This window comes from Streptomyces sp. NPDC058086 (assembly GCF_042885015.1).
In the GTDB taxonomy this organism is placed as follows: Bacteria; Actinomycetota; Actinomycetes; order Streptomycetales; family Streptomycetaceae; genus Streptomyces.
Genome location: NZ_JBHVST010000082.1, coordinates 1 through 52,094, shown reverse-complemented (window position 1 = coordinate 52,094; position 52,094 = coordinate 1). Strand labels below are relative to the sequence as shown.

The 52,094-nt window shown below is 69.5% G+C and carries 28 protein-coding genes and 8 pseudogenes; 14 read left to right on the top strand and 22 right to left on the bottom strand.

Going from position 1 to position 52,094, the window contains the following annotated elements; translation table 11 throughout:
• Positions 1-568, bottom strand: a 568-nt coding sequence (locus ACFVWD_RS41850) for an IS6 family transposase (RefSeq protein WP_389603168.1), incomplete at its 3' end; no start/stop codon positions are given.
• A gap of 65 nt (positions 569-633) precedes the next feature.
• On the opposite strand from ACFVWD_RS41850, the pseudogene ACFVWD_RS41845 reads away from it, so the two are divergent.
• Positions 634-1,077: pseudogene (locus ACFVWD_RS41845) on the top strand (transposase); the annotation flags it as partial.
• 443 nt (positions 1,078-1,520) lie between these two features.
• Here ACFVWD_RS41845 and ACFVWD_RS41840 read toward each other — a convergent pair.
• From ACFVWD_RS41840 to ACFVWD_RS41765, 16 genes are all read right to left on the bottom strand, one after another.
• Positions 1,521-1,892: a hypothetical protein gene (locus tag ACFVWD_RS41840; RefSeq protein WP_389603167.1), complete on the bottom strand. Its 372-nt coding sequence runs from the start codon at positions 1,890-1,892 to the stop codon at positions 1,521-1,523.
• A 262-nt stretch (positions 1,893-2,154) separates the two neighbouring features.
• Positions 2,155-4,047: an ATP-binding cassette domain-containing protein gene (locus ACFVWD_RS41835; protein ID WP_389603166.1), complete on the bottom strand. Its 1,893-nt coding sequence runs from the start codon at positions 4,045-4,047 to the stop codon at positions 2,155-2,157.
• Between the two features lie 226 nt (positions 4,048-4,273).
• Entirely contained in the window at positions 4,274-4,816 is a 543-nt protein-coding gene (locus tag ACFVWD_RS41830) for a hypothetical protein (protein ID WP_389603165.1), read from the bottom strand.
• A complete protein-coding gene (locus ACFVWD_RS41825) occupies positions 4,816-5,571 on the bottom strand; it encodes an aldo/keto reductase (RefSeq protein ID WP_389603164.1) in 756 nt (251 codons plus the stop codon). The genes ACFVWD_RS41830 and ACFVWD_RS41825 overlap by 1 nt, the downstream gene beginning before the upstream one ends.
• Before the next feature lie 354 nt (positions 5,572-5,925).
• Complete coding sequence (locus tag ACFVWD_RS41820; RefSeq protein ID WP_389603163.1) at positions 5,926-9,024, bottom strand: alpha-N-acetylglucosaminidase TIM-barrel domain-containing protein; 3,099 nt, start codon at positions 9,022-9,024, stop codon at positions 5,926-5,928.
• Positions 9,025-9,044: 20 nt separating this feature from the next.
• Complete coding sequence (locus ACFVWD_RS41815) at positions 9,045-9,947, bottom strand: beta-glucosidase (protein WP_389603162.1); 903 nt, start codon at positions 9,945-9,947, stop codon at positions 9,045-9,047.
• Positions 9,944-10,885, bottom strand: coding sequence for a hypothetical protein (locus ACFVWD_RS41810; RefSeq protein ID WP_389603161.1), 942 nt, complete (start codon positions 10,883-10,885; stop codon positions 9,944-9,946). Before ACFVWD_RS41810 ends, ACFVWD_RS41815 begins: the two co-directional genes overlap by 4 nt.
• Before the next feature lie 4 nt (positions 10,886-10,889).
• A complete protein-coding gene (locus tag ACFVWD_RS41805) occupies positions 10,890-12,308 on the bottom strand; it encodes an alpha-L-fucosidase (RefSeq protein ID WP_389603160.1) in 1,419 nt (472 codons plus the stop codon).
• 57 nt (positions 12,309-12,365) lie between these two features.
• On the bottom strand, positions 12,366-14,453 hold the full coding sequence (locus ACFVWD_RS41800) for a GDSL-type esterase/lipase family protein (protein ID WP_389603159.1): 2,088 nt from the start codon (positions 14,451-14,453) through the stop codon (positions 12,366-12,368).
• Positions 14,454-14,526: 73 nt separating this feature from the next.
• The gene (locus tag ACFVWD_RS41795; protein ID WP_389603158.1) at positions 14,527-15,768 is read right to left on the bottom strand and encodes an SGNH/GDSL hydrolase family protein; all 1,242 of its coding nucleotides are present in this window, start codon (positions 15,766-15,768) and stop codon (positions 14,527-14,529) included.
• Between the two features lie 8 nt (positions 15,769-15,776).
• Positions 15,777-17,798 carry a glycoside hydrolase family 31 protein gene (locus ACFVWD_RS41790; RefSeq protein ID WP_389603157.1) on the bottom strand — a complete coding sequence of 674 codons (2,022 nt, stop codon included), beginning with the start codon at positions 17,796-17,798 and terminating at the stop codon, positions 15,777-15,779.
• Complete coding sequence (locus ACFVWD_RS41785) at positions 17,798-21,520, bottom strand: beta-galactosidase (protein WP_389603156.1); 3,723 nt, start codon at positions 21,518-21,520, stop codon at positions 17,798-17,800. Before ACFVWD_RS41785 ends, ACFVWD_RS41790 begins: the two co-directional genes overlap by 1 nt.
• Entirely contained in the window at positions 21,517-25,152 is a 3,636-nt protein-coding gene (locus tag ACFVWD_RS41780) for a beta-galactosidase (RefSeq protein ID WP_389603155.1), read from the bottom strand. The genes ACFVWD_RS41785 and ACFVWD_RS41780 overlap by 4 nt, the downstream gene beginning before the upstream one ends.
• Positions 25,149-27,017 (bottom strand): glycoside hydrolase domain-containing protein, encoded by a 1,869-nt coding sequence (locus ACFVWD_RS41775; protein ID WP_389603154.1) that lies wholly within the window; start codon positions 27,015-27,017, stop codon positions 25,149-25,151. Before ACFVWD_RS41775 ends, ACFVWD_RS41780 begins: the two co-directional genes overlap by 4 nt.
• A 124-nt stretch (positions 27,018-27,141) precedes the next feature.
• Positions 27,142-30,096 (bottom strand): TIM-barrel domain-containing protein, encoded by a 2,955-nt coding sequence (locus tag ACFVWD_RS41770; RefSeq protein ID WP_389603171.1) that lies wholly within the window; start codon positions 30,094-30,096, stop codon positions 27,142-27,144.
• A 416-nt stretch (positions 30,097-30,512) separates the two neighbouring features.
• On the bottom strand, positions 30,513-31,412 hold the full coding sequence (locus ACFVWD_RS41765) for an SIS domain-containing protein (protein WP_389603153.1): 900 nt from the start codon (positions 31,410-31,412) through the stop codon (positions 30,513-30,515).
• 175 nt (positions 31,413-31,587) lie between these two features.
• Here ACFVWD_RS41765 and ACFVWD_RS41760 point away from each other — a divergent pair, with 175 nt between their 5' ends.
• Genes ACFVWD_RS41760 through ACFVWD_RS41750 form a run of 3 tightly spaced genes read left to right on the top strand, consistent with a single transcriptional unit; the run spans position 31,588 to position 34,717 of the window.
• Positions 31,588-32,874, top strand: coding sequence for an extracellular solute-binding protein (locus ACFVWD_RS41760; protein WP_389603152.1), 1,287 nt, complete (start codon positions 31,588-31,590; stop codon positions 32,872-32,874).
• Between the two features lie 26 nt (positions 32,875-32,900).
• A complete protein-coding gene (locus ACFVWD_RS41755) occupies positions 32,901-33,845 on the top strand; it encodes a carbohydrate ABC transporter permease (RefSeq protein WP_389603151.1) in 945 nt (314 codons plus the stop codon).
• A gap of 44 nt (positions 33,846-33,889) precedes the next feature.
• On the top strand, positions 33,890-34,717 hold the full coding sequence (locus ACFVWD_RS41750) for a carbohydrate ABC transporter permease (RefSeq protein WP_389603150.1): 828 nt from the start codon (positions 33,890-33,892) through the stop codon (positions 34,715-34,717).
• Between the two features lie 50 nt (positions 34,718-34,767).
• Here ACFVWD_RS41750 and ACFVWD_RS41745 read toward each other — a convergent pair whose 3' ends face one another.
• A complete protein-coding gene (locus ACFVWD_RS41745; RefSeq protein ID WP_389603149.1) occupies positions 34,768-35,556 on the bottom strand; it encodes a DeoR/GlpR family DNA-binding transcription regulator in 789 nt (262 codons plus the stop codon).
• Positions 35,557-35,723: 167 nt separating this feature from the next.
• Between ACFVWD_RS41745 and ACFVWD_RS41740 the strand changes: the two are divergent.
• Positions 35,724-36,577, top strand: a pseudogene (locus ACFVWD_RS41740) (ketose-bisphosphate aldolase).
• 221 nt (positions 36,578-36,798) lie between these two features.
• On the opposite strand, the pseudogene ACFVWD_RS41735 reads toward ACFVWD_RS41740, so the two are convergent.
• Positions 36,799-36,976, bottom strand: a pseudogene (locus ACFVWD_RS41735) (family 1 glycosylhydrolase); the annotation flags it as partial.
• 131 nt (positions 36,977-37,107) lie between these two features.
• Here ACFVWD_RS41735 and ACFVWD_RS41730 point away from each other — a divergent pair.
• The 7 genes and pseudogenes from ACFVWD_RS41730 to ACFVWD_RS41700 form a co-directional block, all read left to right on the top strand.
• Positions 37,108-37,548: pseudogene (locus tag ACFVWD_RS41730) on the top strand (integrase core domain-containing protein); the annotation flags it as partial.
• Between the two features lie 29 nt (positions 37,549-37,577).
• A pseudogene (locus tag ACFVWD_RS41725) lies at positions 37,578-37,772 on the top strand (hypothetical protein); the annotation flags it as partial.
• 558 nt (positions 37,773-38,330) lie between these two features.
• Entirely contained in the window at positions 38,331-40,853 is a 2,523-nt protein-coding gene (locus ACFVWD_RS41720; RefSeq protein WP_389603170.1) for a beta-L-arabinofuranosidase domain-containing protein, read from the top strand.
• 96 nt (positions 40,854-40,949) lie between these two features.
• Positions 40,950-44,339 carry a glycosylhydrolase-like jelly roll fold domain-containing protein gene (locus ACFVWD_RS41715; RefSeq protein ID WP_389603148.1) on the top strand — a complete coding sequence of 1,130 codons (3,390 nt, stop codon included), beginning with the start codon at positions 40,950-40,952 and terminating at the stop codon, positions 44,337-44,339.
• A gap of 48 nt (positions 44,340-44,387) precedes the next feature.
• The gene (locus tag ACFVWD_RS41710) at positions 44,388-47,636 is read left to right on the top strand and encodes a family 78 glycoside hydrolase catalytic domain (RefSeq protein WP_389603147.1); all 3,249 of its coding nucleotides are present in this window, start codon (positions 44,388-44,390) and stop codon (positions 47,634-47,636) included.
• A 123-nt stretch (positions 47,637-47,759) separates the two neighbouring features.
• Positions 47,760-47,930 (top strand): annotated as a pseudogene (locus ACFVWD_RS41705) (TetR family transcriptional regulator); the annotation flags it as partial.
• The gene (locus ACFVWD_RS41700; RefSeq protein ID WP_389603169.1) at positions 47,931-48,362 is read left to right on the top strand and encodes a TetR family transcriptional regulator C-terminal domain-containing protein; all 432 of its coding nucleotides are present in this window, start codon (positions 47,931-47,933) and stop codon (positions 48,360-48,362) included.
• 55 nt (positions 48,363-48,417) lie between these two features.
• Here ACFVWD_RS41700 and ACFVWD_RS41695 read toward each other — a convergent pair.
• Positions 48,418-48,627 (bottom strand): annotated as a pseudogene (locus ACFVWD_RS41695) (zinc ribbon domain-containing protein); the annotation flags it as partial.
• 252 nt (positions 48,628-48,879) lie between these two features.
• Between ACFVWD_RS41695 and ACFVWD_RS41690 the strand changes: the two are divergent.
• Positions 48,880-49,122 (top strand): hypothetical protein, encoded by a 243-nt coding sequence (locus tag ACFVWD_RS41690; protein ID WP_389603146.1) that lies wholly within the window; start codon positions 48,880-48,882, stop codon positions 49,120-49,122.
• Positions 49,123-49,408: 286 nt separating this feature from the next.
• On the opposite strand, the gene ACFVWD_RS41685 is transcribed toward ACFVWD_RS41690, so the two are convergent.
• Together ACFVWD_RS41685 and ACFVWD_RS41680 are read right to left on the bottom strand one after the other, a co-directional pair.
• Positions 49,409-50,134 carry an IS6 family transposase gene (locus ACFVWD_RS41685; protein WP_389603145.1) on the bottom strand — a complete coding sequence of 242 codons (726 nt, stop codon included), beginning with the start codon at positions 50,132-50,134 and terminating at the stop codon, positions 49,409-49,411.
• A 27-nt stretch (positions 50,135-50,161) separates the two neighbouring features.
• Positions 50,162-50,542 (bottom strand): RHS repeat-associated core domain-containing protein, encoded by a 381-nt coding sequence (locus ACFVWD_RS41680; RefSeq protein ID WP_389603144.1) that lies wholly within the window; start codon positions 50,540-50,542, stop codon positions 50,162-50,164.
• 1,041 nt (positions 50,543-51,583) lie between these two features.
• On the opposite strand from ACFVWD_RS41680, the pseudogene ACFVWD_RS41675 reads away from it, so the two are divergent.
• Positions 51,584-52,094, top strand: a pseudogene (locus ACFVWD_RS41675) (fibronectin type III domain-containing protein); the annotation flags it as partial.

The window sequence follows — 52,094 nt, the reverse complement described above, 5'->3', positions numbered from 1 at the left end:
GGGCCGCGCCCGTGCTGCGGAAGCCCTTCATCGCGCGTTCACGCTGCCTGGTGGGCTGGTGGCTGTTCTCCGCCCGGTTGTTCAGTCCCTTGTGGGAGCGGCGCTCGACGGAGGGCATGACCTCGCGGTGGGCCGCACCGTAGGAACGCAGCCTGTCCGTGACGACCACCCGCGGCACCGACCGGGTCTTCTTCATCAGCCTGCGGAAGCAGCGTCGGGCGGCGGTTTTGTCCCGCCGGATCTGGACGAGGATGCCGAGGACGTTGCCGTCCTGGCCGACAGCCCGCCACAGGTACTTCAGCTCCCCGTTGATCCTGACGAACACCTCGTCCAGGTGCCACTTGTCTCCGGGCCGGGGCCGGCGGCGGCGCAGTCCGTTCGCGTAGGCCTGGCCGAACTTGGCGCACCAGCGGCGCACCGTCTCGTAGGAGACCATGACCCCGCGCTGGAGCATCAGCTCCCCGACCTCGCGGAAGCTGAGCGGGAAACGGAAGTACAGCCACACACAGTGCGAGATCACCTCGACCGGGTACCGGTGCCCCCTGTACGACGGTGACGCGCTCCCCACGGACGACCCCCTCCCAGCATGATCAACCAGAAGATCATCCCACCCGGTCAGCCAACGTGACAGCGCCCGGCGCCCAGCTATCGCTCTTCGACCTGGACGAAGGCATGCGCCACCAGGTCTTCCTCACCGACACCCCCTACGGCGAGGGCTCCTTGCAGCACCTGGAGGTCCGCCATCGCGCACACGCCCGCGTCGAGGACCGCATCCGCAAGGGCAAGACCACCGGCCTCGGCCGCTTCCCCTCCCGCCACTTCCAGATCAACGCCGCCTGGCTGGAGCTGGCCCTGACCGGCGTCGACCTGCTCGCCTGGACTCAAACACTGCTACTGGACGGCGAATTGGCCACCGCCGAACCGAGGAAGCTCCGCTACCGGCTGCTGCACGCAGCCGCCCGCATCACCCGGGGCGGTCGACGCCTCCACCTGCGCATCTCCGCAACCTGGCCCTGGCGAAACGAGCTGACCAGCGCATTCATCCGCCTCACGGCCCTACCCCGGCCAGCCACTTAAACCACGACGCCGCCCCTGCCCGCTCACAACCCGAGGAACCCCGGAGCACCCGACCCGCGCGTCGGGCTACGGCCATGCCCGCCGACAACGAGCAACCGAAACCACCACTGCACACCCGCTCAGACAGGCTCAGCCGCTCGAAGCGAAACAGGGAGGCTAGACACAACTTGTCACGAGGTGAGGTCACCTCGCTCGGCGCGAGCCCAGGCCGGCCGCCACTCGGCAAGACATCAGCAGTGAGTGCGTGTTGGGTCGCTCCGAGAGGCTCCGGCCAGTGGCCTACAGGGCGCGCAGCGAAGTCCCGACGAACCGCCGGGAATCTCGACGTAAGGAAGCAGCCTCGCCAGCGAGGTCACCGTCTTCCGGCGCGCCCCTGCATCACGGGACCAAGCACTCATTCCGGTCTGAACGCCGAGCGAAATAACCCCTCAACCTGATCAGAGTCATCCGGTGCCGGTATCGGCCTTGTGCAGCATCTGGGCCAACAGCAGGGCGCCTCCGGTTGCTGCCCCTACCGCTCCCACGGCCAGGAAACCGCGAGAGGAACGCCAGGACAGCACCGACCACCGCGACTGCGCGGAAAACAACGATCCCGTACTCAGCCACGAGCCGGTTGAGATCAGCGACAGGGAGGAACCGATCGAGCCGACCGACAGGGCGCTTCCGATCGAGCCCACTGACAAGGCCGAACCGACGGACCCCACGGACAGCACCGATCCCACTGAGCCGATCGACAGCACAGAGTCCTGTGACCACAACGACAGCACTGAACCAGAGGAGGCACGACGGACCGACCGTGCGGACAGTTTTGTCATGAGGCCATTCTGCCCGCTGGTCGCTCTGTCTCGGGCGGTTGTGGACGGATGACGCGGGTCTCGGGTAGGGATCTTCCGGCATCCGGCTCGAACGGGGAGAAGGTCGCATGTGCTTCCTGCGTGCCCGATTGCGCAGCGCTCAATGGGAAGTAGCGGGAATCAGGCGGGCACGCAGGTCAGCGTCTCACCACGTCAGACCGCATCCGCGGTCTTTCGCTGATGAAGCACGGCGGGGTCGACGCCCCGCCGTCATGCCTCTCGGTCAGCGGTCCTTGGCCAGGGCAAGGAGTTCAGCGAACAAGCCGTTCCCGTATGCAAGTTCGTCGTAGCGGCCTTGTTCGATGATGCGGCCGTCACGCATGACGAGGATCCGGTCTGCGAGGCGGGTGTTCTCGAGCTGGTGCGTTACGACGATTGTCATGCGCTCGGCGGCGATGCGCTTGATCTCAAGGAAGATCTGGTGCTCGCCGCGCGGGTCCATCTGCGAGGTGGGCTCGTCCAGGATCAGCAGCGGGGTCTGCCGGTACAGGGCCCTGCCGCACGCGAGCCGCTGCCACTGGCCTCCGGACAGCTCGGCGCCGCCAAAGAGTTCTTTGGCGAGCAGGGTATCGAGCTGCTTGGGCAGTTTCTCGACCGCCTTCCGCATGCCGACGGCGTCGACGGCTGCCCACACGGGCCCGTCGTCGAAGGTTTTGGGCTGCCCGAGAGTGATGTTCTCGCGGGCCCGCAGGGGCCAGCAGGCGAAGTTCTGCGGGACGAGGGCAGTACGGGACCAAAGGGAGTCAGGACGGGTTTCGGCCAGGTCGGTGCTGTCCCATAGGACACGGCCCTTGTCGGCGAGCAGGATGCCGGTGATGAGCTTGGCGAGGGTGGACTTGCCCGAGCCGTTCTCGCCCACGATGGCCAGGATCTCGCCCCGGCGCAGGGTGAGTGAGACTCCGTCGACGGCGGGCTCCTCCGTGCCGGGGTACTGGTACACGACCTCGTCGAGACGGATCTCCTCTACCCGTTCGGAGATGGTCAGCTCCCCGCGCTTGGGGACTCGTTCGGCGGCCATGTCGAGGAAGGAACGCATGTCGGCGAGGTACAGCGAGGTGTGGAACATCGCGGCGCCGTGGATGACGAACTGCGAGAGCGCGGCCAGGGTGGTCTGGACGGCGACCACCGCGGTGGCCGCGACCGGGAGGGCGACGCGGCCGGTGGTGGCGAGCCAGGCGAGGGTGGCCCAGGTACCGAGCAGGAACACCCCGCCGAGGGCGCTGCTCGCAAGGACGATGCGCAGCATGCGGGGCGCGGCGGTGAGGGTGCGCTCGTCGATGCGATCGGACAGGGCCCGGTACCAGTAGACGAGGTAGCTGGTCATGCCGTTCGCACGGACCTCGTCGCCGTAACGGGAGTAAGTGGCCCACCAGCGCATCATGGCCCGCACGTTGCGGTCGCCGACGTTGGCGTAGTGGGTCTCGTAGTCGACGCGCGCGGACAGCACGGCTCCCATGCCGGCGGGGAGGACGGCGAGCAGCAGCAGCGGCAGCATCATCCAGTGCAGCGCCGTGATGACGCTGCCCGCGGCGATCATGCGGACGACGGCGGTCATGAAGCGCTGGGCGTCCTGCACCATCATCCGTGTGCGTGTGACGCCGACCTCGGCGGCTTCCTGCCGGTCGGAGAAGCCGTCCTCCCCGTATGCGGAGGCTTCGACGCGGCACACCGCGGACACCAGGGCGACGTCCGCCTCGGTCATCAGCAGTGGGGTGATCCGCCCGTCGGCGTAGGAGGATAAAGCGCTGCTGACTCGGCCGACCGCCGCGGCCGCCGTGACGACGATGAGAGCGGGCAGGGCGGCATGCAGGTGTTCGGAGACGACGCCGGCTCCGAGGATATGCGTCATGGCCTTCGCGGTGAACGCGAGGACCATGGCGGCCGCGGCTCCCGCGAGGAACTGGCAGGTGAGCAGCAGCATGACGGCGGGCCGGTCCACGGCCCAGGCCATGCGGGCGGTGTGCCCCAACACGGACGGAAGCCGGCCGCACATCTTCGCAAAACTGGCCTCTGCCAGCGGGTTCTTGCCGTGCTTCCCCTCAAAGCTGATGGTGGCCGGAGGTGGAGGGGGTGGCGTGGAATCTTTGGGCGAGGTGTCGGTCACGGTCACCTGCATGCCTCTTCAGGGGTCCGCGCCGCACCTGGTTGGTCCGGCGGTGTCAGGCTCAACGAGACGGGGAGCGAGTCGAACGCGCTCGATTCCGGACGAAGGGCAGGGCCCGGAATCTCAAGGCGTCGAACGCGTGGTCGCAGTGCTGGACGGCCTCCGACGTGACGCGAGTTGGCCGAAACGCCGAGGCTTGTTGCGCAGGTGACGGAAACAGAGGCGGCCCGGCACGCCTTCATGTGCCGGGCGACCTCTGCCCCCACCACTCTGGGGTGAGGTTTGGTGGTGCGGAGGGAAGTACAACGCCTCCTTCGATGTAGGCCGTCTCGCCGGTGGCGAGGGCCTGCAGCCCGACTAGGACCCGTAGCCGTCCCTGAGTGGGAAGGTCGTCGATGACGCGCACGGTGGGCAGCACACGCACTGTTGCCCGCGGATCGCGGTAGATCAGGTGTCCGACGGCCTCGCGGGTCATAGGCGCAGTCGCCAGTACGTGCGTGATGACCTTCCTGCGCCGCGTCTGTACCCAGTCCACGGCGACGCGACGCAGCAGCCGAAGCCCGCCCGGGGGACCGGAGAGGACGCGATGGGCGGCAGCCTCCGGCGTCTGCCTCTCGTACACGCCCCCGCCGGGCAGCATGAGCATGCCCCGCAGGTCGGCGACGGCGAGACAATCGGCTCCGACCGGCACCAGAAGAGAGACGCCGATCACCGGTGGCCGCCAGTTCTCGTACGGGGCCCGTATTCGGGGAGCGGCGATGGCCTGGGTGACTGCTGACATCACGGCCTCCCGCCGGCGCCGACGGCGCTGACGATCTCGGCGAGATGGCAGAGCCGGCTGGTTGCGGGAATGGGGGCAACGTGCGGTCCGAGCTGAAGCAGCCAGGAAAGGGATGCCTCAAGTCCGGGGCCGCGCACAAGGCTGCCCGCGTCGAGCGGCCGGTACGCCACGTATGGGATGCCGAGGTCCCGGCAGAGTTCCAGAGCCGGGTCGAAGTGGTCCCTCACGTTGAGGACGTTCTGTACCGCGGCTACGGTGATGTACTTGCCCGCGAGGCGAATGTCCTCGGACGTGACCTTGGACAGACCGATGTGCCCGATCTTGCCCTCGCCCTTGAGGGCTTGCAGCGTGCCGAGTTGGTCCTCGATCGGCACATCTGGGTCTATGCGGTGCAGGTAACAGAGATCCAGCCGCTCACGGCCCAGTCGGCGCAGGCTCGCCTCGACGCAGGCCCGGAGATAGCCCGGGTGGCCGTGCGGAGCCCAGACGTTGGGCGCGGGGCGGATCATGCCGACCTTCGTGGCGACGAGCACGTCATCCGGGTACGGATACAGGGCATGCCGGATGAGGGCTTCAGCCGTGTGTGGACCATAGGCGTCGGCGGTGTCGATGTGCGTGATGCCGTAGGCGTTGACCGCTTGGCGCAGCACGGAGACCGCGGTAGTGAAGTCTTCGGGGTGGCCCCAGGTGCCGGGGCCGGTCAGACGCATGGTGCCGAATCCGAGCCGGGAGACGGTCTCACGCTGCCTTACCACAATGGCCGCACCGAAGGCGTCAACACCCGCACCAAGAGGATCATGAGACAGATGCATGGACGCGCCGGATTCGACCTCGGGCCCTAACTACCCGGCCTAGGGTCAAGGCCTTCACGGCATTGTCTCTAAACCAGCGTGGGGCACGGGGTCTTGCGACCACTGGTAGCAAGACCCCGCTTGGCAGAGGCCGTCAGAAGCGTGGTCGTGCTATGCCAGCGGCCGCAGTCCCAGGCGGCGGGCTGCGGGCTGCGGACGACCATGCTGAGGCAGGTGTCGTCCGGCAAGGCCGGGCCGTCGTCTTGTGGCCGAGCTTCCGCCTGGGCGTGCTGACTGCGGGTGTCGCGGGCACAGAGATCAGGCCACCGTGAATCCGTCGAACGTGGCGATGCCCCGTGCGCCGTTCCAGCCGTTGGCCGCGGTCATGAAGACCCCGACGTCCTGTGCGGCGGCCGGGCCTCCCGGCGTGGCCGTGCCCACAGTCGTCCAGGTGACGCCGTCCGTGCTGGCCTCCCCGGTGTACGAGGCGCCGGACCGGGTCAGCCGCAGCCGCACCGGCGCGGTGAAGGAGCCCGACAGCGCGATCGAGTCGAAACGGCCGTCACCGTCGGCGTCCCAGCTCAGCGCGCAGCCGTTGGACGGCGTGACCGCCAGGTTCACATAGCCCGCGCTCCCCTGAGCGCCCAGGTCGTTGCGGACGACGAGGCCCGCCCGTGCCCAGCCCCCGGTCGCGTCCTGGGACGTGACCGTGACCTCGGCCACGGTTCCGTCGTCGTACGCGCCCGCCCGGTACACCGCCCCGAACTCGTTGGTGTCGCCCCACAGGTCGGCCCCGGCGCCCTCGACGGCGATCTCGTTGCCAGCCTGGCCGAACACGGCGTCGTTGTAGGAGACCGTACGGTACGGGTCGCTGACCCCGGCCGCAGCCACCAGCCGTACCGGCGTGACCGCCTTCCCGCCGCCCGCGTACGCCGCCGCTGCGACGACCCGGCCGACCAGTTCCGTCGGCTCACCTGCCAGAGAGACCTCGAAGCGAGCGGCGAACGTTTCGCCGGACGCCACCGCCGCCGTGCGCACCGGATCGAGCGGCTTCACCGCCATGCCCTCGGGGGCGGTGACGGAGAGGGTCACGCCGCGTGCCGCCGCGAACCCGTTCCTGTTGGTGAAGGTGAGCGTCACCGTCGCGGGCGTGTCCTCGGCCACCGCTCCCCGGTTGGTTTCCGCGGTGAGGGCCGCCTGATGGGCAGTGGCGGCGAGCAGGTCGCGCACGCGGCGGGCCAGGGCGTACGGGGAGCCGTGGGGCTCGGTCGGGTGCGTCTCGTGCGCGTTCGCCCAGCGGTCCTCCAGGGCGAACCAGTCGATCGCCGCCGGGTCCTTTCCAGTGGCGAGCGTGTCGAAGTACGTCTTCCAGCGGGTGCGGTACAGGCCGCCGACCAGCCCGGCCCACTCCCGGTTCGCGTAGTCGTGCAGGCCCTCGTCGCTGCTGGCGCGGCCGCCCCAGGTGGTGAGGAGGGAGCGGGCGTCGTATTCCAGGCGGTCCTTCTCGGTCCGGTTGGCGCCCCAGGCGCGCGCGTCGGCGAGCCACCGCCCGAGCAGGTGCGGGCCGGAGGCCGCCAGCAGGTCGTCGAGGAGGTTCATCCAGTCCAGCCAGGTCTCGGTCAGCCTGCCGAACAGGGCTTTCTCCCCGGCCTCGTACGCGCCCTTGATCTGCGGCAGGAGGACACGGCTGCGGTTGGACAGGACCTGCCGTGCCACGTCGACGACGTCGTACCGGTAGGCCGAGCTGTCCCTCAACTCGGCGCGTATGGCGAGGAGTTCGGTGAGTGCCGCGTCGAAGGCCGTAGTGTCGTAGCGGTCCTTCTCCGGGCCCCAGGCGGCGGACTTGTTCGCCGTCAGGCTCGGACGGGCGCCGAACAGGCCGTCGGGTGCCTCGCTCCAGGAGTCCGCGCGGGACATGTTGTACGCGGTGTCGCGGATCGTCTGCCAGGCCGCGGCGGCGTGCCGGTCGGGGCCGCCGTAGCGGGAGAGGGCGTACGCGGCGAACCAGTCGTCCAGGTCGACGGTGCCGGGCGTCCAGGCCAGGTCGGTGAGGAGGGCGAGGGCGGGTGCGTTGTTGTCGGCGGCCTCCGGCATCGCCGCGATCCCGGCGAGCGAACTGCCTTCCTTGTCCCGCCACTTGGGGTACTGCTCCACCCAGTCCGGGGCGTTGGCGCCAATCGGGGTGTGGCCGCCGAAGTTCCAGATGCTGCCGAAGGCGTACGGGGTGCCGCCCCAGTCGCTCTCCCGGTCGGTGACGGTGGTGTAGCGGTCCGACAGACCGTCCACGATCAGCATCCGGCTCTTGTCGACGCCGTCGAGCAGCGCCTTGGACGGGTTGGTCTGCCAGCCGAGGATCGCCCAGACGGCCCCCGGGTGGGCCTTCTGCAGCGCCGTCTCGACGGCCTTCGCGGCCTCGCCCACCGGCACGTCACCGGGGTTGCCGCCCTCGTGCAGCAGGTCCATCTTGTACATCGTGCTCGCGCCGAACCGTTCCGTCTGGGCCCGGTAGAAGGCGTCGGCGACCTCTCTGAAGGCCGTGGTGCGCGGGTCGAGCCAGTCGGGGCGTTTGAAGGCGCCCCAGGCGCCCTGCGCCACCACCGCCGCGTCCCCGCCGTGCTTCGCCACGAAGTCGTCCGGGACGGTGCCGTAGTAGCCCGGCAGGACCGGCGTCATGCCCAGGTCACTTATCCGGTCGACGATCTTCCGCGCGAGCTCGGCCCGCCGTTCGATGAGCTGCCGGGAGACCGGTCCGCCGAAGCCCGACATGTTCTGCAGCAGCCACCAGGGCTGGTGGGCGGGAGTCGGGATCCAGGCGCGCAGCGCGGCGTCGGAGTAGCCGAAGCGGCGGAAGGTGTCGTAGTACACCGCGTCGCCGCCGATGTAGACGAGGACCCGGTTGACTCCGTGCACGGCCAGCACGTCCAGCTCGTGCTGCCAGGCGTCCCAGTTGCGGTAGGCGCCGGTGTAGCCCTCGTTGGTGTCGTTGAAGGCGAAGCGGTGCGGCACGTTGGCCGTTCCCGTGATCTCCTCGGCGGGCGCGGGGAGGGTGCGCGGCAGGTTCAGCTGCTCGCCGGTCCAGGAGACGGAGGCGTGCGCGGTGCGCCGCAAGTAGGTGTGGAAACCGGCGAGCAGTACGGCGGGGCTGGTGCCCTCCACCGTGATGTGCCCGTCCCGGCCGGTGACCCGGAAGCGGTCGGTGTCGTCGTCGACGGCCCGCAGGGTGAGCTGCCGGTGGTGGTCGGGAAGCAGACGCTTCAGCGCGGCTGCGGCGGGAGCGGTGTCGAACAGGGCGCCGACGGCCGCGTAGACACCCTGCGGGCGGGCCAGCAGCGCGGCGCCGCCCAGCGCGACCGCACCCGTGAGGATCCGTCTGCGGGTGACACCTGTGATGCCGAGGTCGCCTCGGTTGTCGTGCATGAACGTCCTTCCGGCAGAGCTCAGTTGATCGTCATGGCAAAGATGTGCAGGGCGGGTACGCCCGACTGGAGGCCGTCGCTGACGTGGGGCAGGACCAGGGAGCGCAGTTCCTTGCCGGCCGCCAGGTCCACGCCGAAGGTGAACAGGCTGACGGGGGTGTCGTCCCGGCCGGTGGTGATGTGGCGGTAGGGCAGCACCACCACGGCGGAGGGGCTCGTCCCGTACCAGTCGGGGACGGCGACGGAGAACGCCTGCTCGGTGCCGTCGGCGTAGACGACCTTGCCGTCGCCCTTGCCCTCGCCCCAGGTGCTGGTGCCGAGGAAGGTCAGCCGGGAGCCGGAGCCGGAGCCGGACAGCAGCACGCTCTGGCCCGCGGAGACGACGTTGTCCCTGTATCCAGGCCGGATGTCCGGCCAGGTGAACGTCACCCCGCCGTACGTGACCGTGGCGCCCGGGGTCAGTCCCACCGACGCCAGCGCCTCGGCGGACAGACTGGAGTTCGAGCCGTCGATGTTGGCGACGGTGAGGGCGTCGTCGGAGGCGATCCCCGCGTTGTCGAAGGCCCCGGGCAGTGAGCGGTACGGCAGCAGAACGGAGGAGGCGGCGCGGGCGCAGTCGGAGCCGTGCCGGTGCACGTCGAAGAGAGCGTGCGCGGTGAACACGATCCGGCCCTCGGCGTCGTCGGCGAGCCGGGTCCGCCAGGTGCGGGTCACCGACCGTCCGGGCGCGAGGCTGCCCAGGCTGTCCGGTTCCTCGGTGTCGTCCACGGCGAGATAGAGCATGGTGCCGCGCAGCGCGATCCTGGTGGTGTTGGTGAGGGTGGCCGTCAGGGTCACGGCCTTGCCCGGCTCGGGTGCGGGTGGGGTGACGGTGAGCGAGACGGGCGGTGGGAGGAAGTCCTCCTCGGGGCGGTAGGCGTTCACGACTCCTCCACGGTGAAGTGGTCGAACACGGCCCGGACCGTCGTGCCGGGGTAGTTGAGGTTCACGGCGCTGGCCACCACGCCGGCGTCCAGGGCGCCGTTCGCGGAGGGCACGGTCGCGCTGGCGATCTCGGTCCAGGCGAGGCCGTTGGTGGTGGAGTACGCGGTGTAGGTGGTGCCGGAGCGGACCAGGCGCAGCCAGGCCGGGTGGGCGGAGGCGCCGCCGCCGGCCCAGGTGTCGAGGTGCCCGTTGCCGTCGCTGTCGGTCATGAACTCCACGCCGTACGACTTCGACATGGTGAGCACGGCGTAGCCGCCCTTCGCCGGCGCCGTCAGGTCGTTCGCGACGGCGATCCCGTACTTGGCGGTGGGATTGTCGCTCCCGGTGAGGCTGACCGTCTTGACCTGCACCACGCTCGATGCGGCGGCGGCCCCCGGCAGCAGGATGCCGCCCTTCTCGTCGGTACCGCCGGAGAGGTCGCGGCCACCCGCCCAGATCACCAACTGGCTCCCGAACTGGCCGAATCGGGCGCCCTCGGTGGTGGCGGTGGTGTCGAAGGGCTTGTACGGGTCGCGCACCCCGTTGGGTTCGTAGGGCACGGTGACGGTCTTCGCGGCCCGCGCGCAGTCGGCGCTGCGTCCGTCCACGTCGAAGAGGGCGTGCGCGGTGAACGCCACGTCCCCGGCGACGTCGGCCGGCATCGACGTGCGCCAGCTGCGGGTGACCTTCGCGCCCCGGCGCAGGTCACCGAGCGGGATGGTGCGCGCCGCGGTCGTCGCGCCGGGGTCCACGAGGTACAGGACGGTGCCGCGGAGCGGGAACGGGCAGTCGTTGACGAGGACCGCGGTGGCGGTGACCGCGTCGCCGCCGGACGGGTCGGCGGGTTCGGTGGTGACGGTGAGGGTGGGCCCCAGGGCGTCCGTGTTCTTGGTACCCATGCGTTCACCGCTCCCAGTCGACGGTGAACGTGTTGGCGAGCTCGCTGGGCAGGGTGTCCGGGACGCTGATGTGGACCTTGCCGTCCGAACGGGTCCAGCGCAGGAGCTTGTCGTGGCCGAGCAGCCGGATCCGCGAGGTGGCCGAGATCGGGATGTCGGCGGGCACGGAGAGGGTGCCGCCGGGGGCACCCAGCACGATGATGTTGAACTTCCCGGGGGTGACCGTGTACCGGATGCCGAGCGGGCTGCCCTCCTCCTCGGCCCGCACCCAGGGCGTCGAGCCGTAGATCGCGGGCCCGTTGACGTCCAGCCAGGCGCCGATGTCCCGCAGCCGCCGCTGCATGACGTCCGGGATGGTGCCGTCCGGTCTTGGCCCGATGTTGAGGAGCAGGTTGCCGTTTTTGCTGGTGACGTCGGTGAGCAGATGGACGAGGAACTCGGAGGTCTTGTAGTCCTCCTCGATCTCGAACTTGTTGTAGCCCCAGGAGTAGCCCATGGTGATGCAGCACTCCCACTTCTGCGGGTCCATGGTGGGGTTGGTGCGCTGCTCGTAGGTGGTGAAGTCGTAGTGTGTGTCGAAGCGGTCGTTGGCCACGACACCCTTGGGCTTCCTGCGGTTCTTGGCCTGGTTGTAGTAGTGGGCCAGCGCCTCTTCGCTGCGCCACGGCGGGTTGTCGGTGGGGCGGAACCACTGGCCGTCCGCCCACAGCAGGTCCGGGTCGTACCGGTCGGTGATCTCCTGCAGTTGCTTTAGCTCGTAGTCCCCGATGTAGTCGTCGACCGGCTTGTAGCCGAGCATCGGGACTTCCTGGCCGGTGTAGAAGTTCTTCATGGGCCGGCCGATCGCCGGGTTGAAGAACTCGCCGAGCGAGTAGTAGAGGCCGGGCCGGACGGTGCCGCGTCTGCGGGCGGCCGCCATCAGGGGGCCGACGAGGTCTCGCTTCGGTCCGTACTTTCCCGCGTGGCGGTCCGTCACTTCACTGGGGAACAGGGCGAATCCGTCGTGGTGCTTGCTGGTGAGGACGAAGTACTCGGCGCCCGCCTGCTCGAACAGCCGCACCCAGGCGTCCGGGTCGTAGTTCTCGGCGGTGAACTGCGGGATGAAGTCGTCGTAGAGGAAGTCCTGGCCGTAGGTGTCGCGGTGGTACTTCCAGGTGGGGTCGGTGTCGAAGCTCTGGTACCAGAGGTACCACTCGGCGGCCATCTGGCGGGCGGAGCCGGCGGGTACGGAGTAGACGCCCCAGTGGATGAAGATGCCGAACTTGGCGTCCTTGTACCAGCGGGGTACGGGGTGGGTGTCGAGGGATGGCTGGGTGGCCTCGTAGTCCGGGCTGCCGCCCCCGGCGTCACCGCTGGTGAGGGCCTGGGCGGTGCCCGGCGGGGCGAGCAGTACGCCCGCGCCGAGCCCGGAGGCCGTGGTCACGAATCTTCTGCGGCTTAACGACACGGAAATGCCTCTCAGTCGGTGATCGGAAAGGGCTCAGCCGGTGATCGAGAAGGAGTCGAGGAGGGCCGTGGTCCTCTGGCCGGGGTGGTCGAGGTTGACGGCGCTCACGACCATCCCGGCGTCGAGGGGGCCGTCGGCGGCGGACGGCACGGTGGCGGTGCCGATCTGCTGCCAGGCGCCCGTGTCGGTGCGCGCGTAGGCGGTGTAGGCGGTGCCGTCGCGGACGAGCTTCAGCCGGGCCGGGTGGTAGGAGGCGCCGCCCCCGGCCCAGGTGTCGAGATGCCCGTCGCCGTCGCTGTCGGTCATGAACTCGACGCCGTAGTTCCTGGACATGGTGAGGACCGCGTAGCCGCCCTTCTCCGGGGCGGTGAGGTCGTTCGCGACGGCGATCCCGGCCTTGGCGGAGGGCCCGCTGCCGGTTTGGGAGACGAGGCGGGCGGTGACGGCGCCCGTGGCGGGCACGGCGTCCGGCACGTGGATCACGGCCTTCTCGTCCTTCGAGCCGGACAGGTCCTGACCGCCCGCCCAGAGGGCGAACTGGTCGCCGTTCTGGGCGTATTGGGCGTCGTCGGTGGTGGCGAACGTGCTGTAGGGGGGCTGCACGGGGGACGGGACGGGGGTGACGTCGGCGGCCACGGTGTCGGCGTCGTGGCGCACCCGCCCGGCCTGCCGATAGGAGGTGTGGACGCCGATGTCGTACGCCCCCCAGGCCGTTCCGGCGGCCGGGGTGACTCTCCAGGTGATGGTGGAACGCGCGCCGGGAGCCAGGGAGCCGAGTCCCGTCTCCCCTTCCGGCCGGGCACTCCAGCCTTCCGGGAGGCGCAGGGTGCTGCTGACCCGGTCGACCGCCTTGGGGCCGGCGTTGGTGACCGTCGCGGTGATCTCCGTGGCGTGGCCGACCTGGAGGTCCGGGCGGTACGGGGTGAGCCGGACGCGTGCCGACGGGCAGTCGCGGGCCACCCCGAGGCTGGCGAGGTCGACCGCGTCGGCGAACGCCTTCATCCCGGTGTCGTTGGGATGCAGATGGTCACCGGAGTCGAACGCGGCGGCGTAGCGGGTGGGGTCGTCCGGGTCCCGTACCGCTAGGTCGAAGTCGGCGTAGCCGTCGAAGGTGCCACCGGAGTCGCGTACGAACGTGTTGACCTGCTGCCGGTCGGCCTCCTTGGCCTCGGTCCACCAGTCGCCCCAGCCCCGGTAGGGGACCACGGTCGCGCCGATCATCCGCAGCCCGCGGGCATGGGCCCGCCGCGCGATCTCCCGCATACCGTCGATCACCTGGTCGCCGGTGGCGCCGCCCCAGCTGAGGTCGTTGACGCCCTCGAAGAGGATCACCGTCCGGGCGCCCGGCTGGGACAGCACATCGCGCTCCAGCCGCTCCAGTGCCGAGGGATTGCCGTCGGTCCCGGCTGTGATGCGGTTCCCGCTGATGCCCTCGTTCAGCACTCCGGCCGGAGTCGTGCAGGCGGCGAGGCGGCCGGCCAGGTAGTCGGGCCAGCGCCGGTCGGCGTCCGAGGTCGAGGCGGCCCCGTCGGTGATGGAGTCGCCGAGCGCGACCACGGAGCCCCGCGCCGGACCGCCCCGCACATCGATGCCGGTGAGGAAGGGGAAGGTGGAGTCGGTCTTGGTGAACGCGGCTCCGCCGGGGTCCCCGGCGTGGTCGCCGCCGCCGTCGGGCGTCCAGTAGACGGTCTGCAGCCCCATCCAGTGCTGGCTGATGTGGGTCAGCCGGCCCGGGAAGTACAGGCTGACCACCAGGACGCTGCGGGCCTCGACGGGGAGCCGGACACGGTCGCTCGCCGCCTGCTCCCCGGCGCCGATCGTCACCTCGTCCTTGCCGTCGAAGCGCAGCTCCTGTGGTCGCGTGACGGTGGCGCCGCCGTCACGCCGCCCCACGGTCGCATGCCCGATCGTCACCGGCTCGGTGGTGAACCCGTTGGTCAGCCGAATCCGCACGCTCGACCCGCCCGCGCTCACTCGCACCGGTATCCGAACCGTCACCTCCGAGGTGCCTGGGTCGTACGAGGCGTGCTGCGCGGTCGCCCAGGTCCCCGTCCACGCCCGCTGCTGGGCCCCGGCCTCGGCGGGCGCTGCCGCAAGCAGGGCTGTCACCGTGGCTGCCAAGGCTGCGGCCAGGGTCGCTGGTCTTCTGTGTCCACGTAGGTGTCCACGTAAGTGTCCGAACACGGGGTCCTCCTCAGGAACAGCCGCGGCCGAGGCCGAGCGCGGTCAGGTCGATGGAGTCGGCGAAGGCCTTCATCCCGGCGTCATTGGGATGCAGATGGTCACCGGAGTCGTACGCCGCGCCCAGCCGCCGCGGGTCCGCCGGATCCCGGACCGACCGGTCGAAGTCGGCGTAGTCGTCGAAGACCCCGCCGGAGTCCCGGACGAAAGCGTTGACTTGCTGTCGCCGGGCTTCCGTCTCCTCGGTCCAACCGCCCCAGGTGAAGTCCTTGTACGGGGTGATCGTGGCGCCGACGACCCGCATCCGGCGCTGGTGCGCCCGGTCGGCGATCTCCGTCATACCGGCGATGATCTGCTCAGCGGTCGCCCCGCCGAGATCGTTGATCCCCTCGAAGAGGATCAGGGTCCTCGCTCCCGGCTGGGAAAGCACATCCCGGTCGAGCCGGTCCAGGGCGGAGGGATTCGTCGCGGTCCCGGCGGTGATCCGGTTGCTGGTAATGCCCGCGTTGAGCACCCCGGCACCGGGCAGGCAGGCGTTCAGCCGGGCGGACAACAGGTCGGGCCAGCGCTGGTTGGTGTCGGCCGTCGAGAAGGACCCGTCGGTGATCGAGTCACCGAGCGCCACCACCGACCCTGCCCTCGGCGCGGTCACATCGACGCCGCTGAGGAACGGCCAGCTCGTGGTGGTCCAGGTGAAGGCGTCACCAGCGGTGTCGGCGGCGTGGTCGCCCGCCCCGTAATCCGTCCAGTAAACGGTCTGCTGCGCCCACCAGTGGTCGGTGATGTGCGTGACCGGGCCGGGCAGATAGAGACTGACCACCAGGTCGGCCAGGGCCGGCACGGCGAGGCCGACCGGATCGCTGACAGCCTCGCCGCCCGCCGGGATCGTGACCTCGCGGCTCCCGCCGAACCGCAGGCCGTATGGGTGCGCCACGGCGGAGCCGCCGTCACGCTGCCCCACGGTCGCATGCCCGATCGTCACCGGCTCGGTGGCGTAGGCGTTGGTCAGCCGGATGCGTACGGACGAACCGCCGACGCTGGTGTGCACCGGCATCCGTACCGTCACCTCGGACATCCCCGCGACCTCGTAGTGCTCGCTCGCCGCTGTCGCCCAGGTCCCCGTCCAGCCGCGCTGACCAACCTGTCGGCCAACCTGCTGACTTGCCCCGGCAGGCGTCACCGGCCCGGCCACGACAGCCACGATCGCCACGACCGCCGGCATCAACACCGCGAGCCCGCTGCGTATCGAAGGCATCTCGCCCCCTACCGCGCCACGCCGGTACGCGCGAGCGCCTCATACGCCTTGGTGGCGCCCTTGGCCTTGAGGTTCACGAACGCCGGGGTCACCCCGAGCGGGGCCGCGTAGCCCGTGAGCGTCACGGGGCCGCGGACGACTGTGCCGTTGTTGACGTCGCGCCATTTTCCGGACGGCAGGAAGATGTCCCGGATGGTGCCCGCGTCGAGCTTCGGCGCGGCCAGCACGGCGGGCCCGAGCATCCACTCGTCGGAGACGGTGTACGCCCGCTCGTCTTCCGCGAGGTCGCCCGGAAAGTCGAAGAACAGCGGTCGCATGATCGGATCGCCGGTCTTCAGCGTCTGCTGCACCTGGTCCCAGATGTACGGGGCCAGCCGCTCGTGCGTGGCGATGGCGGCGCGGTAGAGGTCGACCGTCTCCCGGTCGTAGCCGACCCATGCACCGGTCGTTGCGTCCCTTACACCGGTGGGTGAGGTCGAGGCGTACATCAGCGGCATCAGGGAGGCCGCCTGCGCCCAGCGGGTCAGGACCTGCTTGGTGGGTGGCGGGTAGCCGAGCGAGCCGCCGATCATGTCGGTCTCGACGAAGGGGTAGCCGATCGTGGAGACCGCCAGGTTGGCCGAGACCGCGGCGCGCAGCCCCGCGAAGGTGGTCGGCTTGTCGGCGGTGCGGGTGGCGAAGCCCTTGGCCTGCGCGGCGTTCCACGCGACCCGTAACCCCGCTCCCTGCTGGTCGAACGCGTCGGCCAGCTCGGTGCCGTACTTCACGTAGTCGGCGCGGGTGGCCCCCGGATAGGGGGCGCACCGGTCGTCGAAGAAGGCGGTGTCGAACTTGAACGCGGCGACCCCCAACTCGCTTGTCTGCGCTTTGAGGTCGTCGGTGTACCACTGCCGCGCGGCCGGGTTGGCCAGGTCGATCAGCCCGGTCTGCCGGCCGTTCCACCAGGTGAACAGGCAGGGTTTGGCCGGGTCGGAGGGGTCTTTCAGGAGATATCCGTTGTCGACGGCGTACGAGAAATTGGCGGCGGTCTCGGGCACGTACAGGCCGGTCCATATCCCGAGGTCGAAGCCGAGGCGGCCGAGTTCCTTCGACAGGGCGGGCAGATCGGGGAAGCGTTCGCCGAAGTCGGCGGCGATCACGCTCTCCTCGATCTGCAGGGCGTGCCCGCGGAGCCCGGCCCCGGCCAGCACGCGGGCCCAGTCGAGGACGTTCTTCTGGGTCTGTTCGCCGTAGAGCTGGGCCCAGGAGTTCCACAGCGGGGTGGCGTACTGCTCGTAGGGGGTGTCGGAGCGCGCGGGCTTTCCGACCAGCGAGATGTGGTCGCGGTACACCGCGGCGGGCGTGTCCTCGACGAACACCGTGGAGGCGGCGGGTCGGTCTCCGGTGACGGTGAACTCGCCGAGTCCGTTGCCGCCGGAGTTGATCCGCACGTCCATCGGGTCGTCGGTGTTCGCCCACAGCCCGGTGGCGCTGGAGGTGTACCAGAAGGGGGAGACCACCTGGTACGACGCCGGGCTGAACCCGGTGTCCACCAGTTGCCCGGAGTCCAGCGGCCACGGCTGGACGGTCTGGTCGCTGTTCTCGCCGTGGCCGTACCAGTGCCCGGCGCTGCTCAGGTCGTACGCCGTGCTGAGCGCGTCGGCGTGGGCGCCGGACAGGGACCAGTTCACGTCGTACCGGTCGGACCGCAGGGTGATCCGCAGCTCGACCGTGACGCCCGGCAGGTCGGTGGCGGCGGAGACGCGCACGGTGTTGCCGTCGCGGGTGCCGGCGGTGACCTCCCGGACGATGTGCCAGTCGCCGCCGATCCGGAACCGGAACGCCCCGGGCGCGGTGGCCAGGACGGTCCGGCCCGTCCGTACCGTGGTGAGGGCCAGCCGGTCGGTCGCAAGGCGCAGTTCGTAGCGTGGCGTCACGAAGGTGGTCGGCCGGGATTCGGCGGCGGTCGCCGCGGCTGCCGTGCCGAGCAGCGGGGCGGCCAGGAGCAGCGCCGCCGAGCCGTGTCGGACGGTTTGTCTCAGCAGGGGCATCAGACACCGCCCTCACAGGTCAGCTTGGCGTTGGCCCAGTCGGCGTGGTCGAGGGCGTTGCCGTCCCCGGCGTCCGATACGACGAGTTCGAGCCGGCGCGCGCCCGCCACGTCGACGTCGATCTTCTTCGCCGCGGTGTCCCGGTCGACGGTGCCGCTCTCGTAGACGGGGGTTCCGTCGGCGAGGACGGTGTAGGCGACGGTGGCCGGGCCGTCGGACCGGCCGTAGGTCTCCTGATCGAGGCCGAGCGCGGCGTGGAAGGTGGTGCAGGTGCCGCCGAGCCACACTTGCACGCTGCTGGCGGCGTGGGTGCCGAGGCCCTTGTCGTAGACGGTGTCGTGGAGAGTGAGCGGCAGGCCGTCGCCCTCGGCGTTCTCGCCGACGGACTGGTCGCGTTCGACCGGCCCCCAGCCGTTGCTGCTGGACTGGAACGGCAGATCGCTGACGTAGTGTTCGCCGGTCGTGAGCGGCGGTGGCTGAGCCGCCACCACTTGTTCCCCGGTCACCGAACCGGGCTTGCCGGCGCGGGTGAAGTCGGCGGTGACGCGGAGAATCGCGACAGTGCCGGTCTTCTGGTCGGCGGGCACGGTGACGGTCCACCGGGCTTTCGCCGAGGCACCGGGTTTGAGGGTGCCGAGCCGCACCGGGTCGGCCGGGGTCGCGGTCCAGCCGTCGGGCAGCTTCGGGCTCAGGGTGAGGTCGCGGAGCGCCTTGCCGTCGTCCGGTACGTCAGCGGTCGTCGTGACCTGGTAGCTGTTGCCCGGCTCGACGGTGTCGGGGGCGTTGACGCTCACCCGCGCCGCGGTGTCCGGGTCGGCGTAGGTGGCGGCGTCGTAGGCCGGGGCGGCCACATCGGCGACCCGCAGCGAGGAGGTGACATTGCCGAGCGTGGTGAGACCCACCTTCCCGAGGCCACCGCTCTTCGCGTCCTCGCTCCACGAGGCGATGGCGATGGTGTTCTTGCCGTCGGCCCGCAGAATGCCGTTCGGGATGGGGAACGTGTGCTGCGGACCGGTGTCGTTGACGTAGTTGCCCATCAGCCAGCCGTTGACATAGATGAGGGCGCGGTAATTCCGGTCGGGGTCGTCGGTGATGGTGACGCCGACGGAGACGTCCTGGCCCTTGGGCAGCCGGGGGTTGAAGGTGGTGCGGTACCAGGCGATGCCGGGGGTGGTGTCACTGACCGGCAGCGTGGTGTCGTCCCAGGTGCGGTCCGGGTAGCCGGGCAGGGTCCAGCCCGAACGCTCCCCGTACAGACCGCCGTTGTTCATGTGTCCGCGTACGGTGTCGACGGGCTGCTCACCGCCCCGGGCACCCTGGATGCGCCAGGTGATCTGCGCGTCGGAGCCTGCGAGATACGCCGTGGTCAGGCCGCGCGGCTGCTTGTGGTCGTCGCTGTTCCAGGTGAAGTCCTCGTTGTGGCCCATGTTGCCGACCAGGACGGAGATCACGTTCTCCTTGCCCTTGTGCAGCAACCCGTCGGCGAGGGGGAAGGTCTGGCGGCCGGTCTTGCTCGTGCCGGCGAACTTTCCGTTGATCCACACCGAGTACGCGCCAACCGCGGCCGAGCCGGTGTTCGGGTTGGTGGCGGAGGCGGTCAGGGAGAGGGACTTCTCGGTGCCGGTGGCCTTGAAGCGGCCGCGGTACCAGACATAGCCGTAGTGATAGCCGTACTCGTCCTGGTAGAGCACCGGTAGAGTCCCGGGCTTGGTCGGGTTGTCGGTGGTCAGCTTGTCGGCGTACGTCCAGGACGAGTCGTCGAAGTCCGGGTCGGCCTCCGGTGTTTCGGCAGACGTCTTCCAGCCGGTCAGCTCGGGGAGCTTGACGTCCTTCGGGCCGGGCACGGTGCCCAGCAGGCTGCCGAAGGAGGTCGCCTTCACCTTGAGGGGTGCGCCGTTCCAGGTGACCTTCCGTACGCCGGGCGGTGCGAAGACCTCTAGAGGGCCCGCCTTCTTCGCATCGCCGGTGAGGGCGAGCGTCGTCCCCCGGCCGGTGACGGACGCCGTACGGACCAGTTCGGTGCCGCGTTCCAGCACGGGACCGGCCGCCGTGTCCTGCCGCCAGAAGCCGGCGGCCTCGGCATCGGTGCCGATGAGCAGCAGCAGATCGGGGCGGCCGCCGCCCTGGACGAGGACCCGGGTGAGGCCGGAGTGGGTGTAGTCCAGCTTCAGGTCGCCGCGCTCGGCGTCCCAGGTGGCGTCCGCCTTGCCGTCCAGCACCGTGACCTTGGGCTCGGAGGAGTAGCGGAGCATCGTCTGTCCCGGGTCGCCCTCGCCGCCGTACAGCACGGCCTGGGTGCGTTCACCGGTCCGCGCGCTGGTCAGCAGCTCGCTGGTGGAGTAGACGAGCCGCTGGCCGCCGCCGAGGTCATGGCTGGCGACGAGGATCTTGCCGGTCTTGCCGTTGAGCCGGGCGGTGACCGGATACGTGCCGTCCGGCGTCTTCCAGTCGAAGGTAGTGGTGGCGTCGGCGTCGGCCATCGGGTCGCCGTGCCGGAGGTAGAGGAACTGGGTGCCGGTGTCCGGGTTGGCGCGGGCCTCGATGTGCACGGCGTCGTTGGACGAGGCGGGGGCGTCGGCCGGATCGGTGGCGGTGAGCGGTCCTGTGGTGGTGTAGAAGAGGCCCTGCCGCTTCAGCTCGTCGTAGTCGGCGCCCGTCTGGCGGGGCTCGCTGATCGGGGCGCCGTAGTCATACGAGGTGTAGACCTGGCGCGGGTCGGCGAGCCAGCCCCAGTTGGTGCCGCCGTAGGTCATGTAGAGGTTTTCGATGGTCGTGCCCTGCATGACCTCGTGCTTGTTGACGATCTTCTGGTAGGCGGGGCCCATCTTCTGCCTGCACTCGTCGTAGCCGGTGTCGCCCCAGGTCTGGAACCAGCCGGTGCCCGCCTCGAAGACCGCCAGCGGCTTGCTCTCGTCCTGGCGCGCGAGTGTGGGCAACCACCACTCGCCCTTGCAGAAGGAGTTGTACTGGTCCAGCTCGCCGACGAAGTCCAGGCCCTCGCCGCCCGCGTACCGCGGCATCGGCTCGTTGCCGACCAGGGGCACGGTGATGCCGTCGGCTCGTACCTGCTTGGAGAGATCGACGATGTAGTCGCGGCCTTCGGGGTCGTACAACTCGTTCTCGACTTGGTAGAGCAGCACCGGTCCGGTGCCGTCGGTGACCTGGCGGCGGGCGAGGATCTTGTCGATCTCCTTGAGCCACTCGCGGGCGGCGTCGAGGTATTCGGGGTCAGTGGAGCGGGCCTGTCCCTTCTGCGTCATCAGCCAGCCGGGGAAGCCTCCGCCGTCTGTCTCGGCGTTGATGTATGGGCCCGGCCGGGCGATGACATAGAGCCCGGCCTCCTCAGCCATGTCGAGGAGCTTGTCGACGTCACGGATACCGGTGAAGTCGTAACGGCCTTTCGCCGGAGAGTGGTAGCCCCAGTCGAAATAGATCGAGACGGCGTTCATGCCGCTCGCCTTGATCTTCTGGAGTACGTCGCGCCACAGGTCGGGGCTGGGGAGCCGCCAGTAGTGGAACTCCCCGGACCAGACGAAGAGCCGCTTGCCGTCGACCTTGACGGAGTACTTGTCGTAACTGACCGTGTGCGGCGTGGGCTTGGCGGCTGCGGCGGTCCGGACCGTGGCGTGGGCGGGCACTGCCACGGTCAGGATCGCGAGCAGTACGGCGGCCAACGTCGCGGCCAGAGGGGTACGCAGTTGTGGGACTCGGGCGAGGTTCACGAGGTGCCTCCCGCGCAGGTCAGCTTGGCGTCGGCCCAGTCGGCGTGGTCCGTGGAGACATCGCCGTCCCCGTCGACCAGCAGGTCGAGCCAGCGGGCGTCGGTCACGTCCACGCCGATGTCGGTGCTGCCGTCGGAGCCGCGCACCACCGGGGTTGTGATGAGGGAGCGGCCGTCGGCGATCACCTGGAAGGAGACGCTGCCGCTGTCACTGACCTCGTCGTCCACCCCGGCGGTAGCGGTGAAGCGGGTGCAGCCGCCGCCGAGATAGACCCGGATCTGGCTGTTCGCGTGCACGCCGAGGCCCTTGGTGTAGATAGTGCCGCCGATGCTCAGGGGGTGTCCGTCACCGGCTGCGGACTCCCCGTTGGAGGCGTCCTTCTCCACCGGACCCCAGCCGTTGACCGCCTTGACGAGGGTCAGGTCGCTGACGTAGCCGTCGGAGGACAGCCCCGGCGGCGGCACCTGTACGGCCCGTACACCCGTGACGGTGCCCGGACGGCCGGGTTGGGTGAGCTTGGCGGTCGCGGACAGGACGGCGTAGTGGACCGGGTCGCCGGGTGGGGTGACCGTGTAGTCGGCGGTTACCGTGTCGCCGGGCCGGACCCGGTCGAAACGGGTGGTGTCGTCGGTGGTCGCGGTCCAGCCGTCCGGGACCTTCAGCGCCAGCTCGACGTTCCGGGCGGTCGGCGCGTCCTTCGGCACGCTGACGGTGACGGGGACCTTGGCGGTGGTGCCGGTGCTCAGAAACGGTTCGGCGTCGACGGTGACACGGGCGCCGGAGTCCGGCATGGCGTACGTCTTGGCGTCGTACGAGGGCGCGGCCACCGTACCGACCTTGATCCCGCCCGCCGAGGCGCCGAGGTTGACGAGCTTTGCTGAACCCGGGCCCGCACCGGCCTCGGTGGACCACACGGCCAGGGCGATGGTGTTGCTGCCCTGCTCGCGCAGGATGCCCTTGGGGATGACGAACCGTGTCTGGGGTCCGGTGTCCGGCAAATAGCGGCCGATCAGCCAGCCGTTGACGAAGATCTGGGTGCGGTAGCCGGTGCTGCCGCCGTCGGCTTCGGCGAGATCGAGTGCGATCGCGTTGTCCTGGCCTTGCGGCAGGTCGAGCCGGGCGGAGGTGCGGTACCAGCGCACGCCTGGCCCGGTCTTCCCGGAGAGCGTGGTGCTCTTCCAGCCGCCGTCGGGGTATCCCGGCAGCGACCAGCCGGCCCGCTCCCCGTACAGCCCGCCGTTGTTGTACGGGCCCCGGGCGGTGTCGACCGGGTCGTCACCGCCGCGGCTGCCCTGGATCTTCCAGGTGAGGGTTGAGGCTCCGCCGATCACCTCGGCGCCGAGCAGACCGCGTGGCTCCTTGGAGTAGTCGTGGCCCCATTCCTCGTTGTGGCCCGCGTTCTCCACGAGGACGGAGAGGACGTTGTCCCCGCTGTCCTTCAGCGTGTCCGCCGGGATGTCGAAGGTGTGCGCGCCGTTGCCGGAGCTGCCGAGGTAGCGGCCGTTGAGCCAGACCGCGTACTGGCCGGTCGGACCGGTCTTGGTGTCGAGTGCGAGCGCGGTCGCGGCGCCGGTGGTCCTGAACCGGCCGCGATACCAGACGTTGCCGTGGTGGTAGCCGTACTCGTCCATCGCGAGGACGGGCAGCGACCCGGCCAGCTCCGGGTTGTTGGCGGTGAGGTGGTCGGCGGTGGTCCAGGCGGAGTCGTCGAAGCCCGGGGCGGCCTCCGGTGTCTCCTCCTTGTACTTCCATGTCGTGAGCGCGGGCAGCTCGACCGGGCGCGGCGCTTGGGTGACGGCGACCTTGCGGCCGTTCCAGGTCACCTTGTTGGCGTCCGCGATGACCTCGATCTTTGCGGCTTTGGTGGAGTCGCCGGTCAACTTCAGGATGCCGCCCGCCTGTTCGGCGGTACGGACGAGGGACGGGCCTCGTACGAGAACCGGGCCCGCGGCGGTGTCCTGTCGCCACCAGTGGGCGGTCTCGGAGGTGTCGGCGATCAGTAGCTCCAGGTGGTTCACCAGCACGCGGGCCAGGCCCTCGTGCGTGTAGTTCAGGCGCAGGTCGCCGCGGTCGGCGTCCCAGGTGGTGGTGACATCGCCGTCGAGGGCGGTCACCTTGGGCCGCTCGGCGTACCGCAGCACGGTCTCGCCGGCCTCGCCCTCACGCCCGTACAGCAGCGCCACGTCCCGGTCGCCGATCCGGGCGTGCGTCATGATCTCCGAGGTGGAGTAGACGAGCCGCTGGCCACCCAGGTCGTAGCCCGCGACGAGGAGTTTGGCGTCCCGGCCGTCGACGGTGATCTCGCCCTGCTGCGGGACGCGCGGGTAGTCGCCGTCCTTGCCCGAGAGGGACAGGGTGGTTTCGTCCTTGTCCTTCACGCGGGTGTCGGCGTGCCGGACGGTGAAGAATTGGGTGCCGTCGTCGGGGTTGACGCGCCGGTCGATGTGCAGGGCGTCGTCTGACGGGACGGGGGCCTCGGCCTTGTCTGTGCGCGCCAGCGAGGTCACCGAGTTGACCATGTACCCGAGACGCTTGAACTCCTGGTACTTGCCGGTGAGTTGACGGGACTCGTTGATCGGGGCCCCGTAGTCGTACGACGTGTAGACCGCGTTGGGGTCGGCGAGCCAGCCCCAGTTGGTGCCGCCGTAGGTCATGTAGAAGGACTGGCCGCTCACTCCGGCGGCGATGTTCATCTTGCTGAACACCCGGGTGAAGTCGGTGCCGGTGAGTTTCGCGCAGTCCTGGTATCCGGTGCCGCCCCAGGGGTCGAAGGCGCCGCCCTGTGCCTCCGGGATGATCAGAGGAGACTCGGGCTTCCACTCGTTGACGTACGAGTAGTCGGGCAGGTTCTTCCAGGTGTCGGGGTTCTTGCAGTCGAAGCCCTGCGGGTAGGCGTCGAAGCCGTAGATGTCCGGGGCGCCCTTGCCGCTGACCCAGTTTCTGTTGGCGCCGCCGTCGTTGACGAAGGTGGGCACATCGATGCCGTCTTCCTTCGCCCAGTCGATGAGGGTCTGCATGTAGTCGGCGTCGTGCCGACCGCCCTGGTACTCGTTCTCGACCTGGTAGAGGATCACCGACCCCGTGCCACGGGTGAGTTGGTGGCGCGCGATGATCGGGTTGATCCGGCTCATCCACTCCCGGGCCGCCTTCATGTACTCCGGCTCGGAGGTGCGGTTCACGCCGGCCTGTGTCTTCCGCCAGGCTGGCATGCCGCCGCCGGAGACCTCCGCGTTGATGTACGGGCCCGGGCGGGCGATCACATACAGGCCCGCGCGCTCGGCCTCGTCGAGCAGCCGCTCCACATCGCGGATGCCGGTGAAGTCGTACGAGCCCGGCTTGGCCGAGTGGTAGCCCCAGTCGAAGTAGAGCGAGACCGCGTTGAATCCGTCCGCCTTGATCTTCTGCAGTACGTCGCGCCACGCGTCGGGGCTGGGCAGCCGGAAGTAGTGGAACTCGGCGCCCCAGAGGTACAGGGGCTTGCCGTCGACCCGCACGGAGTACTGGTCGTAGGTGACGGTGTGCTGCGCCTGGGCCTGTTGCCCCGCCTGGGCCGGTGTCGCGACACCTGTACTGGTCAGGGGCATGACAGTCAGTGCTCCGGCGAGCAGCAGAGATCTCCACTTGCCCCTCATGACGTCAGCTCCTTCACGATTGCCGCCCGCGCGGTCTCGATGTCGCTGACGTCCTTCGTCCGGCCGTCGAGGTTCCGGGTCGCGGTGGTGAGGGCCTCGGTCAGCGCGTCGCTGTCGGTGCCGCCGTCCTTCTTCCGTAGCTGGGCGATGAGTTCGTAGTCCTCGATGCCCTCCTTCAGCTGCTCCCAGCGGATGCTGGACATCGGGCCGTCCTTGCCCGGGTAGACCAGGTATTCGTCGCCCTGCGTGAAGATGTGCACCGGCTGCTTGAAGGGGTCGCTGGTCCAGCTGTTGTACGACCAGCGCAGGAAACCGTCCAGATTTCGCTGGGCGGAGATCCACGGCAGCATCCGCGACTCGACGGCGGGCGAGTACGACAGCGTGTTGGGGTGGGCCGGCGAGCCGTACACGTAGAAGGTTGTGATCTTGCCGGCCTTGCGTCGCTCCGCCACCTTCTCCTTCGTCATCGCGTCGATGCCGCCCCAGTCGACGGAGAGGTTGGACGCCACGCCCTCGGTGCTGATCGAACCGGCCACAGAGATACGGTTGTCGAAGGCTGGCGCGACCTCGTGGACGAAGTCCTTGACGACCGTCATGGTGTCGATGGGCCGCTCGTCGAAGGACAGCCAGGTGTTGTCTAGCCAGCCCTTCGCCTTCAGATGCTTCTCGAAGGCGGGTAGGAACGCTCCCCACGCCTCCCGCCAGCGGTTCCCGCCCAGATCGACGTTCTCGTAGACGGTCTTGCCGGTGCTGGTGTCGGTGTAGGTGAGGTGCTCCTGGTCCTGGAACGCCAGCATGGAGAAGGCGCCGATGTCGGGCCCGAGACCGGCGCGTCTGGCGGTCTGGACGTACTGGTCCCAGCGGCTGAAGTCGAAGGAGAACGTCTTTCCGTTCCAGTTCCAGCCCACCATGCTGGTGTACGGCGTGGCGGTCTGCGACTCCCGGGTGCCGAGCGACCACTGGTGGTGCCACGGGTTGTCGACGATGGTGGTGTTGATGACCTTCTGGCCGCGCGAGGCCAGGTCGCGGTTGTACTTCTCGATCAGCTTCCAGTGCTGCTCGGACCAGAGTTTGACGCCGTGGTTCTTGGCGATCGTCTCTGGCTGCGCCCATACGTCGAGGAAGAAGTCGTAGTCCTTCGGGTCGGGCACGCTCGCGTCGGCGACCTGGATGGTCAGCGGATAGCTGGCCTGAGTGCGGCCGTCGGCGTTGACCTTGACCGTGCCGGTATAGGTGCCGGGCCTGGCCTTTTTGGGGATGTGGAAGGTGAACCACAGCGGCTGCGCCGCGTACGCGGGCACGTCCACGGAGGACCGCTCCTCGAGCGCGTCGCCGACCACGTCGGGGTTGCGGTCGCCGGACACCTCCTTGCCGGAGCTGACTTGGTCGATGGTGGCGGACCAGTCGACCTCGCTCTTGGAGCGCTGCACGGGCACATACTTGACGAACCGGACGTCGGTGTCGTCACCGGACAGCTTCGCTCCGCCGGGCCCGGTGAGGTCGCCGACCACGGCCTTGACGTCGTCGAGGTTCTGGCCTGAGGCGATCGCCAGCTGCGCCGAGACCTGCTCGTTGCGGACGGCGGAGAGCTTGAGCTCCTTGGTGTCCTTGCCCTGGATGGCGGTCATCGGGTAACGCGGGACCCGTTCCTCCGCGGAGCCGGCGAAGGAGCCGGTGGGAACCCAGGTGATGGTGTCCCTGGTGCCCATGGCGTCGGCGACCTTGACGGTCAGCCAGGTGGTGGTGGCCTTGGAATTGAGGTCGGTGCCGCTGGTCGTCGTACCGGTGACGGCAATCGCGGTGGTGCTCGCGGCCACGACCACGCCCGCGACGAAGCCGGCGACAGCTGAGGACGTACGTGCCATGGGGCTGGGTTCCCTCTCTCACGGGCGTGCAGGGAGTGGTCCCCGGCAGACCCCAGGGGGTGGGGGCATGCCGGGAAGCGGGGTGATGCCAATGGCGCCGGTGGTATCGGTGGCGCCTGCTGTGTCAGGAAGTGACGGAGAATCCGCTGAAGACGGCTTCGATGTTCTCGCCGGGGTAGTTGACGTTGGCCGCGCTGGCGACCATCCCAGCGTCACCGGTGCCGGCGGCCGACGGCACCTGGGCGGTGCCGACCTGCGACCAGGTGTCGCCGTCCTTGCTGGCGTACGCGGTGTAGGTGGCGCCGTCCCGGGTCAGCTTGAGATACGCCGGGTGATAGGTGGAGCCGCCGCCCGCCCAGGTGTCGAGCTTCCCGTCGCCGTCGCTGTCGGTCATGAACTCAAGTCCGTACTGCTGGGTCATGACCAGCACCGCGTAGCCGCCCTTATCCGGCGCGGTCAGGTCGTTGGCGAGGGCGATGCCTGCCTTGCCGACCGGTGAGGCGCTGTCCTGGGACACCAACTGGGCCTGCACGATGGCCTTCTCGCCGGCCGCGTCGTCGCGGTAGATGACCCCCTTCTCGTCCTTCCAGCCGGACAGGTCCTGGCCGCCCGCCCAGATGGCGAACTGGTCGCCGGCCTGGGCGTATTGGGCGTCGCCGGAGGTGGTGTCGGTCGTCCGGTACGGCTCCTGCACGCTGCCCGGGGCGGCCTTCACCTGCGCCGGCACGGTGTCGGAGGCCTTCTGCGACCCGTTGTAGGTGACGGTGCCGGTGAGGTCGTGGTTGCCCCAGCGGGCGTCGACGGCCGGGGTCACCGTCCAGGCGGTGGTGAGTGTGGCGCCGCTCTTGAGGGACTTCGCTGTGGTCGGGCTGGTCGCCTTGGCGCTCCAGCCGTCAGGAAGCTCCAGTGCCGCCTTGGCGTTCTTGAGGGTCCGGGTGCCCCAGTTGGTCACCTCGGTGGTCACCTCGAACGGTGTACCGGAGTCGGTGGACGGGGCGTCCGGAGTGATCAGGACGGAGGCGGCCGGAGCGTCGTCGCGCTTGAGCGCCTTGATGGCCTTGGCTGCGCCCTTGGCCTTGAGGTTGACGAAGGCCGGGGTGACGCCGAGCGGCGCCGCATACCCCTTGAGGGTCTTGGGGCCGCGGATCACGGTGCCCTGGTTCACGTCGTACCAGGTGCCCGGCGGCAGATGAACGGAGCGGGTGGCGCCGGTGCTCAGCTTGGGCGCGGCCAGTACGGCCGGGCCGAGCATCCACTCGTCGGTGACCGTGTAACTCGCTTCGTCCTTCGGGAAGTCGAAGAACAGCGGCCGCATGATCGGATCGCCGGTCTTCAGGGTGCTCTGCACCTGGTCCCAGATGTAGGGGGCGAGCTTCTCGTGCGTCTTGATCGCCTGCCGGTAGAGGTCGACCGTCTCCTGGTCGTAGTCCACCTTCTGCCCGGTGGTGGTGTCGTTGGTGTCGACTGGGGATGTTGAGGCGTACATCAGCGGCATCAGCGAGGCGGATTGCGCCCACCGCACCAGCACGTCCTTCGATGGTGCCGGCTGGCCGCCGGAGCCGCCGATCATGTCGGACTCGATGAACGGGTAGCCGATGGTCGAAATGGCCAGGTTCTGGGTGGCGGAGGCGCGCAGGGAGTCCCAGCCGGTGCCCTTGTCGACCTGGCGGGTGACGAACCCCGCCTCGTGGGCCGTCTGGTTCCAGTGCACCCGGATGCCGGCACCCTGGAGGTCGAACTCGTCGGCGAGCTGCGTGCCGAGCTTCTGGTAGTCCGTGGCCTGGTGGCCTTCGCGCGGCGCGCACTTCTCGTCGAAGAAGCGGGTGTCGAACTTCAGCCCGTCGATGTTGTACGTGTCCATGAGTTTCTTGAGGTTGCCCTCGTACCAGGCCTTGGCGTCGGGGTTCGCCAGGTCGATGATCCCGGCCTGGCCGTTCCACCAGGTCACTTCGCACGGCTTGGTCGTGTCCTTGGCGTCCATGAGCAGATAGCCGTGGTCGACCGCGTACTGGTAGTTGTCGGAGTCCAGGTTGATCCACAGAGTGACCCAGATACCGAAGTCGAACCCCATGTTGTGGATCTTGTCGGACAGGTCCTTGGGATTGGGGAAGGTCTTGGGATCCCAGGTCAGATTGCCGTAGTTCGACTCCCATTTGTCGTCGAGCTGGATGGTGTGCCCGTCCAGACCGTTGTCGTGGAGGTCGGTGGCGTAATCGAGCAGTTTCTCCTGGTCGACCTTGGTGTAGAACTGCGCCCAGGAATTCCACAGTGGCTTGGCGTACTGCTCGTACGGGGCGTCGCTCTTGGCCGGTTTGCCGACGATGCCTATGTAGTCGCGGTAGACCTCGAGCGGGGTCGACTCGACGAACACGGTGGCCTTGTAGGTGTCGGGCGACTCGACGGTGAAGGTGCCGAGGCCGTCCTTGCCCTTGTTGAGCGCCACGTCCATGACGTTCCCGGTGTCGACGCGCAGACCGGTCGAGTGGGAGGTGTACCAGAACGGGTCGATCATGTTGTACGACGCCGGGCCGAAGGTCTTGTGGTCGACCTCGCCGGCGTCGAGCGGCCAGGGCTGGTTGACACCGGGACCGCCTTGCGGGGTCTCCGCCTCGCCGTGGCCGTACCAGTGGCCGGCCGAGGACAGGTCGTAGGCGAGGCCCAGCTGCTTCGGTCCGCCGCCGTGGACGTCCCAGTCGAGCTGGTAGCGGTCGGCGCCGGGGGTGATCCGGGCCTGCACGGTGGCTCCGACGAGCGTGCTGTCGGCGGTGACGGTCAGGACGCCGTTCTTCCATGTCCAGTCCGTGACGCCGGTCGCGTGCTGCCACGTGCCGTCGGCCGCGGTGAAGCGCAGGGCGCCGGTGTCGCCGGAGGCGGTGGCGAGCACGGTCTTCCCGGCGCGGCGCGTGGTCAGGGCGAGTTCGTCGGTGGCCACGTCGAGGGTGTAGCCGGGGGCGTTGGCGGAGGCCGGCACGGAGACCGTGACGGCGTGCGCAGTGCGGACCACCTTCGGCCCGCCGGTGGTGGGGCGGGCGGCGGCCGTTGCCGCGGCGGTGGAGCCGGTGACGGGCGCGATCAGCATGGCGGCGGTCAGCGCGGCAGCGAGCAACAGGCTGCCGGGACTGCTCAGTCGGGCGTGCACTCGTGTCCTCCTGTCGGACAGGACGGTGACTCAGGAGCGGCGGTGCGTGGTGCTGTTGGCGTGCGGAGTGCATGGTCACGAGGAAGCGCGGTGCCGGGCAGGGCTGCGATCTGCTTGATGCTGCGTGCAGATGCAAGATTTCAATTGATTTCGCTCATGTTCTTGCGGCAGCTACCACCTGTCAACATGCGGGGCAGGCAGCCTCTCAAGTGCCCCGAGGGTTCTCGTGGAGCAGCTGTTGTCCCTGGTGGCGGTCGGTTCCCGGTCCCGCTGAGAGGCCTCAACGGGCCCGGAAACCGCTCGTAACGGCCGGGTAAATTCTGCGACCTCCCCGAGATCCCTCCGGGGACGCCCGCTCAGGTCAGGATCACGGAACGGGTCAGATGGCGCGGATTATCCGGGTCCAGCCCGCGTGCCGAGGCGAGGGTGGCGGCCAGCTGGTGCACCACGACGAGGTCCGCCAGCGGGTCCCGGCCGAGTGCCACCAACTGCCCGCCGGTGCGGGCGATGTCGTCGGCGAGACCGGACGGTAGGGCCGCCGGGTCCCCGAACCACCACGCCACACGGCCGGGTCCGGTGACACTGATCGGGCCGTGCCGGTACTCCATCACCGGATAGGCCTCCGTCCAGGCGCACGCCGCCTCGCGCATCTTCAGCGCCGCCTCCTGGGCGATCCCGTATGCCCAGCCCTGGCCCAGGAAGGTGAACTGCTCGGCCTCGAGGACCCCGGCCGGCAGTGGTTCGTCCAGTGCCGAGTGCCCCTGCCGCGGGAGATGTCCGAGGTCCTCGCCCAAATGCGCCCGCAGGAGCACCAGTTCGGTGCTGGCGAACCGGGTCTGGACGACCGAGGTCTCGTCGGCGAAGTCGAGCAGGACGACGGCGTCCGCCAGGCCCGTCACCGGCGCCTGCGGTACCGCGGTCACCGCGGTCATGGGGGTGCGCCCGCGCAGCCGGCGCAGCAGCTCCAGCACTTCGGTCGTGGTGCCGGACCGGGTCAGCGCGACCACCCGGTCGTAGGCGCGCCCCGTCGGCATCTCGGAGGCGGGGAAGGCGTCGGTCTCGCCGTAGCCGCCCGACTCCCGCAGCGCCGCGTACGCCTGGGCGATGAACCAGGACGTCCCGCAGCCGACGACGGCCACCCGTTCGCCGGGCCGGGGCAGCGAGGCGGAGGCGGGGCCCTCGGGCTGCCGGGCCAGCGCCACGGCCTGCCGCCAGCAGTCGGGCTGGGTGGCGATCTCGATCTCGGTCTGACTCATCGGGAGGTCTCCCCTCTCGGGCGCACGGCGTGACCGATACGTGATGCGGCGGCCCTTGACGCCGTGCGCGTTTCATTGAGCATCATGTCGTTAGATGATTGATAACACCGATAATCGAGCATAAACAAGCAAGCGGGCGCGCAATCAGGCGGGCACGCGCTTGACCAAGCACGCCATGCGTGCGGAGAGGTACTCCGTGAAACGGCACCTCGCGGGCCTCGCCGGGGGACTGGCCCTGGCACTGGCACTGGCCCTCACCGGATGCGGCAAGGGCAGCTCATCGGACAGCGGCGGATCCGACGGAAAGACGATCAGGTTCGTCGCGGCGAAGTACGACGACGACACCCAGGCCTACTGGACGGCGCTGATCAAGGACTTCGAAGCCGCGAACCCCGGCTACCGGGTGAATCTCGAAGTCGTCGACTGGGAGCAGATGGACTCCAAGGTCAAGACGTACGTCCAGACCAAGCAGGAACCCGACATCCTCAACTACAACAAGTTCTCCGACTTCGCCCGCGACGGCCTGGTGTACAAGGCGCAGGACGTCGTCTCCCCCGAGGTGCTGAGCGACTTCCTCCCGCTGTTCCGGCAGAAGGCACAGTACGAGGGAGCCCAGTACGGCCTGCCGTTCATCTCCAGCGCGCGCCTGTTCTTCTACAACAAGGACATCTTCGCCAAGGCGGGCATCGCCCGGCCACCGTCCACCTGGGCCGAGGTCGAGGCCGACGCCAAGAAGATCAAGCAGGCCGGATACATCGGCCTCGGGTTACCCCTGGGGGCCGAGGAGGCCCAGGCCGAGTTCCAGATCTGGGCGATGAACAACGGCGGCGGCTGGACCGACGGCTCGGGCGACTGGGCGATCGACCAGCAGGCCAACGTCGACACGCTCACCTATCTGCGGAAACTGACGAAGGAGAAGGTCACCCAGCCCAACCCGGAGGCCACCAACCGCAAGGACGTCTTCAACGAGTTCGCCCAGGGCAAGATCGGCATGTTGAACGGGGCGGTCTTCATGCGCAAGGGCTTCATCGACCCGGTCGACGCGAAACTGAACTACGGTGTCGCGGCCCTGCCCAGCAAGGACGGCAGTACACACAAGACGCTCGGCGTGCAGGACTACCTCGTCGCGTTCAAGAAGGGTGACGGGTTGAACAAGACGGCGGTGAAGAAGTTCCTCGACTTCTTCTACCAGAAGGAGAACGCCGCCGAGTTCGTCTCCACCGAAGGTTTCCTGTCGGTCACCAAGTCGGCCGGTGAGGCGCTGAGTTCGGACAGCCGGAACGCCGCCTACTACAAGCCGTTCGTCGACGCCCTTGCCGACGCGGAGTTCGCCCCCACCGACAACCCCGCGTGGGCCGCGGTCGACGGCGCCGTGAAACAGCGCATCGGCACGGCGGTGGCGGGCGGCGACCCGGCCAAGGTCCTGGGCGAGATCCAGAAGACCGCGCAGAAGGGCGACTGACCTCGGTGGCCGTCCACGATGTCACCGTGAGCGCCGCCGGGACCGAACACCCGGCCCCGGCGGCGCCTGCGCCGCCCTCGCCGCGCCGCGGTCGCAGGACATGGCGCGCGCTGGAGCCGCTGTTGTGGCTCGGTCCCGCGACCCTCCTCATCCTGACCATGGTCGTCTGGCCGGTCGTCGAGATGATCCGTACGTCCCTGACACGGGTGAGCTCCACCGGACAGTCCCAGGGGTTCGCAGGAGTCCGCAACTACACCGACCTGTTCGCCGAGGGCGACCTGCCCGGAGTGCTGCTGCGCACCCTCGTGTGGGTCGTCGGGGTCGTCACCGTCACGATCCTGGTCTCTCTCGGCCTGGCCCAGCTGCTGAACTCCCGGTTCCCCGGGCGCCGACTGGTGCGGTGGGCGCTGATCGTGCCGTGGGCCTCGTCCGTGCTGATGACGGCGCTGATCTGGCGCTGGATGCTCAACAACTTCTACGGCGTCGTCAACCGGCTGCTCATGGACCTCGGCGTGCTGGACGCCCCGGTCAACTGGCTGGCCGAACCGGGGCCTGCCCTGGCCGCCATGATGGGCGTGGCGGTGTTCGTCTCGCTGCCGTTCACCTCGTTCGTCCTGCTGGCCGGTCTGCAGAGCATCCCTGCCGAGGTGTACGAGGCGGCGCGGGTGGACGGTGCCGGTCCGGTCCGCGGCTACCTGGGCATCACCCTCCCGCTGCTGCGGCCCTCGCTGGTGGTCGCCGCGATCATCAACGTCATCAACGTGTTCAACTCGTTCCCCATCATCTGGGCCATGACGCGCGGCGGCCCCGGCTTCGCCACCGACACGACCACCACCTACCTGTACAAACTGGCCTTCGACAACCAGTCGGTGGGGGAGTCGGCCGCCATGGCCGTCGTCAATTTCGGGCTGGTCCTGGCTGTGGTGCTGATCTATCTACGCGTCGTCCGCGGACAGGAGGCCACCGAGTGAACAGCCCTCACAAAGCCGCGCCGCGCAGAAGGCGGCCAAGGCCGATGAAGCTGCGCACCGTCCTGCTCACCGCCGTCGGATGGCTGGTGGCGCTGGCGTTTCTCGCGCCCTACGCGGAAATGCTGCTGACGGCGCTCAAACCGACACCCGAACTGATGAAGTCCCCGCCGTCCTACCTGCCCTCCCGATGGCAGTGGTCGAACTTCACGCACATCTGGTCGCTCACCGACCCGCGCGTCGCGGACGCGCTGGTGTTCTCGCTGTACGTCGCCGGGGCCGCGACGCTGCTCGCCCTGGCCGTCGGGCTGCCCGCCGCGTACTACACCGCCCGGCACCGCTTCCGCGGGCGCGGCGCCTTCCTGCTGCTCGTACTTGTCACCCAGATGTTCGCGCCGACCGCGCTCCTGGTCGGCATCTACCGGGAGATGGTCAGCCTCGACCTGACCGACACCGCCGAGGGCCTCATCCTGGTAAACGCGGCGTTCAACCTGCCGTTCTGCGTGTGGATCCTCAACGCGTACTTCGCGAGCATTCCCCGGGAACTGGAGGAGGCGGCCTGGCTCGACGGCACAGGGCGGTTCGGCGCCCTCACCCGTGTCGTCCTGCCGCTCGCGATGCCCGGGGTGGTGACCGCGCTCGTCTACACCTTCATCGGCGCGTGGAACGAGTATGTGGTGGCGCTCACCATCACCGCGTCCAGCAACCGGATGACCCTGACCAGGGCGATTCCCGGTTTCGTCACCTCGTACCACGAGCAGTGGCAGTACCTGTTCGCCACGTCGCTCGTCGCGATTGTGCCCGTGGTGGTGCTGTTCGTCTTCGTGGAGCGCTACCTCGTCGCCGGCCTGACGGCGGGCGGCGTCCGGGGATGAGGCGGGGACGCGCGTCGCGCCCGGGGCGGGCAGGGGCGGGGTGGGGGGTGTCAGGCGCGGATGACCTCCACCCCGGCCGCCGCGAACGACTCGGTCAGCTTGTCCGGGGCGGCCTTGTCGGTCACCAGGACGTCGATGTCCTCCACCGGGCAGATGCGGGCGAAGGCCCGCCGGTCCAGTTTGGAGGAGTCGGCGACCGCGACGACCTGCTGCGCCCGGCGGGCCAGCGCCCGGTTGATGCTGGCCTCGCCCTCGTGGTGGGCGGTCGCCCCGTGGGCCACGTCGATGGCGTCCACCCCGATGAAGACCTGGTCCAGGGCGATCTCCGCGAGCAGTTCGGTGGCCAGCGGCCCGATCAGCTCGTAGGACGCCGGCCGGGCCACCCCGCCGGTCACCACGAGCTTGACGTGGCGCCGTACGACCAGTTCGTTGGCGATGTTCAGGGCGTTGGTCACCACGGTGACCGCCGTCTCCGCGCCGCCGGAATTCAGGTCGGCACGGGTGGCCAGGGCCCGCGCCACCTCGGTGGTGGTGGTGCCGCCGTTCAGCCCCACCACGGCGCCGGCCTTCACCAGCGCGGCGGCCGCGTGCGCGATCCGCTCCTTCTCCGGAGCGTTGCGCGCGGCCTTGTAGCGCAGGGGCAGGTCGTAGGCGATCGCGTTGATCACGGCTCCGCCGTGCGTGCGGGTGACCATCTGCTGGCGGGCCAGCTCGTCGAGGTCGCGCCTGATCGTCGCGGCGGAGACCCCCAACTCCTCGGCGGCCGGCTCGACTTCGATCCGCCCGTCACGCGTCAGCATCTCCAGCAGCGCGCTCCACCGGGCCTGCGGTGCCGCCATGTCTCACAACTCCCTGTCACTGGTGTGCGCCACGATGTGCGCACCACCATGAAACCACAGCGCTTGATTGGGTGTTTTATGGTCGTCAAACGAGCAAAACCCTGCACGTTCCGCATGTCGTTGTTGCCGCTGCCGCGATCCTCGCACGCCGCAATCGGAGGTCGTCCGTGCCGCTGACTCCCACCGCCGACGTGGTGAGCTCCGCGTGCCGCGACAGACGGGCCGTCGGCGCGTTCAACGTGATCACCCTGGAGCACGCCGAGGCCGTGGTCGCCGGGGCGGAAGCCGCGGGCTGCCCGGTTATCTGCCAGATCAGCGAGAACGCAGTGCGGTTCCACGGCAGCCGGCTCGCCCGATCGCCCGCGCCACCGCCGCGCTCGCCGAGGCGGCCACGGTCCCCGTGGCGCTGCACCTCGACCACGTCACCGACGAAACGCTGCTGCGCCGCGCCGCGGACTGCGGCTTCGGATCCGTCATGTTCGACGCGTCCGCGCTGCCACACGCCGAGAACGTCACCGCCACGCGCGCCGCGGCGCGGTGGGCGCACGCCCGGGATCTGTGGGTGGAGGCGGAACTCGGCGAGATCGGCGGCAAGGACGGAGTGCACGCACCCTCGGCGCGTACGGACCCCGACCAGGCGCGCGAGTTCGTGTCCGCCACCGGGGTCGACGCACTCGCCGTCGCGGTCGGCAGTTCCCACGCGATGACCACGCGCACCGCCCGGCTGGACCACGGTCTCATCGCCCGCCTCGCGGAGGCGGTCCGCGTGCCGCTGGTCCTGCACGGCTCGACGGGCGTGCCCGATGGAGAGCTCCGGCAGGCGGTGGCTGCCGGCATGGTCAAGGTCAACATCGGTACGGCGCTGAACGCCGCCTTCACCGGCGCGGTCCGCGACACACTCGCCGCGGCGCCCACGGCCGTCGACCCCCGGCCGGCCCTCACCGCGGCGCGCCGGGCGATGGCCGATGCCGTGACCTCGGCACTGCGGGCCCTGTCGGGCGGTGGGTACGGGACGGGATGAGCCGACCGGGGTCCGCAGGACCCGGCGGCGTCCCGAACCGCTCCCGGGCCCGGTGCACGTCAGCGTACGGCCCGTGCTGCTCAGCAGCGAGGCGCCTCAGGAGGAGCCGCACGCGCTCGGCCTCGCTGCCGGGCAGCACGTCGATGGACCGACGTGCTGAGTCGGGAGCGAGGCGGTGGACGATGGGGGAGTATGCCTTTCACGCTGCTCAGGCGCTCTGATCAGCCACGGTGGGCGGCGATCAGCCGCTGGTACCAGCGGTAGCTGTCCTTCGGAGTGCGCTCGAGCGTTTCGTAGTCGACCCGAACGATTCCGAAGCGCTTGGCGTAGCCCAGGTTCCACTCGAAGTTGTCCAAGAGCGACCAGACGTAGTAGCCGCACGTCGACCCCGGCATCCATCCCTTGTTGTTCGTAGGGAATCCCGGCCCTGAGGCCGGGCGGGATTGCGATCCTGGGCAGGGAGGCGCGAAGCGCCGGAGTTCTCTGCGTCTGCGGGGTGAGGGTCAGGCTGGCCGCTTCTGGTTGTCGATGTAGGCGCCAGCGCACACCCGACGGCGGAGTGGATCGTGCGGCTCGAGGACGCGGGCAGCAGGGCCAGGTTCTTGATCCGCGACCGCGACTCGAAGTTCACGGCCGCTTTTGACGACCTGCTGACCGATGCCGGGCTGAACGTTGTCACCACCGGCATTCGGATACCGCGGATGAACTCCTTCATGGAGCGCTGGATACAGACGTGCCGGCGTGAGTTGCTGGACCGCACCTTGATCTGGAACCAGAGCCACCTTCTGCACTCGCTCCGCGAGTTCGAGAGCTTCTACAACTGCCATCGACCGCACCGAGCTCTGGGACAAGCCGCGCCGCTGCGCCCACTGCCTGCACCGATCAACGTGCCAGAGCAGATCGGGCACCTTGAGGTCCGCCGACGAGACCGGCTCGGCGGAACCCTGCACGAGTACCAGCATGCCGCCTGAGCAGGCCGGATGATTTATCGGCACCCGCACGGTTGGGCCATACGCTCGGCGACGGCATCTGGCGGCGCGCCGTCGATCACTACCTTCACCGCGTCAGCCACGGTTCCACCCTCAGTGGCCGGGTTCACGGTTGGGTCCTGGCTCGGGCCCGGCGCACCGAGGCTCGGACGTACTGGCAGGAAGCCCTGCGCGGCGGCATCGCCGACCTCCAGGGCGGCACCACGAGACATGCTCGCCGTGCAGACGGACGTCATGCTCGCCGTTTTTGTTCGGATCGTCTTGGCCGGGCGGTGTGTCCGATGTTCCCGACAGCAACGGGTGATGCGCACTGAGACGGCGCTTCCCGGGTCGGATATCGTTTTCGAGGCGCGGGAGTGTATCCTCCGCCACTTGCAATAGTGCACGGGGTGTAGTGCGCCCACTTCTTTGAACGATTCAAAATGCTTCCTCGGGGTGCTGTTCGGCGGGTCGGGTTCCGGGGACGGCCGCGGGCTCCACCTGTGTGGTCATGGCCTGAACGTAGTGAGGCAGTCGCCGCAGAAAAGGGCTTTTGCAGGCAATTATTCCGGCAACGGCCGTCCTTGCGCGAACCCTTGACGGTTGTGATGTACACACTTACCGTCTCCGGCGACGATGTAAAACGATTCAAGTCGGTGAAGTGCCAGACCTCTGGCGTCAGTTGAGCCCGCAGTCCTCCGCCGTCGCGCTTGCGATCGCAGCCGTGCGCGGAGGCACTCTCCCCTGCCCGGAAGGAGCACGGCGCCTTGTCCGCACCACGCGACATGCCCCGCCCGTCCCGCCGCCAGATCCTCGTCGCCACATCCGTCGTGGCCGCCGCCGTCGCGCTGCCCCCTCAGTCGGCCGGCGCCGCCACGGCGGGACCGCGACCCGTTCTCACCGCCTTCCTGCCGGCCGATGTCCGGCTGCTGGAGAGCCCGTTCCTCGCCAACATGCGGCGCACCTGCGCGTATCTGCTCTTCGTCGACGCCGACAGGCTGCTGCACACCTTCCGCCTGAATGTGGGACTGCCCTCCTCGGCCGACCCCTGTGGGGGGTGGGAGGCCCCAGGGATCCAGTTGCGCGGCCACACCACCGGGCATCTGCTCAGCGCGCTGGCCCAGGCACATGCCCATACCGGCGACGAAGCCTACGCGGCCAAGGCGCGGTCCATCGTGTCGGTGTTGGCCCAGTGCCAGCGCTCCGCCCTGGCCGCCGGCTATCACTGCGGCTATCTGTCGGCCTTTCCCGAGTCCGTCTTCGACCAGCTTGAAGCCGGCGGCAAACCGTGGGCGCCGTACTACACTCTCCACAAGATCATGGCGGGCCTGCTCGACCAGTACGAACTCAGCGGCAACGAGCAGGCGCTGGCTGTACTGCTGGACATGGCGGCCTGGGTCGACGCCCGTACCGCACCGCTCTCCTACGAGCGGATGCAGATGGTGCTGAACGTGGAGTTCGGCGGTATGAACGACGTGCTCGCCCGCCTCCATCTCGCGACGGGCGACGCGGCGCACCTTCGGACCGCCCGACGTTTCGATCACGAGTCGCTGTACGGACCGCTGGCCGCCGGCCGGGACGAACTCGCGGGGCACCACGCCAACACCGAAATCGCCAAGATCGTGGGAGCGGTACCAAGCTACGAGGCCACGGGAGAGCGCCGCTACCTGGACATCGCCGACCATTTCTGGACGACGGTCGTACGCGACCACTCGTACGCCATCGGGGGCAACTCCAACCAGGAACTGTTCGGGCCGCCGGGTGAGATCGTCAGCCGCCTTTCCGAGGTGACCTGTGAGAACTGCAACAGCTACAACATGCTCAAGCTCGGGCGGCAGTTGTTCCTCCATCAGCCCTCCCGCGCCGACCGCATGGACCACTACGAGTGGACGCTCTACAACCAGATGCTCGGCGAACAGGATCCCGACTCCGAGCACGGGTTCGTGACGTACTACACCGGGTTGTGGGCGGGCTCGGAGCGGCAGCCCAAGGGTGGCCTCGGTGCCGCGCCCGGCAGTTACAGCGGGGACTACGACAACTTCTCCTGCGACCACGGTTCGGGACTGGAGACGCACACCAAGTTTGCCGACAGCATCTACTTCCGCACCCGTGGCACGCGCGGTCCTGCGCTGTACGTCAACCTGTTCATCCCTTCCGAAGTGCACTGGAGGGAGGCGGGAGTGACGATCCGTCAGGAGACGGAATACCCCACGGCCGACCGCACCCGTCTCACCGTCACCGGGGGAGAGGCACGCTTCACGCTGAGGATCCGTGTCCCCGGCTGGGTGGCGTACTCCGGCAGACCGGCCGTGCTGAAGGTCAACGGCCAGCACGTCCCGGTCCGGCCGGAGCCGGGAACATATGCCACGGTGGAACGGCGCTGGCGCTCCGGGGACACGGTGGAGCTCGTGCTGCCCCGCGAGCCCGTCTGGCAGGCCGCGCCCGACAACCCGCGGGTGAAGTCGCTGTCGTACGGCCCGCTGGTCCTCGCGGGGGAGTACGGCGACACCGCGCTCACCACCCTCCCCTCGGTCCGTCCGGACACCCTGCGCCCCGCGCCCGGCAGCGCCACGGCGTTTACCGCACTCGCCGACGACCGGCGCGTATCACTGAGGCCATTCCACGAAGTGCAGCACCAGCGGTACAACGTCTACTGGGCCGTGCGGCCGCGGCCCGCGCGTGAACGGGACATCGTCCGCTATCCCTTCGACGAGGGGAACGGCACCTCGGCGGCCGACCGTACCGGCGCCTTCGCCGACGCGACGCTCGTCGGCGCTACCTGGGACGACAGTGACGGTGTGCGCTCGGTGTCCCTGGACGGACACGGCAGCCACGTCGCGCTCCCCGCCGGCCTGCCGAGCGGGCTGGACGAGCTGACTCTCGGCGTGCGGGTACGCGTCGACACCCTGGCCGCCTCCGCCCGCGTCTTCGATCTGGGATTCCACAAGGAGACGTATCTGTTCCTGGCGGCCACCACCGGCGCCGGGCGGGCCAGGGCCGCCCTGAAGATCGCCGGAATGCAGGCCGAGGACTTCATCGACGCGGGCGCCCCGCTGCCCCTGGGCCGGTGGACCCACGTGGCCCTCACCCTCGCCGGCGGCACCGGCGTCCTGTACGTCTGCGGCGTCGAGGCCGGCCGCAACTCCGCCATGGTGGCGAGCCCCCTCCTGCTCGGCGCGAGCACCCGCAACTACCTGGGGCGCTCCCAGAACGCCACCCACCCGTACCTGCACGGCGCCGTCCGCGACTTCCGTCTGCACAACCGGGCCCTGAGCGCGTCCGGGGTGGCGCGACTGGCCGCCGGCTGATCCGGCCCGCAGCGCGCGCTCCCGTCCCTTCTTCCGCACAGCCGCTTCCGTTCGGCACGCCTCCCGGCGGCCCGCCGTCCACGCAGGAGATCACCCATGTCCATGTCTCACCACGACCTGTCCAGACGCCGCTTCGTGGCCGCGGCCGGTGCCGCGGGCACCGTGCTCGCGGTCGGACTGCCCGATCCCGCCCGCGCCGCCGGGTCCGTCACGAGCGGCGAACCCGGCTTTCTCGCACGGGACTTCACCGACCCCCGCAAGGACAGCAGACCGACCGTCTACTGGTACTGGAACGGGCCCGTCACCGCCGACCTGGTGGACCGCCAGATGGCGGATCTGCGGTCCAAGGGCATGTACGAAGTGGTCCTCTTCCCGTTCGACAACGCCCAGATGCAGCCCGTGTTCTTCACCGAGGAGTGGTTCGACATCGTCGGCCACGTGCTGCACACCGCGGAACAGACCGGCATGCGCGTGTGGCTGTTCAACGACGACCACTTCCCCAGCGGCCGGGCGGGGGAGTACGTCGTCCAGGGCGGAACGGTCGGCTCGCGTACGTACCAACCACGGCCCGACCTGCGGCTGAAGGCGTTGTGGCGCTCGAGCACCGTCGTGCGGGGACCCGCCACCGTCGACCTGCGCCACACTACCGGAGTGGGCGTGGAGGCCGGGCACCTGGTCGCCGACGCGGCGGTGCTCGAGGGTGTCGCCGTCCTGCGCGGCGGCGAACGGTGGACGGACTACACCGTCACCGGCAGCGCCAAGGCCGACCACACCGCGGCCGGCCTCGTCGTCCGGGCCTCGCCCGACGGCCTCGACGGCTACGCCGTGACCTTCGACCAGACCGGAGTCGTCACCGTCCTGCGGCTGGCACGCGGGGCGGACCCCGTCGAACTGCTGCGCAGCACCCGGACCGATGGTTTCAACAAGACCAAGTTCCACACGGTGGCCGTCACCGTCCGCGGCACCACGCTGTCCGTCACCTTGGACGCCAAGGCCAAGGGCAGCGTCGACGACGACCGGTACGCGGCCGGCGGGGCGGGCGTACGGGCCGTGGCCGACCAGCGTTCCCTGTGGGACAGCCTCACCGTCGCGGCGGCCGACGGCACCGCCCTCCACACCGCGGCCTTCGACGACCCGGCCGACGCGGGGGACTTCCCCGAGCGCGCACGCCTCGGCGACAAGGCCACGGCAGTCGCGGCCGCGGCCCGGCCGGCCGGCACCTCCGACGCCTCCGACGTGGTCGACCTGACCGGGCGGCTGAGCGGCGATCACACCTGGCAGGTCCCGGCGGGCCGTTGGCAGATCGACCTGTTCGGGGGAGTCCCCCTCATCGACGACACCCAGGGCTACAGCCGCAGTTACGTCGACCTTCTCGACGACGAGCCCGTGGAGCTGTTCCTCGACATCGTGCCGGGCGAGTACCACCGGCGCTTCGGCCGCTACTTCGGCACGGTCGTGCCCGGCTTCTGGGACGACGAGCCGTTCTTCGCCTCGGCCGAAGCTCACTTCCGGCGCCTGCCGTGGTCGCCCACCCTCGACAAGGCGCTGCGCGCGGTGGACGTCGCCCCCGGCATCGCCTACGCCGCCGCCTTCGACGACCTGGGCCGCGACGGCAGGATCGCCCGGGGCCGCTACTGGCGGGCCGTGTCCAACCGCTTCGCCCGCTACTTCCAGAAGCAGGCCCGCTGGTACGAGCAGCACGACGTCGCCCTGATCACCAACCCCCTCTACGACGAGACGGCCCCCGCCAAGCGCATCCCGTCCACCGGAGACCTGCACAAGGTCAACCAGTGGGCTCACGTTCCCGGCGGGGACATCATCACGGCCGAGTACGTGGCCGGTGAACCCACCATGATCCCCCGCAACCCGGCGTCCGTCGCCCACCAGACGGGCCGGGAGCGAGCCCTGCTGGAGATGTTCGGCAACATGGGCTGGCAGGTCACGCCCGGCTTCGTCCACGCGACCGTCGGCGCCCAGGCCACGCGGGGCATCAACCTGACGGTCCTGCACGCGCTGTGGACCGACGAGACACTCGTCTACTTCCCGCCGCCCTTCGGCCCGCGCGCCCCCTGGTGGTGGGCCATGCGCCCGCTCGCCGAATGGATCGGCCGGGTGATGGAGGCCGGCCGCGGGACGCCCGGGGCCCGTACCGCGATCCTGCAGCCGCAGCACGCGGCCGAGCAGTGGACCGGCACCGACCGGCAGGGCGAGGTCGACGACGCGCTCGCCGACGCCGCCTACGCGCTGGAGCGGGCCCAGGTCGACTTCGACCTCGTCCACGAGGGCGCGCTCTGCGGTGACCCGGACCTGCTGTGCCACGCCGAGGTCCGTGACGGCCGCCTGGCCGTCGGCGCGGCCCGCTACGACCTGGTGGTGCTGCCCGTGACGCCGACCCTGGACGTGGCCTGCGTGCACACGCTGGCGCAGTTCGCACGGGCGGGCGGAACCGTCGTGGCCGTCGGCTCCCTCGCCGCCGACGAGGCGGACGGCAGGGACCGGTCCCTCACGCGCGCCCTGACCGACCTGTTCGGCGAGCCCGTGCCCGGCAGCCGGTCCGTGGGCCGAGGGCGTGCGATGCGCATCGCCGACACCACCGGACTGCGCGCCGCGACGCACGGGGCCGGGGTCGCCGCCGCCGTACTGGAGACCCCGCAGGACGCGGTGCGCGTGCTGCGCGTCCACCGGGGCACGGACACCGCCTTCCTCATCAACAACGAAGGCGGCGCTCCCCTCGAGACCGTCGCCACGCTCCCCGCGACCGGGGTTCCCGAGATCTGGGACCCCGCGACGGGCAGGACGGGCACCGCACCGCTGCACCGGGCTACCAGGCGCGGCGTTCAGCTGCCCCTGAGCCTGGACCCGTACCAGACGCTGATCGTCGTGGTACGTCACGACGTGGGAGCCGTCCCGCACTTGACGTCCTCGGCGGTGCCCGTCGTCGCGGTCGAACGGCACGGTCCCGCCCTGCGCGTGACGGTGGAGGCCTCGGCCCCCGGCAGCCACCAGCTCACCGGAACCGACGGCACCCACACCTACCGCGGCACGGTCCGCACCGACGACCCGCTCGAGCCGGTCGGCGTGACCGGCGACTGGACCCTCACCCTGGACCGTGCCGACGCCACACCGATCACCGGACCCCTGGGCAGCTGGACCGACCACGACCGCCTCTTCTCCGGCAGCGGCACCTACACCACCGACATCGATGTCGAGCGCGCCCTGCTCGACGGTCGGCGGGTGCTGCTCGACCTCGGCGACGTCCGTGACGTCGCGGCCGTCATCGTCAACGGCACCGAGCTCCCTTCCCTGCTGTGGGCGCCCTGGGTCGTCGACCTCACCGGCCTGGTGAAGCCCGGCCACAACTCCCTCTCCGTCCGAGTGGCCAACACCCTCTCCAACGAACGGAACAAGCCCCTGCCGTCCGGCCTGCTCGGACCGGTCACCCTGCGATTCAGGCGGCACGTCACCGCCGACCTCGCGCGCGTCTGACCAGCCCCCGAACCCTCCCCGACCCGCACGCACCCCAGGGAGCCCCCCATGCTCAGACCCCGTCCCCGCAGCAGACGGCGACGGCCCGTGCCCGTGGTCCTCGCCGGACTGACCGCCTTCGTCACCGTGCTGGCCGGCGCCGTCACCGCTGAAGCCACCACCGGCACCATCACCCCGACCCGGCTGCGCACCCAGCACCTGAGCCGGGCGCTGGGCATCGACGACACCACGCCCGACCTCAGCTGGCAGACCACCGCCCGCGACGCGAACACCCTCCAGTCCGCCTACCGCGTCCAGGCGGCCACCTCACCGGACCTGCTGCGCCACGGGCGGCCCGACCTGTGGGACTCGGGCAAGGTCCGCTCCACGGTGCCGGAGACGACGTACGCGGGCAAGGAACTCGCATCCCGCACCCGCGTGTACTGGCGGGTCATGCTCTGGTCGTCGCTCGGGCAGAGCGACTCGGCATGGAGCGGCACCACCGTCTTCGAGACCGGCCTGACCCGCCAGTCGGACTGGGACGCCCACTGGATCACGCATCCGGACTGGCGACTGAGCGCGCGCACCGTCGAACCCGTCGTCGTCAAGGTCCCCCGCACCACCGCCCGTTACGTACGCCTGGACGTCACCAAGCTCGGTCTGCCCCTGGCGGAGGCCTTTCCCACCCGCACCTGGCGCGTCCAGCTCGGCGAGATCGACATCCGCGACTCCGCCACCTCCACCACCGGCCTCGCCCGGGGCGCCGCGGTCACGGCCTCGGAGAGCAACACCCTGCGCAAGACCTGGGAACCGGCCCTGGCCGTCGACGGCCTGCCCAACAGCGCCCTGCAGACCGCCGCCGGATACGCGAGCGCCGCACACACCAGTGCCGATGTCGCCGCCGCGCCCGTGGTCCTCACCCTCGACCTGAAGACGGCGAAGACCTTCGACGAGGTGGCGCTCTACCCACGCGCCGACGTCCTCACCGCGGACGGCCGCGTCCCGAACTTCCCGGCGGACTACGCCTTGTCGAGCGCCGACAGCGCGAGCGGCCCCTTCACCACGCTCGCCCAGGCCGGCGGCCAGCAGCCGCCCCAGCCCTACCTGCCGTACGGACTGCCCCTGCTCACCGACGACTTCACCCTGCGCGCGAAGGTACGCAGCGCCCGGCTGTACCTCGCCGGCCTCGGCATCTACGACGCCACCTTCAACGGCAAACCGGTGGGTGACGCCGTCCTGGAACCCGCCAACACCAACTACGCGCAGCGCGTCCAGTACGCCACCTACGACGTCACGGACCGCCTGCGGACCGGCGCCAACACCATCGGTGTCGCCCTGGGCAACGGCATGTCCAACGTCGTCAGCACCGCCGACCGCTACCGCAAGCTGTACGGCAACCTGAGCGACCCCAAGCTGATCGCCCGGCTGGAGGTGACCCTGGCCGACGGCAGCGTCCGCACCGTCACGAGCGGCGACGACTGGCGCGCCACGCTGGGACCCACCACCTCCTCGAACTGGTACGGCGGCGAAGACTACGACGCACGCTGGGAAATCCCCCACTGGGACGAGCCGAGCGGCGACCGGCACCGGTGGGAGAGGGCTGTCGCGGTACCGGGCCCCGGCACCGCGCAGAACCCGGCCCGGCTCAGCGCACGCGAGACCGAACCCATCAAGGTCGTCGAGACCCTCACCGGCAAGGAGGTCGACGGCGCCGAGCACAGCCGGGTCTTCGACCTGGGCCGCAACATCGCCGGCTGGCCCGAGATCACCGTCAGCGCCGCGGCCGGAACCGAAATCCGTGTCTACCCGGCCGAAAGCCTGAAGGACGGCCACGCGTTCCAGTCCATCAGCAACGTGGGAGCCCCCCTCTGGGACAACTACACCACCCGCGGCGCCCGCAGCGAGACCTGGCACCCACGCTTTGGCTACCACGGCTTCCGCTACCTGGAACTCAAGGGCCTGCCCGAGGACGCGACGGTCACCGTACGCGGCAAGGTGCTGCGCACCGACAACACCTCGGCCGGCGACTTCAGCAGCTCCGACCCGCTCCTCAACGACATCCACTCGCTGATCCGGCGCGCCATCCAGGGGAACATGATGAGCGTCCTCACCGACTGCCCCAGCCGGGAGAAGCTGGGATGGCTGGAGCAGGACCAGCTCGTCTTCCCAGCGCTCGCCGCCAACTACGACATGCGGTCCTACCTCCGCAAGATCGTCGGTGACATGGCGGACGCACAGACGCAGGACGGACTGATCCCCAGCACCGTGCCGGAGTACACCAGCCTGCCCGGCGCATACCGCAACGACGCCAACTGGGGCGGCGCGTTCGTCCTCGTCCCCTGGCAGCTCTACACGACCTACGGGGACACGGACACGCTGCGCACCTACTACCCGCGCATGCGGCAGTACGCCGACTTCCTCGAGCGGCAGGTGTCCGGCGGCATCCTCGACTACGGGCTGGGTGACTGGTTCACACCGGACCGTACGTTCCCGCGCGCGGTCGCCGGCACCTACGGCTACTGGCGGGTTGTCGACGCCCTCGCCCGGATCGCCACCGTCCTGGGCGACCGGGCGGCGGCCGACGCGTACCGGGCGAAGGCCGACGCCAGCGCGACGGCACTCGCCACGAAGTACTACGACTCCGCCACCGGCACCTTCGGGGGCGGTGGTCAGGGCGCCGAGGCCCTGGCCCTCGACATGGGGGCCTACCCGGCGGGGGAGAAGGACCGCCTGCTCAGCCACTTCACCACCGCCGTCAAGGACGCCGGCTACCACCTGCTGCTGGGCGAGATCTCCCTGCCGGCCGCCTTCCGCGTCCTGTCCACCGCGGATCGCGACGACATCGTCCACGAGATCGCCACCCAGACCACCAGCCCCAGCTACGGCTACCAGGTGCGCGCTGGCAACACCACGCTGGGCGAATCCTGGGACGGCGGACCCGGTCAGTCGCAGAACCACTTCATGCTCGGCGCCATCGACTCCTGGTTCACCACCCGGGTCGCCGGTATCGGGCAGACGCCCGAGTCCGTCGGCTACGCCAAGCTCCTCATCGACCCGGCCGTCGAGGGAGACATGACCTCGGCGTCGGGCTCCTACCGCACGCCGTACGGCGTCGCACGGACCGACTGGACGCACGACGCCGGGCTGTTCCGTCTCACCGTGGACGTGCCCGCGGGCACCACGGCGGAGGTGCACGTCCCCCTGTTCGACGGACGCGCCGAGGCACCGGCAGGAGCACGGGTGGTGCGCGACGGCGGGACCGAGACGGTATACGAAGTCGGCTCGGGCCGTTGGAACTTCCGCTCGGTCACCTCATAGCGCGACCCGAGCCCGCCCTCGGACGCCGGGCCGGGCAGCACACCGCGCACCACGGTGTGCTGCCCGGCCCGGCTGTTCCAGGACCGAGAGAGCGATTTCACGAGGTTGTAGGCCGGGCCGACGGTGCGATCCCGAGGTTCTCGCCCTGGCGCTGGCCACGATTCGCTCGGGCTCCGGAAGGCGGCAGCGCCCGACGAACACGGTGCGCGGAACACCAACAACGAGCAGATCCGGGAGGCCGCCGGGGTCAGCGGCTCGCAGCTGACGCGCCACTTCCCCACCAAGGAGTCCCTGGTGCGCGCGGTGCTCGCGTGGCAGGCCGACAGTATCGTCGCCCGTCAACAGGCGCCCGAGCTGGGCGAGTTGGACAGCTTCGCCGCCCTGCGCCGGTGGGCTGACTCCTGCATTGCCTCGCAGGACATGCTGCGCGGCGGCTGCACGTTCGGCTCCCTGGCCGCCGAGGTCGTCAAGACCGAGCCCTCCCACCGGGACGCGGCGGCCCGCGGCTTCGAGCGGTGGCAGGAGCTGTTCAGACGCGGTCTGAGCAAGATGCGCGAGCGCGGCGAACTGCGGCCGGAGGCCGACCCGGCCGCGCTCGCCCACCTGCTCGCCGCAGCGTTCCAGGGAGGAGCACTGCTGGACCAGGCGGCCGGCGAGTCCACACCCCTGCGGGACGCGCTGTACGGGGCCCTGGCCTACATCGAGTCATTCTCCGCAGAACGCTGACCGTACTGCGGAGTACGGACCCGTGACTCCTCCCCGTGAAGCCGGGGGCTTCTCGCTATGCCGGGTTGGCGTCGCGACGGACCAGCCCGGCCCGTAGAACATTGGTGGCTCCCACTGTGTCGGCGTGCGCGTTGTGGCCGCAGGCGACGCAGTGGAATTTTTCCTGTGTGGGCCGGTTCTCCTTGGCGGTGTGCCCGCATGCGGGGCAGGTGCGGGAGGTGTTGCGGGGGTCCACGGCGGTCACTTCCCGTCCGGCGCTTTCAGCCTAATTCCCGTGCAACGAGCTCACCGGCCCTCGCCGGTCGGTGAGGTGGTTCGAACGGGTTGTGACGCCTGCACTCCGCCGGGCCGCAGGTCTGCGACGAGCGCGGCTGCGCAACCCAGCTGGCGGGTGGTGGTCTCGTGAGTGCCGATGGATACCTCTCAACGTCACGGCCAAGATGCCTTCCCAGAGAGCGGCGCCATCCGGTGCTCTCGTGGCCACCACCCACCCAGCACTGACGCTGCTGGCGGTTGTGTGGGCTCCGGACGCACGCCTTCTTTCAGCCCGGCCTGGTTCGGGGCGGCGGCTGGTCAGGGATTCGATGTACTGCTGAACGAGATCAAGGTCGATATCGGCGAGGAAAGCGGTCTCTGTATGTCCGCCGTACCTCATCTGATCGACGGTCAGTGCCCGCGGGATGCCCTGGCTCCGAATCCAGGCTTTGATCTGACGCTCGAGAGCCCATGCGTCGCCGGTGCGATCAAAGTTCCAGCGTGAGACCAGCCCCCAGCCCTGGGAAATATGCTGGGTGATGCGCTGTTCGATGTTGGCAATGCCCCACTTCAGAGCGCGATGGCCGTTGTGGATGACGAGGTAGAGGTAGCCGGGCCGAGCAGGGTTGATGCCACGCTCTGCGCAGGTGGGGCAGCTTCCCTGGAGACCTCGGATGTTGTGTAGTGTCGGCCCCGGGTCCAGGAGCGTCTCGCAGGGCGTTGTCACGTTGTTGGGTGTGCGAGGGCCTGGGGCGTGCCAGGGGGTGGTCGGCTCGGGTGTCAACCCTGTGTCAGGCCGTTGCGGCCGCGCCGACGACTCTGGTGACGTGGTCCCAGATGGCGAAGCGGATGGTCATTTCGGCTCGGTGGTCGGAGGCGGTGAGCAGGTGGCGATGGGGTCGGAAGTGGGGTGAGATGCCGCTGAACGCGGACAGGAACCGCTGGGCTCCGCCTACGCTGTGGAAGCCCTTCATGGCCCGTTCACGCTGCCGGGTGGGCTGGTGGCTGTTCTCCGCCCGATTGTTGAGGTACTTCGACTGCCGGTGCTCGACGGAGGGCATGACCACGCGGTGGGCGGCGCCGTAGGAGCGGAGTTTGTCGGTGACGACCACCCGCGGCACCGTGCCGGTCTTTTTCATCAGGCGGCGGAAGAAGCGCCTGGCGGCGGCCTTGTCCCGGCGGTCCTGCACGAGGATATCCAGCACGTTGCCGTCCTGGTCGACGGCCCGCCACAGGTACTTCAGCTCGCCGTTGATCTTGATGAAGACCTCGTCCAGATGCCACTTGTCGCCAGGCCGGGGCCGGCGGCGGCACAGTCCGTTCGCGTAGGCCTGGGCGAATTTGGCGCACCATCGGCGGATGGTCTCGTAGGACACGATGACGCCGCGCTGGAGCAGCAGCTCCTCGACCTCGCGGAAACTGAGCGGGAATCGGTGGTACAGCCACACGCAGTGGGATATGACCTCGACCGGGTACCGGTGCCCTCTGTACAACGGCGACGTGATCTCCACGGGCATCCCCCTCCACCGTGATCAACCAGAAGATCATCCCATCCGGTCAGCCAACGTGACAGCGCCCTCGTACGGGTTGGCGTTGCCGCCGGGGACGGGATCGACGGACAGGAAGCGTCCGGTGGCCGGGTCGTAGAGGCGGACGCCCATGAGGGTCACGCCGTTGGGGGTTTCGGTGGAGCGTTGCTTGCCGCCGAGCCAGCCGTAGCGGGTGGGGTCGGTGCCGGATAGCAGGTTGCCGTATTCGTCGTAGGTGTTGACCACCGGGGTGGTGTTGTCCACGAGGGGGATCTGGGTGGTGATGTCGCCGTGGAGGTTGGCGAGTTGCAGGACGACGTCACGGGTCGCGCTGGTGCACAGCACCGAAGCGGCGCCCGAGACGGCCACCTGGCCCACCCCCGAACTGACCGCCATGCTGCCGCCTTCGCCGACTACCAGCCGGACGAACCCTGCCGTCTGGCCGCCACGGGGATACCGCGCGAACTATTCGACGCGCACGACTGGGTGGACCCCGACCGCTGGGACTTGAGGCTCTACGAAAACTATCCGGCGCACCGTCAGGCCATGCGGGAGACGCTGGCCGGGTGGGTCGACTCCGTGGCCGAGTTCGCGCGGCGCCGCGGTATCCCCGCCGCCCTCGGTGAAGGCGTCGTGGGGTACACCCCTCTCCTGACCCGCTTCGAGGAGACGCCGCCGGCAAGGACATCGCGGAATTCGTCGTCGCCCGCTGCCTCGCCGCGGGATTCCAGGGCGTCGTCCCGACCTCCAATGCGGCCCCTCACCACCCCACGTGGCACACCGACCAGGACTGGATGCGGCGGGTCAACTCCCGTGTCATCACCCTGGGCTGAACGCTACCCGCCAGCAGCCAGAAGCCGTGCCGGCGAGGCGATCGGTGAGGGCATACACGCGGTCCAGGCGGGCTCAGCGGCTCCCGTGACCGGCAGTCGCTGCACGACCTGATCGGTCCGGCGCAGTGACCACAGTCTCGCCTCAGTGCCATCGCAGATTGATCCCGAGATGCTCCGGGGACATCTCGACCTTGAAATTGCTTCGTGACGTGGTCCAGTCGCAACGATCGGATGACCGCGGGCCAGTCTGCATCAGCTTTCGGGGCATGCCTTCGTCAGTAGAACGGTCACAGAGAGGACGCGCAGATCGTCGACAGCTCGGGAGAGATGCGCGTCCAACGACGACGACATCGCCCTCCTCGCTCTGCGGGCACCCACCCCCACATGAGGTGACCCCGCGCGGCCGGGGAGAGCACCACCCTCCCCGAGAAAATTGATCCGATGTCTTATCGTCACGATCGTTGACGTCTCATCTCGGCACCCCTATTTTGCCAGCATGTTTCCCATAAAAGAGCAGGCGCACGTCACGAGGCCCGCTGGCGTGCTCTGCTTATTCATCGGGTCTTACCGTGTCATGGCGGCCTTCCTTGGTGCGCTCCTGCCCGTGGCAGTGCTTTTCGCCCTGCCCGCGCACGCGGCCACCGCCATCACCTACTTCGTCTCGCCCAGCGGCAGCGACAGCAACCCCGGGACCAGCGCCGCCGCCCCCTTCCGCACGCTCACCAAGGCACAGACCGCAGTCCGGGCGATCGACAAGACGACGTCCGGCCCGGTCACTGTGACCCTGGGCGGTGGCGTCTACCGGCTGGCCAACACGCTGACCTTCACCGCCGCGGACTCAGGCGGCGGTACTGCCGGCACCGTCTGGTGGAAGGCTGCGTCCGGACAGACCCCGGTCATCAGCGGCGGTGTCCAGATCAGCGGCTGGGCGAAGACCAGCACGGGCAGCGACATCTGGTCCGCCCCGGCCCCCAGCGGCCTGGACACCCGGCAGCTGTACGTGGGCGGCGTGCGCGCCCAGCGCGCGACAGGCTCCCTGCCGGTGTCGGTGACCCAGACGGCGACCGGATACACCACGGCGTCCGGTGACCCGATGGCCGGCTGGCGCAATCCGT

Bases quoted from the DNA above. Each gene is read 5' to 3' on its own strand.
- ACFVWD_RS41840 (WP_389603167.1), bottom strand. From the start codon at position 1,892: ATGACAAAACTGTCCGCACGGTCGGTCCGTCGTGCCTCCTCTGGTTCA.
- ACFVWD_RS41835 (WP_389603166.1), bottom strand. From the start codon at position 4,047: ATGCAGGTGACCGTGACCGACACCTCGCCCAAAGATTCCACGCCACCC.
- ACFVWD_RS41830 (WP_389603165.1), bottom strand. From the start codon at position 4,816: ATGTCAGCAGTCACCCAGGCCATCGCCGCTCCCCGAATACGGGCCCCG.
- ACFVWD_RS41820 (WP_389603163.1), bottom strand. From the start codon at position 9,024: ATGCACGACAACCGAGGCGACCTCGGCATCACAGGTGTCACCCGCAGA.
- ACFVWD_RS41810 (WP_389603161.1), bottom strand. From the start codon at position 10,885: ATGGGTACCAAGAACACGGACGCCCTGGGGCCCACCCTCACCGTCACC.
- ACFVWD_RS41795 (WP_389603158.1), bottom strand. From the start codon at position 15,768: ATGCCTTCGATACGCAGCGGGCTCGCGGTGTTGATGCCGGCGGTCGTG.
- ACFVWD_RS41790 (WP_389603157.1), bottom strand. From the start codon at position 17,798: ATGCCCCTGCTGAGACAAACCGTCCGACACGGCTCGGCGGCGCTGCTC.
- ACFVWD_RS41780 (WP_389603155.1), bottom strand. From the start codon at position 25,152: ATGAGGGGCAAGTGGAGATCTCTGCTGCTCGCCGGAGCACTGACTGTC.
- ACFVWD_RS41775 (WP_389603154.1), bottom strand. From the start codon at position 27,017: ATGGCACGTACGTCCTCAGCTGTCGCCGGCTTCGTCGCGGGCGTGGTC.
- ACFVWD_RS41770 (WP_389603171.1), bottom strand. From the start codon at position 30,096: ATGCTGATCGCGCCCGTCACCGGCTCCACCGCCGCGGCAACGGCCGCC.
- ACFVWD_RS41765 (WP_389603153.1), bottom strand. From the start codon at position 31,412: ATGAGTCAGACCGAGATCGAGATCGCCACCCAGCCCGACTGCTGGCGG.
- ACFVWD_RS41760 (WP_389603152.1), top strand. From the start codon at position 31,588: ATGCGTGCGGAGAGGTACTCCGTGAAACGGCACCTCGCGGGCCTCGCC.
- ACFVWD_RS41750 (WP_389603150.1), top strand. From the start codon at position 33,890: ATGAAGCTGCGCACCGTCCTGCTCACCGCCGTCGGATGGCTGGTGGCG.
- ACFVWD_RS41745 (WP_389603149.1), bottom strand. From the start codon at position 35,556: ATGGCGGCACCGCAGGCCCGGTGGAGCGCGCTGCTGGAGATGCTGACG.
- ACFVWD_RS41720 (WP_389603170.1), top strand. From the start codon at position 38,331: ATGCCCCGCCCGTCCCGCCGCCAGATCCTCGTCGCCACATCCGTCGTG.
- ACFVWD_RS41715 (WP_389603148.1), top strand. From the start codon at position 40,950: ATGTCCATGTCTCACCACGACCTGTCCAGACGCCGCTTCGTGGCCGCG.
- ACFVWD_RS41710 (WP_389603147.1), top strand. From the start codon at position 44,388: ATGCTCAGACCCCGTCCCCGCAGCAGACGGCGACGGCCCGTGCCCGTG.
- ACFVWD_RS41685 (WP_389603145.1), bottom strand. From the start codon at position 50,134: ATGCCCGTGGAGATCACGTCGCCGTTGTACAGAGGGCACCGGTACCCG.
- ACFVWD_RS41680 (WP_389603144.1), bottom strand. From the start codon at position 50,542: ATGGCGGTCAGTTCGGGGGTGGGCCAGGTGGCCGTCTCGGGCGCCGCT.